Annotated in this window: 52 protein-coding genes and 1 pseudogene (2 of these 53 running past the window's edge); 26 read left to right on the top strand and 27 right to left on the bottom strand. The window is 72.0% G+C overall.

Going from position 1 to position 56192, the window contains the following annotated elements; translation table 11 throughout:
• On the top strand, positions 1–215 hold the final stretch of the coding sequence (locus ACFYW7_RS10720) for a glycoside hydrolase family 13 protein (RefSeq protein ID WP_389500281.1). The gene continues 1387 nt to the left of window position 1, outside the view; the window shows 215 of its 1602 coding nt (coding positions 1388–1602); its start codon lies off the left edge, out of view; the stop codon is at positions 213–215.
• Between the two features lie 120 nt (positions 216–335).
• Here the strand turns inward: ACFYW7_RS10720 and ACFYW7_RS10715 are convergent, their stop codons facing one another.
• Genes ACFYW7_RS10715 through ACFYW7_RS10700 form a run of 4 tightly spaced genes read right to left on the bottom strand, consistent with a single transcriptional unit; the run spans position 336 to position 3758 of the window.
• Positions 336–1148 (bottom strand): ABC transporter ATP-binding protein, encoded by an 813-nt coding sequence (locus ACFYW7_RS10715; RefSeq protein ID WP_389500279.1) that lies wholly within the window; start codon positions 1146–1148, stop codon positions 336–338.
• Positions 1149–1168: 20 nt separating this feature from the next.
• Complete coding sequence (locus ACFYW7_RS10710; protein ID WP_389500277.1) at positions 1169–1987, bottom strand: ABC transporter permease; 819 nt, start codon at positions 1985–1987, stop codon at positions 1169–1171.
• Positions 1984–2748 carry an ABC transporter permease gene (locus ACFYW7_RS10705; protein ID WP_389500275.1) on the bottom strand — a complete coding sequence of 255 codons (765 nt, stop codon included), beginning with the start codon at positions 2746–2748 and terminating at the stop codon, positions 1984–1986. The genes ACFYW7_RS10710 and ACFYW7_RS10705 overlap by 4 nt, the downstream gene beginning before the upstream one ends.
• 38 nt (positions 2749–2786) lie before the next feature.
• The gene (locus ACFYW7_RS10700; protein WP_389500273.1) at positions 2787–3758 is read right to left on the bottom strand and encodes an ABC transporter substrate-binding protein; all 972 of its coding nucleotides are present in this window, start codon (positions 3756–3758) and stop codon (positions 2787–2789) included.
• A 184-nt stretch (positions 3759–3942) separates the two neighbouring features.
• On the opposite strand from ACFYW7_RS10700, the gene ACFYW7_RS10695 reads away from it, so the two are divergent.
• Positions 3943–4776 carry an IclR family transcriptional regulator C-terminal domain-containing protein gene (locus tag ACFYW7_RS10695; RefSeq protein WP_389500270.1) on the top strand — a complete coding sequence of 278 codons (834 nt, stop codon included), beginning with the start codon at positions 3943–3945 and terminating at the stop codon, positions 4774–4776.
• Here ACFYW7_RS10695 and ACFYW7_RS10690 read toward each other — a convergent pair.
• From ACFYW7_RS10690 to ACFYW7_RS10680, 3 genes are read right to left on the bottom strand one after another with little or no spacing between them, the layout of a single operon-like run.
• Positions 4727–5662 carry a PDR/VanB family oxidoreductase gene (locus ACFYW7_RS10690; protein WP_389500268.1) on the bottom strand — a complete coding sequence of 312 codons (936 nt, stop codon included), beginning with the start codon at positions 5660–5662 and terminating at the stop codon, positions 4727–4729. The genes ACFYW7_RS10695 and ACFYW7_RS10690 overlap by 50 nt on opposite strands.
• Positions 5659–5916 (bottom strand): hypothetical protein, encoded by a 258-nt coding sequence (locus ACFYW7_RS10685; protein WP_389500440.1) that lies wholly within the window; start codon positions 5914–5916, stop codon positions 5659–5661. The genes ACFYW7_RS10690 and ACFYW7_RS10685 overlap by 4 nt, the downstream gene beginning before the upstream one ends.
• Positions 5913–6977: a Rieske 2Fe-2S domain-containing protein gene (locus tag ACFYW7_RS10680; RefSeq protein ID WP_389500266.1), complete on the bottom strand. Its 1065-nt coding sequence runs from the start codon at positions 6975–6977 to the stop codon at positions 5913–5915. The genes ACFYW7_RS10685 and ACFYW7_RS10680 overlap by 4 nt, the downstream gene beginning before the upstream one ends.
• Before the next feature lie 330 nt (positions 6978–7307).
• Between ACFYW7_RS10680 and ACFYW7_RS10675 the strand changes: the two genes are divergently transcribed.
• On the top strand, positions 7308–9359 hold the full coding sequence (locus ACFYW7_RS10675; RefSeq protein WP_389500263.1) for a phosphocholine-specific phospholipase C: 2052 nt from the start codon (positions 7308–7310) through the stop codon (positions 9357–9359).
• A 52-nt stretch (positions 9360–9411) separates the two neighbouring features.
• Positions 9412–10248, top strand: coding sequence for a phospholipid scramblase-related protein (locus ACFYW7_RS10670; protein WP_389500261.1), 837 nt, complete (start codon positions 9412–9414; stop codon positions 10246–10248).
• 180 nt (positions 10249–10428) lie between these two features.
• Here the strand turns inward: ACFYW7_RS10670 and ACFYW7_RS10665 are convergent, their stop codons facing one another.
• Together ACFYW7_RS10665 and ACFYW7_RS10660 are read right to left on the bottom strand one after the other, a co-directional pair.
• On the bottom strand, positions 10429–11379 hold the full coding sequence (locus ACFYW7_RS10665; protein WP_389500259.1) for a hypothetical protein: 951 nt from the start codon (positions 11377–11379) through the stop codon (positions 10429–10431).
• On the bottom strand, positions 11376–12275 hold the full coding sequence (locus ACFYW7_RS10660) for a phosphatase PAP2 family protein (RefSeq protein WP_389500256.1): 900 nt from the start codon (positions 12273–12275) through the stop codon (positions 11376–11378). Before ACFYW7_RS10660 ends, ACFYW7_RS10665 begins: the two co-directional genes overlap by 4 nt.
• Before the next feature lie 246 nt (positions 12276–12521).
• Here ACFYW7_RS10660 and ACFYW7_RS10655 point away from each other — a divergent pair, with 246 nt between their 5' ends.
• Positions 12522–13139: a TetR/AcrR family transcriptional regulator gene (locus ACFYW7_RS10655; protein WP_389500254.1), complete on the top strand. Its 618-nt coding sequence runs from the start codon at positions 12522–12524 to the stop codon at positions 13137–13139.
• Positions 13140–13374: 235 nt separating this feature from the next.
• Here ACFYW7_RS10655 and ACFYW7_RS10650 read toward each other — a convergent pair whose 3' ends face one another.
• Positions 13375–14349, bottom strand: coding sequence for a DUF2510 domain-containing protein (locus tag ACFYW7_RS10650; RefSeq protein WP_389500252.1), 975 nt, complete (start codon positions 14347–14349; stop codon positions 13375–13377).
• Positions 14350–15049: 700 nt separating this feature from the next.
• Between ACFYW7_RS10650 and ACFYW7_RS10645 the strand changes: the two genes are divergently transcribed.
• Complete coding sequence (locus ACFYW7_RS10645; RefSeq protein ID WP_389500250.1) at positions 15050–17716, top strand: ATP-binding protein; 2667 nt, start codon at positions 15050–15052, stop codon at positions 17714–17716.
• A gap of 96 nt (positions 17717–17812) precedes the next feature.
• On the opposite strand, the gene pcaD is transcribed toward ACFYW7_RS10645, so the two are convergent.
• The 6 genes from pcaD to ACFYW7_RS10615 form a co-directional block, all read right to left on the bottom strand.
• Positions 17813–18955, bottom strand: coding sequence for a 3-oxoadipate enol-lactonase (gene pcaD, locus ACFYW7_RS10640; protein ID WP_389500248.1), 1143 nt, complete (start codon positions 18953–18955; stop codon positions 17813–17815).
• Positions 18952–20301, bottom strand: coding sequence for a 3-carboxy-cis,cis-muconate cycloisomerase (pcaB, locus tag ACFYW7_RS10635; RefSeq protein ID WP_389500246.1), 1350 nt, complete (start codon positions 20299–20301; stop codon positions 18952–18954). The genes pcaD and pcaB overlap by 4 nt, the downstream gene beginning before the upstream one ends.
• A complete protein-coding gene (gene pcaG / locus ACFYW7_RS10630) occupies positions 20298–20861 on the bottom strand; it encodes a protocatechuate 3,4-dioxygenase subunit alpha (protein WP_389500244.1) in 564 nt (187 codons plus the stop codon). Before pcaG ends, pcaB begins: the two co-directional genes overlap by 4 nt.
• The gene (gene pcaH, locus ACFYW7_RS10625; protein ID WP_389500241.1) at positions 20858–21634 is read right to left on the bottom strand and encodes a protocatechuate 3,4-dioxygenase subunit beta; all 777 of its coding nucleotides are present in this window, start codon (positions 21632–21634) and stop codon (positions 20858–20860) included. The genes pcaG and pcaH overlap by 4 nt, the downstream gene beginning before the upstream one ends.
• A gap of 134 nt (positions 21635–21768) precedes the next feature.
• Positions 21769–22416, bottom strand: a complete 648-nt coding sequence (locus ACFYW7_RS10620) for a CoA transferase subunit B (RefSeq protein WP_389500238.1) — start codon at positions 22414–22416, stop codon at positions 21769–21771.
• Positions 22416–23198, bottom strand: coding sequence for a CoA transferase subunit A (locus tag ACFYW7_RS10615; protein ID WP_389500235.1), 783 nt, complete (start codon positions 23196–23198; stop codon positions 22416–22418). Before ACFYW7_RS10615 ends, ACFYW7_RS10620 begins: the two co-directional genes overlap by 1 nt.
• Positions 23199–23442: 244 nt before the next feature.
• Here ACFYW7_RS10615 and ACFYW7_RS10610 point away from each other — a divergent pair, with 244 nt between their 5' ends.
• The gene (locus ACFYW7_RS10610) at positions 23443–23907 is read left to right on the top strand and encodes a MarR family winged helix-turn-helix transcriptional regulator (RefSeq protein ID WP_389500233.1); all 465 of its coding nucleotides are present in this window, start codon (positions 23443–23445) and stop codon (positions 23905–23907) included.
• Positions 23908–23981: 74 nt separating this feature from the next.
• Here ACFYW7_RS10610 and ACFYW7_RS10605 read toward each other — a convergent pair whose 3' ends face one another.
• On the bottom strand, positions 23982–24977 hold the full coding sequence (locus ACFYW7_RS10605; RefSeq protein WP_389500231.1) for a DUF3048 domain-containing protein: 996 nt from the start codon (positions 24975–24977) through the stop codon (positions 23982–23984).
• 176 nt (positions 24978–25153) lie between these two features.
• Positions 25154–26224: an ATP-dependent DNA ligase gene (locus ACFYW7_RS10600; protein WP_389500229.1), complete on the bottom strand. Its 1071-nt coding sequence runs from the start codon at positions 26222–26224 to the stop codon at positions 25154–25156.
• Positions 26225–26298: 74 nt separating this feature from the next.
• On the opposite strand from ACFYW7_RS10600, the gene ligD reads away from it, so the two are divergent.
• Positions 26299–27315 (top strand): non-homologous end-joining DNA ligase, encoded by a 1017-nt coding sequence (gene ligD / locus ACFYW7_RS10595; protein WP_389500227.1) that lies wholly within the window; start codon positions 26299–26301, stop codon positions 27313–27315.
• Positions 27316–27657: 342 nt separating this feature from the next.
• Positions 27658–28695 (top strand): LacI family DNA-binding transcriptional regulator, encoded by a 1038-nt coding sequence (locus ACFYW7_RS10590; protein WP_389500224.1) that lies wholly within the window; start codon positions 27658–27660, stop codon positions 28693–28695.
• 199 nt (positions 28696–28894) lie between these two features.
• Here the strand turns inward: ACFYW7_RS10590 and ACFYW7_RS10585 are convergent, their stop codons facing one another.
• Positions 28895–29686 (bottom strand): VOC family protein, encoded by a 792-nt coding sequence (locus tag ACFYW7_RS10585; protein ID WP_389500436.1) that lies wholly within the window; start codon positions 29684–29686, stop codon positions 28895–28897.
• 282 nt (positions 29687–29968) lie between these two features.
• Between ACFYW7_RS10585 and ACFYW7_RS10580 the strand changes: the two genes are divergently transcribed.
• Positions 29969–30214: a WhiB family transcriptional regulator gene (locus tag ACFYW7_RS10580; RefSeq protein WP_389500221.1), complete on the top strand. Its 246-nt coding sequence runs from the start codon at positions 29969–29971 to the stop codon at positions 30212–30214.
• A gap of 323 nt (positions 30215–30537) precedes the next feature.
• Here the strand turns inward: ACFYW7_RS10580 and ACFYW7_RS10575 are convergent, their stop codons facing one another.
• The 3 genes from ACFYW7_RS10575 to ACFYW7_RS10565 form a co-directional block, all read right to left on the bottom strand.
• Positions 30538–31515, bottom strand: a complete 978-nt coding sequence (locus tag ACFYW7_RS10575) for an acyl-ACP desaturase (RefSeq protein WP_389500219.1) — start codon at positions 31513–31515, stop codon at positions 30538–30540.
• Positions 31516–31732: 217 nt separating this feature from the next.
• The gene (gene ddaH / locus ACFYW7_RS10570) at positions 31733–32509 is read right to left on the bottom strand and encodes a dimethylargininase (protein ID WP_389500217.1); all 777 of its coding nucleotides are present in this window, start codon (positions 32507–32509) and stop codon (positions 31733–31735) included.
• Positions 32510–32637: 128 nt separating this feature from the next.
• Positions 32638–34272, bottom strand: a complete 1635-nt coding sequence (locus ACFYW7_RS10565; protein WP_389500214.1) for an ABC-F family ATP-binding cassette domain-containing protein — start codon at positions 34270–34272, stop codon at positions 32638–32640.
• A 302-nt stretch (positions 34273–34574) separates the two neighbouring features.
• Here ACFYW7_RS10565 and ACFYW7_RS10560 point away from each other — a divergent pair, with 302 nt between their 5' ends.
• Together ACFYW7_RS10560 and ACFYW7_RS10555 are read left to right on the top strand one after the other, a co-directional pair.
• Positions 34575–35255, top strand: coding sequence for a GPP34 family phosphoprotein (locus ACFYW7_RS10560; protein ID WP_389500212.1), 681 nt, complete (start codon positions 34575–34577; stop codon positions 35253–35255).
• A gap of 120 nt (positions 35256–35375) precedes the next feature.
• Complete coding sequence (locus tag ACFYW7_RS10555) at positions 35376–36239, top strand: isocitrate lyase/phosphoenolpyruvate mutase family protein (protein WP_389500210.1); 864 nt, start codon at positions 35376–35378, stop codon at positions 36237–36239.
• 15 nt (positions 36240–36254) lie between these two features.
• On the opposite strand, the gene ACFYW7_RS10550 is transcribed toward ACFYW7_RS10555, so the two are convergent.
• Positions 36255–36671, bottom strand: coding sequence for an SsgA family sporulation/cell division regulator (locus tag ACFYW7_RS10550; protein WP_389500208.1), 417 nt, complete (start codon positions 36669–36671; stop codon positions 36255–36257).
• Between the two features lie 271 nt (positions 36672–36942).
• Here ACFYW7_RS10550 and ACFYW7_RS10545 point away from each other — a divergent pair, with 271 nt between their 5' ends.
• Positions 36943–38034: a WD40/YVTN/BNR-like repeat-containing protein gene (locus tag ACFYW7_RS10545; RefSeq protein ID WP_389500205.1), complete on the top strand. Its 1092-nt coding sequence runs from the start codon at positions 36943–36945 to the stop codon at positions 38032–38034.
• 208 nt (positions 38035–38242) lie between these two features.
• Here the strand turns inward: ACFYW7_RS10545 and ACFYW7_RS10540 are convergent, their stop codons facing one another.
• Positions 38243–39235 (bottom strand): LLM class flavin-dependent oxidoreductase, encoded by a 993-nt coding sequence (locus ACFYW7_RS10540; RefSeq protein WP_389500203.1) that lies wholly within the window; start codon positions 39233–39235, stop codon positions 38243–38245.
• Positions 39236–39513: 278 nt separating this feature from the next.
• Here ACFYW7_RS10540 and ACFYW7_RS10535 point away from each other — a divergent pair, with 278 nt between their 5' ends.
• Both ACFYW7_RS10535 and mmpA read left to right on the top strand, forming a co-directional pair.
• The gene (locus tag ACFYW7_RS10535) at positions 39514–40203 is read left to right on the top strand and encodes an endonuclease V (RefSeq protein ID WP_389500200.1); all 690 of its coding nucleotides are present in this window, start codon (positions 39514–39516) and stop codon (positions 40201–40203) included.
• A gap of 149 nt (positions 40204–40352) precedes the next feature.
• Complete coding sequence (gene mmpA / locus ACFYW7_RS10530; RefSeq protein ID WP_389500198.1) at positions 40353–40520, top strand: morphogenic membrane protein MmpA; 168 nt, start codon at positions 40353–40355, stop codon at positions 40518–40520.
• A 51-nt stretch (positions 40521–40571) separates the two neighbouring features.
• Here the strand turns inward: mmpA and ACFYW7_RS10525 are convergent, their stop codons facing one another.
• Entirely contained in the window at positions 40572–41744 is a 1173-nt protein-coding gene (locus ACFYW7_RS10525) for a saccharopine dehydrogenase family protein (protein ID WP_389500196.1), read from the bottom strand.
• A gap of 136 nt (positions 41745–41880) precedes the next feature.
• On the opposite strand from ACFYW7_RS10525, the gene ACFYW7_RS10520 reads away from it, so the two are divergent.
• From ACFYW7_RS10520 to ACFYW7_RS10495, 6 genes are all read left to right on the top strand, one after another.
• Positions 41881–42261 (top strand): MmcQ/YjbR family DNA-binding protein, encoded by a 381-nt coding sequence (locus ACFYW7_RS10520; RefSeq protein ID WP_389500194.1) that lies wholly within the window; start codon positions 41881–41883, stop codon positions 42259–42261.
• Positions 42262–42585: 324 nt separating this feature from the next.
• Positions 42586–43722, top strand: a complete 1137-nt coding sequence (locus ACFYW7_RS10515) for a CaiB/BaiF CoA transferase family protein (protein ID WP_389500192.1) — start codon at positions 42586–42588, stop codon at positions 43720–43722.
• Positions 43722–43844: a hypothetical protein gene (locus tag ACFYW7_RS10510; protein WP_389500190.1), complete on the top strand. Its 123-nt coding sequence runs from the start codon at positions 43722–43724 to the stop codon at positions 43842–43844. The genes ACFYW7_RS10515 and ACFYW7_RS10510 overlap by 1 nt, the downstream gene beginning before the upstream one ends.
• Positions 43841–44983: an acyl-CoA dehydrogenase family protein gene (locus ACFYW7_RS10505; protein WP_389500188.1), complete on the top strand. Its 1143-nt coding sequence runs from the start codon at positions 43841–43843 to the stop codon at positions 44981–44983. Before ACFYW7_RS10510 ends, ACFYW7_RS10505 begins: the two co-directional genes overlap by 4 nt.
• A gap of 21 nt (positions 44984–45004) precedes the next feature.
• Positions 45005–46219, top strand: coding sequence for an acetyl-CoA C-acetyltransferase (locus ACFYW7_RS10500; protein WP_389500186.1), 1215 nt, complete (start codon positions 45005–45007; stop codon positions 46217–46219).
• Positions 46220–46257: 38 nt separating this feature from the next.
• Positions 46258–48456 (top strand): 3-hydroxyacyl-CoA dehydrogenase NAD-binding domain-containing protein, encoded by a 2199-nt coding sequence (locus ACFYW7_RS10495; RefSeq protein WP_389500184.1) that lies wholly within the window; start codon positions 46258–46260, stop codon positions 48454–48456.
• A 136-nt stretch (positions 48457–48592) separates the two neighbouring features.
• On the opposite strand, the gene ACFYW7_RS10490 is transcribed toward ACFYW7_RS10495, so the two are convergent.
• Positions 48593–49309: a MerR family transcriptional regulator gene (locus ACFYW7_RS10490; protein WP_389500181.1), complete on the bottom strand. Its 717-nt coding sequence runs from the start codon at positions 49307–49309 to the stop codon at positions 48593–48595.
• 165 nt (positions 49310–49474) lie between these two features.
• On the opposite strand from ACFYW7_RS10490, the gene ACFYW7_RS10485 reads away from it, so the two are divergent.
• From ACFYW7_RS10485 to ACFYW7_RS10470, 4 genes are all read left to right on the top strand, one after another.
• Entirely contained in the window at positions 49475–51286 is a 1812-nt protein-coding gene (locus ACFYW7_RS10485; RefSeq protein WP_389500179.1) for an AMP-dependent synthetase/ligase, read from the top strand.
• A gap of 126 nt (positions 51287–51412) precedes the next feature.
• Positions 51413–51865 carry a hypothetical protein gene (locus ACFYW7_RS10480; protein WP_389500177.1) on the top strand — a complete coding sequence of 151 codons (453 nt, stop codon included), beginning with the start codon at positions 51413–51415 and terminating at the stop codon, positions 51863–51865.
• 40 nt (positions 51866–51905) lie between these two features.
• Positions 51906–52385 (top strand): macro domain-containing protein, encoded by a 480-nt coding sequence (locus ACFYW7_RS10475; RefSeq protein WP_389500175.1) that lies wholly within the window; start codon positions 51906–51908, stop codon positions 52383–52385.
• 133 nt (positions 52386–52518) lie between these two features.
• Positions 52519–53442 carry an adenosine kinase gene (locus tag ACFYW7_RS10470; RefSeq protein WP_389500173.1) on the top strand — a complete coding sequence of 308 codons (924 nt, stop codon included), beginning with the start codon at positions 52519–52521 and terminating at the stop codon, positions 53440–53442.
• 114 nt (positions 53443–53556) lie between these two features.
• Here ACFYW7_RS10470 and ACFYW7_RS10465 read toward each other — a convergent pair whose 3' ends face one another.
• On the bottom strand, positions 53557–55068 hold the full coding sequence (locus ACFYW7_RS10465) for a M1 family metallopeptidase (RefSeq protein ID WP_389500171.1): 1512 nt from the start codon (positions 55066–55068) through the stop codon (positions 53557–53559).
• 182 nt (positions 55069–55250) lie between these two features.
• Here ACFYW7_RS10465 and ACFYW7_RS10460 point away from each other — a divergent pair.
• A pseudogene (locus ACFYW7_RS10460) lies at positions 55251–56192 on the top strand (Xaa-Pro dipeptidyl-peptidase) (it continues 1017 nt past the right edge of the window).

Here is a 56192-nt window from a genome sequence, read left to right as displayed (position 1 = left end):
GCGCCGAGCCCGGCTTCGGGGACGGCCCGCTCGACTGGCTGCCCGCACCCGAGGGCGTCCTCGCCTTCGCCCGCGCCGACGGTCTGCTCTGCGTCGTCAACCTGGCCGACGGCGCGGTCGAACTGCCGGAGCACTCCAGGCTCCTGCTCGCCAGCGCCCCGCTGGACGCCGACGGGTTCCTTCCGACGGACACGGCGGTCTGGCTGCGCGCCTGAGATCGCCCCGGGCCCGGTGGTCCGGTCGGCGGGGCTCGCGGAGCCCGCGGCCGGCCGGCACGACCGGCTCCCTGGCGGCACCGCTCCCCTTCTCCCGCTCGCCGGGCGGGCGGGCCCGTCTCAATGAAGGGGAGGCGCGTCCGTCTTCGTGAACGACTCCCCGCGCTTCGCCGCCTGGATCTGCCCGTACACATGGGTCCGCAACTCGGCGAAGCGCGGGGAGACCCGGGTGTGCAACTGGTCCCGCTGCTCCGGAAGATCCACCTTCAACTGCTCCCGCACGACGGTGGGGGAGGCCGAGAGGACCAGGACCCGCTCGCCCAGGTACACGGCCTCGTCGATGTCATGGGTCACGAACAGGATGGTGATCCCGCGCTCCCGCCACAGCCGGCGCACCAGATCCTCCAGATCGGCACGGGTCTGCGCGTCGACCGCCGCGAACGGCTCGTCCATGAGCAGGACTTCGGGTTCGTACGCCAGCGCCCGCGCGATGGCGACCCGCTGCTGCATCCCGCCGGACAGCTGCCAGGGATAGGCCCGCTCGGCATCGGCCAGACCGACGGAGTCCAACGCGTCGCCGACCAGTTCCCGTCGCCGCGCCCTGCTCAGATTCTTCTGCTTCAGGGGCAGTTCGACGTTCTCGCCGACCCGCATCCAGGGGAACAGGCTGCGCCCGTACTCCTGGAACACGAACGCCATGCCGGGCGGCGGGCCGCCGACCCGGCGGCCCCCGAGCAGCACCTCGCCCCCCGTCGGCGTGAGCAGACCGGCCATGCACTTCAGCAGCGTGGTCTTGCCGCAGCCCGACGGGCCCACCAGGCAGACGAGTTCACCCGCGTCCACGGTGAAGGTCAGGTCCCGGACCGCCTCCACCCGGCGGCCTGACCCCTCGTAGACCTTTCGCAGGCCGGATACGACCAAAGACGCGTGCATGGACCGCCCTTTCGGATGCGTCACGGGGACCGGCGGGAGGACTCCCGCAGACCGTGGTACCAGCCGAGCACCCGGCGCTCGACCACCTGGAAGACGACCGACAGGAGAAAGCCGAGGAGACCGAGGACGATGATCCCGGTCCACATGTCGGGGATCGCGAAGCCGCGCTGGAACTGCACGATGGTGAAGCCGAGCCCGTTGCTGGCCGCGAACATCTCACTGATGACCATGAGGATGATCCCGATGGACAGCGCCTGGCGCAGGCCCGCGAAGATCTGCGGGCTCGCCGACGGCAGGACGACGGAGCGCATCCGGGCCACTCCGGTGATGCCGTACGAGCGGGCCGTCTCCGACATCACGGAGTCGACGGCCCGCACCCCCTCGACCGTGTTGAGCAGGATCGGCCAGACGCAGCCGCTCGCGATCACGACGATCTTCATCGTGTCCCCGATGCCCGCGAACAGCATGATGACCGGCACGAGGACGGGCGGCGGCACGGCCCGCAGGAACTCCAGGACCGGTTCGCACACCGCCCGCACCCTCCGGTACGAGCCGATGACCGTGCCGAGGGCCACGCCCACGACCGCCGCGACCGCGTAGCCGCCGAGCAGCCGCAGCAGGCTGGGCACGAGATCGGCGCGCAGCCGGTCGCGGGTCCAGACGTCGGGGAACGTCCTCAGGATCGTGCGCAGCGGCGGCCAGTACACGTCGGTGCTGCCGTCCGACGCGAGCCACCAGATCCCGACCAGCAGTGCCGGGAGCGCGACGACGAACAGGGCCCGCAGCGGGAGGCTTCCCCACGCGCGGGGCCTCGTCGGCTCCGGGGGGACGTCCGTCATACCGTCACCTCCCCGCGAACCGACTGGTGCCAGGCCAGCGCGTGCCGCTCCACCGACCGCGCCCCCACGTTGATCAACAGCCCGAGCAGGCCCGTGACCACGATCAGCGCGTACATCTCGGGCACGGCCTGCGAGGACTGGGCCACCGCGATGCGCGCCCCCAACCCCGGTGCTCCGATGACGAGTTCGGCGGTCACGGTGAGAATGAGCGCGACGGCGGCGGCGAGCCGGACACCCGTCATGACGTAAGGGAGGGCCGTCGGCCACAGCACATGGCGCACCCGGGCCCAGGTGCCCAGACCGTACGAGCGCGCCGTCTCCTCCGCCACGGGGTCGACGTCCCGCACGCCGTACATGACCTGGACGAGGACCTGCCAGAAGGAGGCGTACACGACGAGGAGGAGCACCGACCGCAGTTCGGTGCCGTAGAGGAGGACGGCGAGCGGGATCAGCGCCACGGAGGGGATGGGGCGCAGGAACTCGACCGTCGAGGCGGTCGCCTCGCGCAGGTACGGCACGACCGAGACGACGACACCCACGACGATGCCCGCGCCGACCGCGATCGCGAGGCCCAGTGCCCAGCCCGTGAGGGTGTCGCCGAGATCCGTCCAGAAGGCGCCGTCGGTGAGCTCGTCCGCGAACGCCCGGGCGATCCGGCTGGTCGGCGGGAAGAACTGCTCCTTGACCACGCCGAGCCGCGGCACCACCTCGCCGAGGGCGAGGAAGGCCGCGAGCCCGGCGACGCCCAGAGCGGCGTTCACGGCCCGTTCGGAGTGGCCGCCGCGCGGTCGCCCCCGCCTCACGGCAGCAACTTGTCCAGGTCGGGAGCCGTCTTGAAGAGACCGTCCTGGCGGCCCAGCTTCTCCAGCGCCTCGATCGAGGCCCGGTTCGGGTCGGCCGGCCACTTGGGCAGGGTCACCTTCGCCAGCACGGCCGCCGGGATCTTCGTGTACGTGGTGACGATCTGCCGGACCTCGTCCGGGTGGGCGTCGGCGTAGGCGAGGGACTCCGCCGTGGCCTCCTGGAACTTCTTGACCACGTCGGGGTGTTGCTGCGCGTACTGGTCCGACGTGAAGTACATGGCGACGGTGAGGTCCTTCGCCACGTCGACCAGGGACGAGGCGATCTCGGTGGCGCCCTGGCTCTTCACCGTGGCGAGGGCGGGCTCGACCACCATGGCGGCGTCGATCTGGCCCTTGTCGAGGGCTGCGGGCATGAGGTCGAAGGCCAGCTCGACGAACTTGACCTTGGACGGGTCGCCGCCCGCCTTGCGCACCGACTCGCGCACAGCGGTCTCGTTGATGTTCTTCACCGTGTTGACGGCGACCTTCTTGCCCTCCAGATCCTTCGCCGACGTGATCGGGCTGCCCTTCTTGACCGTGATGGCCCCGAAGTCCTTGCCCTGGACGCCTGTCGAGGCGACGCCGTTCGCGATGGCCTTGACGGGAACACCGTTGGACTGGGCGATCATCAGCGAGGTCATGTTGGAGAACCCGAACTGGGACTGGCCCGAGACCACGCCCGGCACGATGGCCGCGCCGCCCTGCGCGAGGGTCATCGACAGTTTCAGGCCGCGCTTGCTGTAGAAGCCCTTCTTCTGGCCCAGATAGACGGGGGCGACATCGACGATCGGGATGATCCCGACCTTGACGGTGGTGGTACCGCCGGACGAAGAGTTCTTGTCCGAGGCGCCACCGCCGTCGGACGAGCCGCAGGCCGACATGGCGACCAGGAAGGCTCCGACCGCGAGACCGGCGAGCAGACGACGCATGGCTCCTCCTGTGCAGACGAAAGGGTTCCGACAGGTTGTGCGCACACCGCACAATGGTGCTCAGCGCGAAGGTAGAACCCCTTCCGTTCCGGGTCAATGCCCTTGGCTAACAATATTGTTGACAGTTATCGAAGTGCTCCCGGCCCCGGCGGAGAGCGCTCCTCATGTCTCTCTGGAGGCGACGATGCCTGCAGCAGCCCGAGCGCCCCACTTCGTCCGCTCCTTCGAACGCGGACTCGCCGTCATCCGCGTATTCGGCGCGGACCGGCCGGAACTGACACTCAGTGAGGTCGCGCGCGACTCCGACCTGACCCGCGCGGCCGCCCGCCGCTTCCTGCTCACCCTGGTCGATCTCGGATACGTCCACACGGACGGCCGGATCTTCCGGCTCACCCCGCGGGTGCTGGAACTCGGCTACGCCTACCTCTCCGGCCTCGGCCTCCCGGAGATCGCCCTGCCGCACCTGAAGCGACTCGCCGAACAGGTGGGGGAGTCGAGCTCGCTCTGCGTCCTCGACGGCGACGACGTGGTGTACGTGGCGCGGGTCCCGACCCGGCGCATCATGACGGCGGCGATCACCGTCGGAACCCGCTTCCCGGCCCATGTCACCTCGGTGGGCCGGGTGATCCTCGCGCACCTGCCGGACGAGGAGACCGCCGCCCGGCTCGAACGGGCGGACCTACTCCCCCTGACGGCGCGCACGATCGTCGCGCCGGACCTCCTGGAAGCGGAACTGCGCCGGGTGCGGAAGCAGGGATACGCCATCGTGGACCAGGAGTTGGAGGAGGGCCTGCGCTCGGTGGCCGCCCCGGTGCGGGACCGGCAGGGTGCCGTGGTGGCGGCCGTGAACATCCCCGTGCACGCCACCCGCAACAGCCTCGAGTCCGTCCGCCGCGACCTGCTTCCCCACCTGCTGGCGACGGTCGCGCGGATCGAGGCGGACCTCGGGGCCACCGGCCCGGTCGGAGTCACAGGTCCAGGACGAGCCGGTCCCCATGGCAGCGCGACACACAGATGAGCATCGTCTCGCCCGCCTCCCGCTCCGCCTCCGTGAGCACCGAGTCCCGGTGGTCCGGAACGCCTTCGAGCACCTCCGTCTCGCAGGTCCCGCAGGTGCCTTCGGCGCAGGAGAACAGCACCTCGATCCCGGCGGCCCGCACGGTGTCGAGGACGGAGACTCCGGGAGCGACGCGCACCGTCCTCCCGGACCGCTCCAGGACCACCTCGAACTCGCCGCCCCCACGAGCCTCCTGGGGCTTCGGCCGGAACCGCTCGACATGCGGCGGCACGGCCGGGCAGCGTTCCTCCACCGCGTCGAGAAGGGCCCCGGGACCGCAGGCGTAGACGAGGGTGCCCTCGGGCAGGGCGCCGAGCACGGGGGCGAGGTCGAGCAGTCCGGTCTCGTCCTCGGGGGCGAGGGTGACCCGGTCCCCGTACCGCCCCAACTCCTCGGTGAACGCCATGGAACCTCGGGTCCGCCCGCCGTACAGCAGCGTCCACTCGGCGCCCGCCGCCTCGGCCGCGGCGAGCATCGGCAGGATCGGGGTGATGCCGATGCCGCCGGCGACGAACCGGTAGCGCGGGGCGGAGACGAGGGCGAAGTGATTGCGCGGACCTCGAACCCGGACGCCGTCACCTTCCCTCAACCGCCCGTGCACATGAGCCGATCCGCCCCGTCCCGCCGCCTCGCGCAGCACCGCGATCCGCCACGCCCGCCGGTCCGCCGGATCGCCGCACAGGGAGTACTGCCGCTCCAGCCCGGCCCCGAGGACGACATCGATGTGAGCGCCCGGCTCCCAGGGCGGGAGTTCGGCGCCGAGCGGATGGCGCAGCGTCAGGGCGAGCACGCCGTCGGCGACGGACTCCCGCCGCGCGAGGACGAGTTCGGCCTCGTACTCATTCACGAGGCCTCTCCTCGTGGTGTGCGCCCGCGTCTTCGCGATCCGGTGGCGGCGCCCCCCGTGCGGCCCGGTGCCGCCTCGGCTCCCCCCGTCCCGTCGCCCGGCGTCCCGTGCCCCTCCGGGTGGGCGAGCATCCACTCCCACATCGCGATCGGGTCCTCGGCGGTGTGGCCGGCGCCGCAGTGGCAGGTGCCGCGCAGCACGTCGGTGCCCGGGAGCCAGTCGACGCGGAAGACCTCGCCGGTCGGGCCGGTCACCTGATCTTCTCCGTCGGCTTGGCGCCCTCCTCCACCAGACGGGCCAGGATGCGGCGGGCCGCGAGACCACCGGTGTCGATGTTGATGCTCAGCTCCTGGTATCCGTCGGGCTCGGTGCCGAGAACCTTCTGGAGCAGGTTGAGCGCGTCGACGTCCTGCATCACGACGGTGTGGTTCAAGTCCCGCATGAAGGTGCTGACTTCGCCGTCCGAGCGGGCGAAGTCACGGGAGACGGCCCAGAAGTCGTAGACCTTGCCGTCCCCGGACGGCGTGATCGCGTACGTGATCTCGGTGTGGAAGGCGTTCGGGTCACTACCGTCCGCCTCCGGCAGCACCCCGGCCGGCGCGATCCTGCTGTGCAGCAGATAGAGGCACGGCGCGTGGTACTCGATGTCCTGCCACCGCGTGATGCGGCCCTCGATCCCGGTCGAACGGGCGTAGAACGGCGGGCACTCGGCGTCGTCCATGTGCCGGGAGACGCGCACGACACCGGCCCCCTCGTCGACCTCGGTGACGATCGGCGTCTCGGCGACCTCGGGGGTCCCGATGTACCCGCCGTGCAGGTACGTCTCGTGCGAGAGGTCGAGGAGGTTGTCGACGAGCAGGCCGTAGTCCGCGTCGATGGGCTCCATCCCGCTGACCGTGGTCCAGGCCGGCGAGTCCATGTGCGGGGCCCGCGGGATGGCCCCGGGGTCGGCGAGGGCCGGGTCGCCGATCCAGACCCAGACGAACAGGTCCTGTTCGACGACGGGGTAGGAGGCGACACGGGCCGTCCGCGGTATGCGCTTCTGCCCCGGCACGTACACGCAGGCACCTGTCGAGTCGTACGTGAACCCGTGGTAGCCGCACACGATCCGGTCCCCGTCGAGCCGGCTCTCCGAGAGCGGGAAGCGCCGGTGCACACACCGGTCGGACAGGGCGACCGCCTTCCCGTCCTCCTCGGCCCGGTAGAGCACGAGCGGCTCCCCGAGCACCGTCCGCCCGAGCAGCTCCCGCCCCACTTCGTGGGTGAAGGCGACGACGTACCACTGGTTCCTGGCGAAGGCGGTGGTGTGCGGCATGGGCGGGTCCCGTCATCCTCGACGTCGTGTCGCCAACACGATGCCCAGGTCGCCTCCGTCCGGGCAAGAGGACTTCCGCCGGCCGGAAACTCCCTGGCGGCCCGCCAGGAGACGGTCGAGCCGGGTGCGGGTCCGGGCCGCTTCCGTGTGCCGCGGAGTCGACGTTGCCGACGGCATCCCGCCCGAACCGTTCGCCTCACGTACCGCCGGGTTTCACACCGGTGCCACGGTGCCCTTCCCTGTCATCTGATGCTCTGGGAACACTCGTTTCGCGTACGTTCCATCAGCTTCCGGCCGAACGGGCCCGTCAGGACGAGAGGTCACCCCGTCATGTCTCAAGTGAATCGGCGTCGATTCCTCCAACTCGCCGGTGCGAGCACGGCGTTCACCGCGCTGTCCGGCAGTGTCCAGCGCGCGGCGGCACTGCCCGCACACCACCGTTCGGGCACGATCGAGGACGTCGAGCACATCGTCGTGCTCATGCAGGAGAACCGTTCGTTCGACCACTACTTCGGCTCCCTGAGGGGCGTCCGCGGTTTCGGCGATCCGCGTCCGGTCACCACGACGGGCACCAAGTCGGTCTGGTACCAGTCGGACGGCACCAAGGACGTGCTGCCCTTCCACCCGGAGGCGGACGACCTCGGCCTCGCGTTCATCCAGGACCTCCCGCACGGCTGGAACGACGGTCACGCCGCCTTCGACCAGGGCAGGTACGACAAGTGGGTGCCCGCCAAATCGGCGACGACGATGGCCTATCTGACGCGTGAGGACATCCCGTTCCACTACGCGCTGGCCGACTCCTTCACGGTCTGCGACGCGTACCACTGCTCGTTCATCGGCTCCACGGACCCCAACCGCTACTACATGTGGACGGGGTACACGGGCAACGACGGCAAGGGCGGCGGCCCGGTTCTCGGCAACGAGGAGGCGGGGTACGGCTGGACGACGTACCCGGAGCGGCTGGAAGCGGCCGGGATCTCCTGGAAGGTCTACCAGGACGTCGGCGACGGTCTCGACGCGGCCGGATCCTGGGGCTGGATCCCGGACGCCTACCGAGGCAACTACGGGGACAACTCCCTGCTCTACTTCAACCAGTACCGCGATGCCCAGCCGGGCGACCCGCTGTACGACAAGGCCCGCACCGGAACCGACGCCCGCAAGGGCGAGGGTTTCTTCGACCAGCTCCGGGCCGACGTGCGGGGCGGGAAGCTGCCGAAGATCTCCTGGATCGCCGCTCCCGAGGCGTTCAGCGAGCACCCCAACTGGCCTGCCAACTACGGCGCCTGGTACATCTCCCAGGTGCTGGACGCCCTCACCTCCGACCCCGAGGTGTGGAGCAGGACGGCCCTGTTCATCACCTATGACGAGAACGACGGCTTCTTCGACCACCTCGTCCCGCCGTTCCCCCCGCGGTCCGCCGCGCAGGGCAGGTCCACGGTCGACGTCGGCCCGGACCTCCACCCGGGAGACGCCGGCCGTGCCGCCGGCCCGTACGGACTCGGCCCGCGGGTGCCGATGCTCGTCGTCTCGCCCTGGAGCAAGGGCGGTTACGTCTGCTCCGAGACCTTCGACCACACCTCGATCATCCGGTTCATGGAAGCCCGGTTCGGGGTGCGCGAGCCCAACATCTCGCCCTGGCGACGCGCCGTCGGCGGAGACCTCACCGCCGCGTTCGACTTCCGCCGCAAGGACACCGAGCCGGTCGTGCTGCCGGACACCGACAGCTACCGGCCGCCGGACGGAGCCCGTCACCCCGACTACGTGCCGAAGCCGCCGGCGAACCCGGAGCTGCCCCGGCAGGAGCGCGGATCGCGCCCGACCCGTCCCCTCAAGTACGCCCCCTCCGTGGACGGTTCGGCCGACATCACGACCGGGAGGTTCACCCTGACCTTCGCCTCCGGAGCGAAGGCCGGCGCGGCCTTCCTCGTCACCTCCGGCAACCGGGCCGACGGCCCGTGGACCTACACCACGGAGGCGGGCAAGACCCTCTCGGACACCTGGAACTCCGCGTACTCGGGCGGCTCGTACGACCTCACGGTGCACGGTCCCAACGGATTCCTCCGCACGTTCCGGGGCGCGGGCGGAACGGCCGCACCCGAGGTCACCGCCCGCCACGTCGGCGACGACGTGGAGCTCACCTTCGTCAACAAGGCCGCGGGCACGGCCAATTTCAAGATCACCGACGGATACGGCGGACCGTCCGTCGCGGTCCGGGTCCGGGCCGGGGCGACCGTGAGGCACACGGTGGACCTGCGGGCCGGCAAGCGCTGGTACGACCTGACCGTCGTCTCCGAGAGGAACGCGGGCTTTATGAGGCGATTCGCCGGGCATGTCGAGAATGGCCGACCAGGTGTCAGCGACCCGGCTCTCGTGACGGTTTGACGGATATCGGACCGGCGGTTGTTTTCCGGCCACGTCACGGTAGGGTGCCCCGGTGACCACGCATTCGAACACTCCTGCAGGTTGGTACCCGGATCCGAACGGGGCGGCCGAGACGCAGCGTTACTGGGACGGCGCCCAGTGGACCGACCAGCAGGCTCCGGCCGGACAGCACGTTCCGCAGCAGGGGGCGCCGCAGCAGCCCTTCCCGCAGCAGGCGACGGGCACCGACCCGCGCGTGCAGAAGCAGGTGCAGCAGCAGGCCGGAGTGGCGCCCAGCGGCGTCGGCGGCGGCACCATGTTCACCGAGCCGGTCCTGGTGGTGAACCAGAAGGCCAAGCTCATCGAGCTGACCAACGAGTACAAGGTCATGGACCAGCAGGGCAACCAGCTCGGCTCGGTCGTCCAGGTCGGCCAGGGCGTGCTCAGGAAGATCCTGCGCCTCGTCTCCAGCCTCGACCAGTACCTGCCGCACAAGCTGGAGATCCGTGACGCCCACGGCCAGCCGCAGTTGCTGCTCACGCGCCCCGCGAAGATCTTCAAGTCGCGGGTGATCGTGACGCGTCCGGACGGTTCGCCCGTCGGCGAGATAGTCCAGCAGAACATGATCGGCAAGATCAACTTCGCGATGAACGTCGACGGCCAGAAGGTCGGCGCGATCAAGGCGGAGAACTGGCGCGCCTGGAACTTCGCGATCGTCGACCACTCGGACAACGAGGTGGCCCGGATCACGAAGACCTGGGAAGGCCTCGCCAAGACGATGTTCACGACCGCGGACAACTACGTCCTCCAGATCCACTTCCAGCTCCCCGAGCCGCTGCTGAGCCTCGTCGTCGCGACGGCGCTGACCGTCGACACGGCGCTCAAGCAGGACTCCCGCGGGCTCGGCTGACCGGCCTGAAACGCGTGAAGGGCGGTCGCGGATCTCTCCGCGACCGCCCTTCGTGTCTGTCGGCGGCCTCCCGTGCCGTTCCCGGCTTTCGACGGCCCCCGTTCCCGGCTCCGGCGGTCGTCCGCGGCTGTCCCGGCTGTGCGATGGGCGGCCTGTTCCCGCGGGGTGCGAGCCCTGGGCCTACAGCGATGTGAGATGACCCGGGCTGGACTGCCTGGGCAGCAACGGGGGTTCGTACGCCGCCGATCCGGGCTCCAGCGCCAGTACCGCGGCGACGGGATGGTCGTCGTCCACCCGGGCACCGTCCGTGGCCGGCTCGGGTGCCGAGCGCGAGAGCGTCACCACGCCCCAGCCCGCGATCGAGGCTCCCACGAGCGCGAGCAGGACGCCCGCCGCGCCACCCTGGAGGCGTTCGCCGAGCAGCGACAGCCCGATCGCCGCCGCCGCCAACGGGTTGGCGAGCGTCACGACGGCCAGCGGGGCGCCGAGTCCGCCCTGGTACGCGGTCTGCGACAGGAGCAGTCCGGCCGCCGCGAAGGCGGCCACGAGCAGGGCCACGACGACCACCTGGGCGCTCAGCGGCGAGTCCGAGCGGTCCGTCGCGGCCACCGTCACCGTCTGGGTGAGCGCCGAGGCCACGCCGGAGGCGAACCCGGCGGACGTCGCGTGCCGCAGGCCCGGCCGCGCACCCCGCGTCAGGGCGCCGATCAGCACGGCGGTCGTGCCGGCGACGGCCACCGCCTGCGGCAGGCTGAGCACATCGTCGGGCGCGGGCCCGGACGCCGTGACGAGCAGGACGCCGAGACCGATCAGGGTGAGCCCTGTGCCGCGCCACTCGACCGCGCTGACCCGCCGTCCGGCGACCCGCGCGCCCAGCGGCACCGCGGCCACGAGCGTGAGCGCCCCGAGCGGCTGGACCAGCGTGAGCGTTCCGTACTTGAGGGCCACGACGTGCAGCAGCGCCGCGCCGGCGTTCAGCGTCACCGACCACCACCAGGCGCCGCGGGCCAGCATGCCCAGGGTGCTCGTACCGGAGGACCGGGCGGCGAGCCGCTCCTGGGCGACGGCCGCGGCGGCGTACGCGGCGGCGGAGAGGAGGGACAGGGCGACGGCGGCGAGGGTCGGGTTCATCGTCCGGCTCCCACGAGCCCGGGCAGATCCCGTACGGGGCGGCCGGCGAGGTCGGGTTCCCGGTGCCGTCGCGCGGTCGTCGCCGTCCGGTGCGGCGGGTGCACCACGGCGAGGGCGACGCAGAGCAGCGCGGTCGCGACGATCGCGTCGAGCCAGTAGTGGTTCGCGGTGCCGACGATCACCAACAGGGTGAGCGACGGGTGCAGCAGCCACAGCGCGCGCAACCGTGACCGGGTCGTCGCCATCAGGCCGATCGCGACCATCAGCGCCCAGCCGAAGTGCAGCGACGGCATGGCCGCGAACTGGTTCGCCATCGCGTCGGCCGCCGGGTCGGCGCCGTACACCGTGGGCCCGTACATCTGGCCGGTGTCGACGAGGCCCGCCTCGGCGAGCAGGCGCGGCGGTGCGAGGGGGAAGGTGAGGTGCCCGACCAGGGCGGCGGCGGTGACCAGGGTGAGGACCCGCCGGGCCCACACGTAGTGCGCCGGGCGCCGCAGGTACAGCCAGACCAGGAAGGCTGCGGTGGCCGGGAAGTGGACGGTCGCGTAGTAGGTGTTCGCGAGGTGCGCGAGCGCATCGCTGTGCAGCAGCGCGCCCTGCACGGCGCCTTCGTCGGGCAGACGCAGGAAGCGTTCCCAGCCCCACAGGCGATGGGCGTCGGCGAAGGCCTCGTCGGTACGGCCGGTGGCCAGCAGGCGGCCGGCCTTGTACACGGCGAAGAGCCCGACGACGTACACCAGTTCGCGCAGCAGCGGCGGGCGCTCCACGGTGCCGTGCGGGTGCGGGTGTGTCTGGATGGCCGCGTCGCGCGACGCGGCGGCGGGTATGGCCGCGTCGGGCGGCTCCGGCTCTGCCGCGGACCCGGACGGGTCCGCGGCCTCGGTTCGGGAATCCATCCCCGGTCCCCTTGCTGACGGTCTCGTGTAAGTGGTGCGTGGTGAGCCCGGGACAGCATCCACGAGGCCCCTAGTGCGGGGGTCGAGTGGATCCTGTCCGAAGCTCATCGATACGGGAGTGTACCGATACGGCACTGTACCGATACGGGAGTGTACCGATACGCAGCCGTACCGGTACACTCCCGTATCGATTACAGTGGTGCAAGACCGCATCGCCACCATTCGGATTCAGCGAGGGGAAGCGTCATGACGTCGCAGGCCGCGGACGGACCGGAGACGGTCGCCGCCTCGCGCCGCTCCAAGATCACGCCCGAGCGTGAGCAGGAGTTCTACGACGCCGTGCTCGAGCAGATCAGGGAGAACGGCTACGAGGCGCTCACCATGGAGGGCGTCGCCGCCAGTACCCGGTGCAGCAAGTCCACGCTCTACCGTCAGTGGAGGACGAAGCCCCAGTTCGTCGCCGCCGCACTGCGCAACAACCGCTGCCCGCGCTTCACGGGGATCGACACCGGCTCGCTCGCCGGAGACCTGCGCGAGGCGGCCAGGGCCGCGGGCGACTGGTCGGCCCGGGACAGCGCGCAGCTGCTGCAGGGCCTCGGCAACGCCGTGATGCAGGACAAGGAGCTCCAGCAGGCGCTCCGCGACGCGCTCGTCGAACCAGAGGTCGCCGCGCTGAGGCAGATGATCGGCCGTGGCGTCGAGCGCGGCGAGGTCGCCGCCGACCACCCGGCACTGGAGTTCGTTCCGGCCCAGCTGCTCGGCGTCTCGCGCGTGCGCCCCCTGCTGGAAGGCCAGTACGCGGATGCGGCGTACCTCACACGGTTCGTGGAGGCGGTCGTGCTGCCGGCACTCGGCCTCACCTGAGACTCAGGCCGCCGTCCGCGGGATGACGGACGCCGGCCTGTCATGCGCCGCACCGTGGGGACGGGGGCGGCGCGCACCCACCGGCCGGGTGGGGTTCCCCTTGAGCGGAGGGGAGCCCCACCCGGCCGCGTTTTTCGTCCATCGGCACCGCGGACGGGGCGGGAGTGCCGTGCGCCGCGCGGCCCGAGAGAGGGGCCCGTGGCGACCTCGGTGGCCGAACGGGACCCGGACGCTCCTACACCTTCTGCCCGTTCCCGCCGGCCCCGGCCGCCACCTTGATGCCCTTGGTGATCGTGTCGATCACCGACTGCTCCGGGGCCTTGGGGCTGACGTCGACGCCGAAGCGGACGACGACCAGCGAGGAGGAGTCGGCCGGGGAGGGGAACACCAGCGATTCGACGTAGCCGTCGTCGCCCTTGCTCGTCACGACCTTCCAGCGGACCAGGTAGCCCTTCTCCCCGGCGACCGTGACCGCCTTCGAGGCGAGCTGGGTGTGCGAGGTGATCGAGCCGTAGCCCTTGCCGTACGACTCGGTGGCGTTCTTGGAGATGTCCTCCTTGGCCGCGGCCTCGGGCGTCGTGGACTTCAGCTTCAGCGCTGTCGCCGGGGCCGAGTAGGCACCGCCGCGCTGACAGTTCTGTGTGGTGTCGCCGGGGCACTTGTAGGTGTCCTTGGTGGCGACCGAGGCGGTTCCCGCGCCGCTCTTGCCGGTCCAGTCGTCCGGCACCGGGATGCTGATGCCGTAGTACACGTCCGTGGCGTAGCCGTCCTCGGTCGGCGGCCGGCCCGACTCGCCGGGTTCCGGCGTCTCGCCGCCGGAACCGCCACGGTCGCCCGGGGCACCGCTCGGGCCGCCCGAGCCGTCGGGTCCGCCCCGACCGTTCGGCCCGCCGGGGCTCCGGGAGCTCGCGCTGCCGCCTCCGCCGTCGTCCTTGGTCAGCGCGTACACGCCGCCGCCGATGCCCGCGAGGACGGCGAGGGCCGCCACGACGGCGATGCCCGTGCGCAGCCCGCGCCGCGGGCTGGTGGGGGCCAGCGGCGGATACGGTCCGACGGCCGGCGCGTACGCCGGGGGACCCCACGGGGCGGCCGATCCGACGGGGCGGACCCGGTCCGTCCATGCCCTGCCGTCCCACCAGCGTTCGGTGGGGGGAGCGTCATTCGTCTGCCCGGGGTCGGGATACCAGCCGGGGGGAGTCACCTGCGTCATGGGGCCACCGTATGAGCCCAGGGTGAAAGGCGGATGAGAGGGTTCCCGCTGAAGTCCGGTCCGGCAGCTTTTCGGCTGATTCCCGGGGGTTTCCGGGAGGGCGGAAGGGGCCGGTGCCGGTGACTCCGGAGCCCACCGCATCCCGGCCCGCCCACCTCGCCACGTCAAGTGCCCCGCCCGCCTCGACCACCTCAGGCGCCCCGCGTCCACCTCGTCCACCTCATGGGCCCGGCCCGCATCAGGGACCTTGCCCGCCTCATGCGTCCCGCCCGCCTGACGCGCGAGCAGCCGTCGGGAGCCGCGGGCGGCCAAGGGCGGTCGCGACGACCGTCCGCGGGCGCGGCTCCCCAGGCGGGGTTCCGGGGGCGGGTGGCCCGGGCCGGGAAGCGCGCGGGGGACGGTCTCGGGCGTGGGGGCACCCGTACACCGGTTCCTTCCCGGGGGCGGGGCCACCGGACCCGTCCCGTGGGTTCGCGGACCCAGCCCCCGGCGCGGCCCACAGGGGGAACTCACCTTCGTTTTCAATACTTCTGACTGCAGGTCACTTCTCCGAGGGCTGGTCGGAGCCCGGCGGCGTCGACTCCGGGACCTCGCCGTCACTCGTCTCGGCAACTGCTGCCCGGTCCCGCCTCCACCGCGGCTTTCGGGAGGCTACGCTCAGGGGAGTTACGTCGTTTGGGCGACCTGGGGAGGTAGCGGGATGACGCAGGTACGGCCAGGAACGGCCGCCTCGGCTTCCCTGTGGGAGCGCGACGAGGAGGTCGCCACCATCGAAGAGGCGATCACCGCGCTGCGCGCGGATTCTGCGACCTCGGGCAGTCTGCTGCTGGTCAGCGGCGAGGCGGGGCTAGGCAAGACCGCCCTCCTCGCGGAGACCCGCCGGATCGCGGAGCGCGAGGGCTGTGCGGTGTGGTCGGCACGCGGCGGCGAGACCGTCACGTCCGTCCCCTTCAACGTCGTACGGCAACTGCTCCAGCCGGCCCTCGTCTCGCTGCATCCGGAGGAGGCGCGCGAGTACCTGGGCGACTGGTACGACATCGCGGGCCCCGCCCTCGGCATAGCGGAACCGGGTGACCGGCAGCCCGACCCGCAGGGCGTCTGCGACGGCCTGGTCGCCGCCGTGCGCCGGCTCGCCAAGCGGGACTGGCCCCTCGTCCTGCTCATCGACGACGCCCGCTGGGCCGACCAGGAGACCCTGCGCTGGCTCGCCGCGTTCGCGGAGCGCCTCGACGACCTGTCCGTCCTCGTCGTGGTCGCCCGCAGGCTGGGCGGGGTCAGCGGTGAGAGCGCCCGGCTGCTCGACGCGGTGGCCGCGGTGGCCCGTCCGATCTCCACCCTGAGCGCGCTGACCCCGGCCGCGGCCGAGGGCCTGACCCGCGCCACGATCGGCGAGCACGCCGACGCGCCGTTCTGCCGTGAGGTGTGGGCGGTCACCGGCGGCAACCCGTACGAGACCGTCGAACTGCTCGCCAAGGTCCAGGACAGCGAACTGGAGCCGAGCGAGGGCTCGGCCGCCGAACTGCGCGCCCTGAACAAGTCGGCCCGCGGACGCGGACTCGTCGCCCGGCTGGAAGGGCTCGGTATCGACGCCACCCGGTTCGCCTGGGCGGCCGCCATCCTCGGCACCGGGATCTCCCTCGACCTCGCCGCCCAACTCGCGGGAATGCCGGACGAAGAGGCCAACCGCTGCGCCGAACTGCTGGGCGCGGCGCGCATCCTGACCGCGGCCCCGTCCGCGAACGGCCACGGACCGGACGGCGACCTGGAGTTCGTGCACCCGCTGATCGCGACGGCGGTCTACCGCTCGATCCCGGACGCCCTGCGCACGGCGATGCACGGCCAGGCGGCCTGGGCGGTCACCGAGTCCGGACGCGGCGCGGCCGCCGCCTCCCGCCATCTCCTCGAAGTGCACCCGGACGACGATCCCGAACTCGTCGAGCAGATGCGCGAGGCCGCCCGCGAACACCTCGCCGTCGGTGCCCCGGACGCGGCCCGGCGCTGTCTCGAGCGCGCGCTGAAGGAACCGCCGCTCCCCGAGACGCACGCGCGGGTGCTCTACGAACTGGGCTGTGCCACGCTGCTGACCGCGCCGTCCACGACCATCGGCCATCTGCGGGCCGCACTCGAACGGCCCGGCCTGGAGAACACCGAACGGGTGGACGCCGTCTTCCGGCTCTCCCAGGCGCTGCTTCACAACAACCAACTGGACGAAGCCGTCCGCACGGTCGACGAGGAGGTCGAGCGGCTGGAGCCGGGAAGCGCCCGGATGCGGCTCCAGGCCGTCCACTACATGTGGGAGGGCATCCACGCGGGCGAGGAGCGCTCCGGACACTCGAGCGGTCTCGCGGAACTCGTCGCGACCTGCACCGGGCGCGACAACTCCGAGCGCGCGCTCCTCATACTGCGCGGCTTCGACGCGATGACCCGCGGCGAGAACGCCGAGGAGGTCGTGGAACTCTGCGACCGGGCCCTCGTCAACGGCCGCCTCGCCCCCGGACTCGCCTGGACCGACACCGAGTGGGGCGTCGAACTCCTCCTGATGCTGGGCAGCGCGTACGCCTACGCGGACCGGCTCGACCGGGCCGAGAGCCTGTTCAGCGAGGCCCTGCACGCCTATGTGAAGGCGGGCTGGAGCGGCGGCCACCTCTCCCTGGCCAACGCCTATCTCGGACTCGCCCACCGCAGACGAGGCCGCCTCGCCGACGCGGAGCACCTTCAGCGCGAGTCGCTGCGGCTCGCCGAACGGGTCGGGCGCGGGCTCCCCCTGTACTGGTCGGCGACCTGCGGGCTCATCGACACCCTGCTGGCCCGCGGGCACGTCCAGGAGGCCGCGGAGATCGCCGAGCGCTACGGCTTCGCGCCGCCGTACCCGTCCACGATCGTCCTGCCCGACACCCGTTCCGTGCGCGGCCGGCTGCTGCTGGCCGTCGGACGGACGAAGGAGGGCATCAACGAACTGGAGGCGGCGGAGAAGGCCTCCGCGGCCCGGGGCCACCACAACACGGTGCTCGCGCCCTGGGCCGTCGACCTCGCCAGGGCGCTCGCCTCGGAGGACCCGTCCCGTGCCGCCGCCCTGGCGAGTGACGCCCGTCGCCAGGCCGAGCGGTTCGGTACGGACACGGCGATCGGTGAGGCCCTCCGCTGCGCCGCGGCCCTGGAGACCGGCCAGCGCGCGGTCCGGCTGGCGGCCCAGGCGGTCACCTATCTGGAGGCCTCTCCCTGTCAGTACGAACACGCGGCGGCCCGTATCGAGTACGGCATCGCGTCCCGCTCGGTGACAGAGGTCAACAAGGGCCTGACGCTGGCGCGCGCCAGCGGCGCGGACGGTCTGGTGGCCAAGGCGGAGGCGGCACTGGCGAACCTGTAGCGCGCGGTGGTCCCGGCCGGTGGCCGCGCCTCGGTGCCGAGGCGCGTCGCCCGGTTCGCCCGAGCCGGTCACCTCGCGCGGCCCCCGCCCGCCAGGTCACCCCTCGTCCGAGCCGCCCTCGGTGTCCTCCTCCGCCAGCACCCGCTGGGCCACCGCGAACGCCGCGTTGGCGGCCGGGACGCCGCAGTAGACCGCGTTCTGGAGCAGTACCGCCCCGATCTCCTCGGGCGTGAGTCCGTTGCGCCGAGCCGCGCGGACGTGCATCGCCAGCTCGTCGTGGTGGCCGTGCGCCACCAGCGCGGTCAGCGTGATCATGCTGCGTTCGCGGCGCGTCAGTGTCGTGTCGGTCCAGATCTCGCCCCAGGCGTAGCGCGAGATGAAGTCCTGGAAACGGGCCGTGAACGGGCTCTGGCGTGCCTGCGCGCGGTCGACGTGCTCGTCGCCGAGGACCTGCCGGCGGACCTCCATGCCGCGCCGGGCTCCGCCTGCCGAGAAGTGTGCCTGCAGGGCCGTCAGCACGGCTTCCGGGCACTGCGCGGGAGCCAGGTGGGAGGCGCCCGGGATCTCGACGAGGGCCGCGCCCTGCACCGCGTCCGCGATCTCCCGCAGATGCGCGGGCGGCGTCGCCGGGTCCTCGCGCCCGGCGATCAGCAGGGTCGGCACGGTGATCGACGCGAGCCGGTCCCGGATGTCGAACGCCGCCAGGGCGTCACAGCAGGCGGCGTACGCCTCCGGGTCGGCGCCGCGGTGGTCCTCGATCAGCTCCGGCACGGTGAAGCCGGCGGTGAACCATCGGGTGTCGGCGGTCGCGGCGACGGGCGCGAGACCCTCCCGGCGGACCAGCTCGGCCCGCTCCTCCCACGGCCTCGACCCGTTGAAGTGGGCCGAGGAGCAGATGACGGCGAGCGAGGACAGCCGCTGCGGGTGGTGGACCGCCAGGTGCAGGCCCACCGCGCCGCCCAGGGACACCCCGGCGTACGAGAAACGTCCGATGCCCAGCGAGTCGGCCAGCTCCAGCACGAGCGCCGCCAGGTCGGCGACCGTCGCCCCGGGGCCGATCGGGCCGGCCGGTGAGCCGCCGTGCCCGGGCAGGTCCCAGCGCACCACCCGGTGGGTGACGGACAGTTCGGGCGCGACCTTGTCCCACAGGGCGTACGACGTACCGAGCGAGGGTCCGAGGAGCAGCGGGGGAGCGGAGGTCGCCCCCTCGACGCGGTGGTTGAGCAGCTGCACGGTCAACGTCGCTCCAGAGCACGGTCGGTGAGGACTCCGGCGGAGCCCGTGTAGTGAGTGGGGTCGGTGAGGTCCGCCAGGTCGACGCCCGGGAGGTCCTCGAGACCGGGCTCCTCGTCGAGCACCTCCACCAGCGGGCGCCGCTCGGTGACGGCCCGCTCGGCGGCCCGGGTCAGCAGCTCCTTGGCGCGTGCCCGGCCGAGCACCGGGGCCAGTTCGGCGGCCAGGCGCTCGGACACGATCAACCCATGGGTGAGGCCCAGGTGTTCACGCATGGCACCGGCGTCCACCCGCAGACCCTCGGCCAGTTCGGCCGTGTCGCGGGCCGCCCCGCCGACCAACCGGAGCAGATCGCGCAGGGGTTCCCACTCGGCGTGCCAGGCCCCGGCCGGCCGTTCGTCCTCGGCGGCCAACGAGCCGTACAGGGTGGCGGCGAGGAGCGGGGCGCGCCGGGCCGCCGCGGCCACGAGGGTGGCCCGCACCGGGTTCGCCTTGTGCGGCATCGCGGACGAACCACCGCCGGACCCCTCGGCCAGCTCGGCGATCTCGGTGCGCGAGAGGGTCAGTACGTCGACGGCCGTCTTGCCGAGCGCGCCCGCCGTGAACGCCAGGACCCCGGCCAGATCGGCGATCGGTGTGCGCAGCGTGTGCCAGGGCAACACGGTCTCGGCGAGGCCGAGTTCGCGGGCGTACGCGGTGGTCAGGGCCCGGGTGTCGTCCGCTCCGAAGGCGGTGAACGCGGCCAGGGTGCCCGCCGCGCCACCGAGTTGGGCGGGCAGGGCGGCGCGTACGGCCCGTACCCGGTCCCTGGCGTCGAGCACCAGGGAGCGCCACCCGGCGGCCTTCAGGCCGAAGGTCGTCGGCACCGCGTGCTGGGTGAGCGTGCGTCCCGCGAGCACCGTGTCCCGGTGCTCCTCGGCCAGTCGGGCCAGCGCCCGCCCGGTCCGCTCCAGGTCGCTCAGGACCAGGTCCAGGGCCCGGGCCGCCACGAGCATGGTGGCCGAGTCCAGGATGTCCTGGCTCGTCGCGCCCCGGTGGACGTAGGGGCCGAACTCCGGGGCGACGGCCGCCGTCAGGTCCGCGACCAGCGGGATGACCGGGTTGCCGCCGCCACGTGCGCGCAGCGCGATCGACGCGAGGTCGAAGTCCGCCGCGCCGGCCGCCGAGGACACCGCCGTCGCGGCGCCGGCCGGGGCGAGTCCGAGTGACGCCTGGGCCCGGGTGAGCGCGGCCTCCGCCTCGAGCATGGCCCGCAGGTAGGCGGTGTCGCTCGTCGCGGCCGACGCCGGGGAACCCGCCCGGCCGGGGGCCAGCAGGCCGTCGTCGGAGGCGTCGGGGCCGGCAGCTGTCACGGGAACTCCAGGAAGACCGTCTCGCCCTCGCCCTGAAGGCGGATGTCGAAACGGTACGTCCGCGCCGTCTCCTCGTCCGCGATCAGCGTGGCGCGCCGCCCGGCGGGCAACGCGTCGAGCAGCGGGTCCGTGCCGTCGGCCAGATAGGCGCGGGTGAACAGATGGTGCGTCAGACCGCGCGCGAACACGCAGACGCTGATGTACGGAACCCCGGCGTTCCCCGGTGGCAGCGTGTGCAGCGCGTAGTGCCCGTCGGCGTCGGTGGGCACGCGGCCGAAGCCCGTGAAGTCGACGCCGTTGCGGCCGAGGAAACCGCCGGTCGAGGGGTCGCGGCGGAGCGAGCCGGGGGTGCCCGTCAGGGAGCCGTCGGGCGCGGCCTGCCAGAAGTCCAGCAGGGCGTCGGGGACGGGCGCGCCCGCGCCGTCGAGGACGTGACCGTGCACGGTGATCGTGTCGGGGTGGTTCCGGGGCGCGATGTCTCCGCCGTCGGGGAAGGGCAGGGCGTGCCCGTAGAAGGGGCCGATGGTTTGGGAGGGGGTGGGGAGCGGTCGCTCGGTCATGCTCGACGGCCTTCCTCGATCCAGGTGGCGGAGGGACCGTCGAGGACGATGTCCCATTCGTAGCCCAGGGAGAACTCGGGCCGCGAGAGATCATGGTGGTAGGTGGCGATCAGCCGGTCGCGGGCCGCCTCGTCCGTCACCGACCGCAGGATCGGGTCGTGGCGGAACAGCGGGTCGCCCGGGAAGTACATCTGCGTCACCAGCCGCTGGGTGAACGCCGTGCCGAAGACCGAGAAGTGGATGTGGGCGGGCCGCCACGCGTTGGTGTGGTTGCCCCAGGGGTACGGTCCCGGCTTGATCGTGGTGAAGACGTACCGCCCCTGATCGTCCGTCAGGGTGCGCCCCACGCCGGTGAAGTTGGGGTCGAGCGGGGCCGGGTGCTGCTCGCGCAGATGGGCGTACCGTCCTGCGGCGTTGGCCTGCCAGATCTCGACGAGCTGGCCGCGCACCGGACGGCCCTCGCGGTCGAGCAGCCTGCCGGAGACGGTCATCCGCTCACCGATCGGCTCGCCCCGGTGCTGGAGGGTGAGGTCGTTGTCGATCTCGGTGATGTCGGTGACACCGAAGACCGGGCCGGACAGTTCGACCGTCTCCGGGTCGCCGCCGCTCACGGGGACCAGTGGCTGTTTCGGGTGGCGGAGCCGGGTGCTGCGGTAGGGCGGGTAGTCGCGCGCGGGGTGGTGGAGCACGGGCGCGCCGCCGCCGACCGCCTTGTCGTACGCGTCCTGGAGATCCTTGATCTCGACGTCGATGTCCGACTGGGTCCACGTCATGGCCGACTTCCTGGTGTTCGAGGACGAGAGGGCGCGGTCCGGGCCCACGCCGGGGAGGGGGGATGACGACACCGGCTCCGAGGCCCGTGGGGGCGGCTCGGCGGGCGTCGTGGCGGCGGGCCGGGCACGGGGGGTCATGAGGGGATCCCGTCCGCGACACGGAGCTCGGCGGCGGTCCGCGCCGCGACCTCCCCGGCCGTGACACCCTGCGCGGTCTCCACCAGCAGCAGGCCCTCGGGGGTGATGTCGAGGACGCCGAGGTCGGTGATGATCCGGTTCACGCACGCCTTCCCGGTGAGGGGCAGTTCGCACTCCCGCAGGATCTTGGGGGAGCCGTCCTTGGCGGTGTGGGTCATCACCACGATGACCGTACGGGCCCCGTGGACGAGGTCCATCGCGCCGCCGATGCCTGTGATCATCTTTCCGGGTACGGCCCAGTTCGCCAGGTCGCCCCCGGCCGAGACCTGCATCGCGCCGAGTACGGCGACATCGATGTGACCGCCGCGGATCATCCCGAAGGACAGCGCGGAGTCGAAGTACGAGGCGCCCGGCAGGACCGTGACGGTCTCCTTGCCCGCGTTGATGAGGTCGGGGTCGACCTGGTCCTCGGTCGGGTAGGGGCCGGTGCCCAGGATGCCGTTCTCCGACTCCAGGACCACCTCGACGCCCTCGGGAAGGTGGTTGGGGATCAGCGTCGGCAGGCCGATGCCGAGGTTCACGTACTGGCCGTCCGCGAGTTCGCGCGCGGCGCGGGCGGCCATCTCCTCCCTGCTCCAGGCCATCAGCCGTTCACCGTTCCGTCCGGCGCGGACCTCGAGAGCGTCCGCTTCTCGATCATCTTGGCGCTCGCCTGCTCGGGGGTCAGGGCCACCACGCGCTGGACGAAGACGCCGGGCAGATGTACCGCGTCCGGGTCGATCCCGCCGGGTTCGACCAGTTCCTCCACCTCGGCGATCGTCACCCGGCCCGCCATCGCGGCGAGCGGGTTGAAGTTCCGGGCGGACTTGTTGAAGACGAGGTTGCCGTGCCGGTCGCCCTTCGCGGCCCGGACCAGGGCGAAGTCGGTGCGGATGCCGCGCTCCAGCACGTACGGGGTGCCGTCGAACTCGCGCACCTCCTTCGGCGGGGAGGCCAGCGTGACGCCGCCGTGGCCGTCGTACCGCCAGGGCAGCCCGCCGTCGGCGACCTGCGTGCCGACTCCGGCGGGGGTGTAGAAGGCGGGGATCCCGGCGCCGCCCGCGCGCAGCCGCTCGGCCAGCGTGCCCTGCGGGATCATCTCCACCTCCAGCTCGCCGGCCAGGTACTGCCGGGCGAACTCCTTGTTCGCGCCGATGTACGAGCCGGTGACTCGGGCGATGCGCCCGGCGGCGAGCAGGATCGCGAGCCCGGAGCCCATGGCCCCGCAGTTGTTGGAGACCACTCCGAGCCCCTGGACGCCCCGCTCGTGGAGAGCCTCGATCAGCACGTTCGGGACACCGCCGAGGCCGAATCCGCCGACCGCCAGTGTCGCGCCGTCCGGTACATCGGCCACGGCCTCCAGGGCCGTGGCGATCACCTTGTCCATCCGTGAAGCCTCATCTCTCCCGAGTGTCCAGCGACAGAATTAATCAGGGCACTGATTAATTCTCCGAGGTTCCCGACACGCTGCCACCCGGACACGGGTCCGTCAAGGCTCCTTCTGAGTAAGGGATCAGAGGAAGGGGAGGTGCCGGGACAGGGTCGGAGCGGGAAGGTATCGTTCAGTGCACCAACGAATTCGACACCGGTGTGCCGTCGTTGTGGGCACGCACCGGACCCGAGGAGGGCGCATGGCCGCGGTGGACCTCTCCACCCACCCCGGGCACCTGGCCCGGCGACTGCAGCAGGCGCACTACCTGCTGTGGAACACGATGGTCTCCGAGGAGATCACCTCGCCCCAGTTCGCGGTCCTGAACGCGCTCGTCGCCGAGCCCGGCCTCGACCAGCGCACGGTGGGGGAGCGGGTCGGGCTCGACCGGTCCACCATCGCCGAGGTCATCAGCCGGCTGGGGCGCCGTGACCTGCTGGACAAGGTGCGCGATCCGCAGGACGGACGGCGCTTCCTGCTCCGCCTGACGGACGACGGGCTGCGTACCCACCGCAGGCTGACCGTCCGCACCGCGCGCATGAACCAGGTCTTCCTGGCCCCGCTCTCCGCCGCGGAGCAGACCCTCTTCCTCGACCTCATCCAGCGGGTCTCGGACGCGGCCGAGGGGCTCCGCAATCCCGTCGAACCCCTCGGCGCGCGGAGATAGACCCGCCGGGCGCGATCCGGCGGGGCCGGGCAGGGACACGGGGGCCGGCGTGGGCCGGACCCCGCGTGCCGCCCTCACGCCTTGGCGAAGACCACCCACACCTGCCCACGGGCGAAGTTCATCGGTCCGCCGTCCGTCGTCGTGAACCGCGTGCCGTCGGAGGCCCCGGGCCGCGACCAGTTCGCGTCGAAGGCCCGGCCGTCGCGCAGCACCCGCGCGGTCCCCGAGCCCACCGTCTCCGTGTACGGCGTGTTGTTGCCGAGGAAGTCGTGGTACTTGGACTGGCGCACCTTCACGTACTGGATGACCACCGTCGCCGGGGCCACCGAAGCCCCCTCGGCCGTCACCGTCGGCGTGCCGTCCATGGCCACGAGCCAGCGCTTCCGCTCGGCGGACCAGGTGAAGGTGAAGCGGGCCGACGGGAAGCGGACCGTGCGGGAGTTCTCGGGGGTACCGCCCGCGGGCGCCGCGCCGAAACGGAAGCCCGTCGTCAGCGCGTCCTCGCCCGGCGCCGGGCCCACCAACTGCCGCGGGCGCAGATACAGGTTGTGCGGAGCGGCCTTCCCCCCGCCCCGGTACCAGGCGCCCGTCACCTTTCCGGGCACCTGGGGGTGGAGCGGAGCGCCGTCGATCAGCGGCAGCAGCTTGCGCTGGGCCCCGGAGAACGCGAGCGTCGGGTCGTCGAACTGTCTCAGCAGCTCCAGATCCGACTCGCGGGCACTGCGCACGGGCCCGACCGCCTTCGGCAGCCTGCTCGCGAACACCGCCATCAGCCTGCTCAGACCGCCCTCGACCTGTTCGGCGTACACCACGTCCGCCGCGTCGAGCCCTGTCTGCGGGCGGGCCGCCGGGACGTTGTCGATCTTCACCGCGAGTACGGAGCCGGTGTCCGGCCTGCCCGTCCCGCTCTCGTCCGGGCTCGGGCTCCGGCTCCGGCCCGGGTCCGGCGCTCGCCCGTCGTCGCCCGGTCCGCCCCCCGTGGTGCAGCCCGTCATCAGGGAGCCCGTCACGGTGACGGCCAGCAGTGCCGCCGTCCAAGTGCCGCGCCGCATCCGCACCATCTCTCGCATGCCCACCGTGCCACCCGTCCCGTTTCTTCGATTGTCAGTTCATCGGTTCATCAGTTCATCGGTGGCCATACCCGATCGTTTCCGGTTGTGTGCGTCGAGTGAGCTGATCGGCTCAGCGGAATGGATCGGGCAAGGACGGACGGGGCCGCGGACGCGTTCGTTCCCCGTCCGGCGCGTCAGTCCGGCGGCCCGAGGATCTCCGCGAGGTCGTAGCCGACCGGCTCGCCCATCTGGCCGTACGTGCAGCTCTCGGCGGTGCGGTCGGGGCGCCAGCGGCGGAAGCGGGCGGTGTGGCGGAACCGTACGCCGTTCTCCATGTGGTCGTACGCCACCTCCGCCACCCGCTCGGGCCTGATCGGCACCCAGGACAGGTCCTTCTTCGCCGACCATCTGCTAGGAGCGCCCGGCAACCGCGCCGTCTCGTGCGCCGACTCCTGCGCCCAGGCCGCCCACGGATGCTCCCCGGCGTCCTCCAGTCGCAGGGGCTCCAACTCGTCCACCAGTTCGGCGCGCCGCTTCATCGTGAACGCGGCGCTCACCCCCGCGTGCTGGAGCGTGCCCGCGTCGTCGTACAGGCCGAGCAGCAGTGACCCGATGACCGGCCCGCTCTTGTGGAAGCGGTAACCGGCGACGACCACATCCGCCGTCCGCTCGTGCTTGATCTTGTACATGGCCCGCTCGTCGCGCAGGTACGGCAGCGTGAGCGGCTTCGCCATCACCCCGTCGAGCCCCGCACCCTCGTACTTCTCGAACCACCGCTCGGCCACCTCGCGGTCCGTGGTCGCGGGTGCCACGTGCACCGGCGCCGTCACCCCGGACAGCGCCGTCACCAGCCGTGCGCGCCGGTCGCCCAGCGGAACGTCGAGCAGCGATTCGTCGGCCAGCGCCAGCAGGTCGAAGGCGACGAAGGAGGCGGGCGTCCGCTCGGCCAGCGTCCGCACCCGCGATTCCGCCGGGTGGATCCGCTCCGAGAGCGCGTCGAAGTCGAGCCGCCCGTCGCGGGCGATCACGATCTCCCCGTCCATCACGCAGCGCTCCGGCAACCGCTCCCGCAACGCCTCGACGAGCTCCGGGAAATACCTGGTCAACGGCTTGCCGGTGCGACTGCCGAGCTCCACCTCGGCACCGTCACGGAACACGATCGCCCGGAAACCGTCCCACTTCGCCTCGTAGTGCATGTCCGGCGGGATCTTCGCCACGGACTTGGCGAGCATCGGTTTCACGGGCGGCATCACCGGCAGGTCCATGATTCGATTCTGCGCGGCCGCGGGGGCATCCGCCCGGTGTGCGGCGTGTGCGTGCTGCGCCTACGGTGGCTCGCATGGGCGATGCGGTGGAACTCGAAGCGGCCGGCAGGAGCGTACGCCTGTCCAGCCCGGACAAGGTCTTCTTCCCGGAACGCGGCTTCACGAAGCTGGACCTCGCCCAGTACTACCTGGCCGTCGGCGACGGCATCCTGCGCGCCCTGCGCAACCGCCCCACCACGCTGGAGCGCTACCCGGACGGAGTGGACGGCGAGTCCTTCTTCCAGAAGCGGGCGCCCAAGAGCATGCCCGACTGGATCCCGACCGCCCACATCACCTTCCCCAGCGGCCGCAGCGCCGACGAGATGTGCCCCACCGAGCCCGCCGCCGTGCTGTGGGCCGCCCAGTTCGGCACGCTCACGTTCCACCCGTGGCCGGTCCGCCGCGACGACGTCGACCGCCCGGACGAGCTGCGCATCGACCTCGACCCGCAGCCCGGCACCGACTACGCCGACGCGGTGCGGGCCGCCCACGAACTGCGCGAGGTCCTGCACGAGTACGGCGACCTGCGGGGCTGGCCCAAGACCTCCGGGGGGCGCGGGCTGCACGTCTTCGTGCCGATCGCGCCGCGCTGGACCTTCACCCAGGTACGCCGGGCCGCCATCGCCGTCGGGCGCGAACTCGAACGCCGGATGCCCGATCAGGTGACCACCACGTGGTGGAAGGAGGAACGGGGCGAGAAGATCTTCGTGGACTACAACCAGACCGCGAGGGACCGCACCATCGCCTCCGCCTACTCCGTACGCCCCCGCCCGCACGCCCCGGTCTCCGCGCCGCTGCGCTGGGACGAGGTGGAGGACGCGCGGCCCCGGGACTTCGACCTGGCGACCATGCCTAAGCGGTTCGCCGAACTCGGCGATGTGCACGCCGACATGGACGAGCACGCCTTCTCCCTGGAGGCACTCCTGGAACTCGCCAGCCGTGACGAGCACGATCACGGCCTCGGCGACCTCCCGTATCCGCCCGAGTACCCGAAGATGCCGGGCGAGCCCAAGCGGGTGCAGCCCAGCCGCGCCAGGCGCGAGGACGAGTAGCCACCGAACTCCTCGTCCCGCGTGTGGTGTCGGGCGGGACGGAAGCAGGGCAGGACGGAAGCAGGGGCAGGGCGGGAGCAGGGCAGACCCTGGTCCGGCCTGTCGGGGGTGCGGCGGCGCAGGGACACACGGGCGCGGAGACGCGGGACGCTGGGACACGGGTGCACGGAGACACAGGAATCCGCGGATCCGGTCGACTCCCCGTCGGGGAGCCGTCGATGGGGCCGCCGGAACCGGCGAAGGCCCTGGCACGAGGTCGATCTCGTTGATCGGTGGGCATGCCCACGGAGCGGGCGGCGGCGCGGCTATCCTGATCCACATCCGTCGAGGAGGTGCCCTGAGGTGACCGGGACAGCGTCGCGCCCCACGCTGGAGTCCGTGGCCGCGCGGGCCGGGGTCTCCCGAGCCACCGCGTCGAGGGTCGTGAACGGTGGGGACGGGGTCCGTGAGCCGCTCGTCGAGCGGGTGCGCCGGGCCGTCGAAGAACTCGGGTACGTGCCGAACCAGGCAGCCCGCAGCCTGGTCACCCGGCGCCACGACGCGGTCGCCGTCGTCATCGCCGAGCCGGAGACCAGAGTCTTCGCCGACCCCTTCTTCGCGCTCCAACTCCGGGGCATCAGCAAGGAATTGACGGCACACGACTCCCAGCTCGTGCTGCTCCTCACGGAGGGCCGCGACGACCACGCGCGCGTCGCCCGCTATCTCGCCGGCGGCCATGTCGACGGCGCCCTCGTCTTCTCGCTGCACCTCGACGACCCGCTGCCCGGTCTGATCCACGGCGCGGGCGTGCCCACCGTGTTCGGCGGGCGGCCCGGCTGGGGGCAGGGCGTTCCCGAGGCGGTGTACGTCGACTGCGACAACCGGGGCGGTGCCCGGCAGGCCGTTCGGCACCTCCTCGGTCTCGGGCGCACGCGGATCGCCCACATCACCGGTGCCCTCGACCAGACGTCCGCGGTCGACCGGCTGGACGGCTTCCGGGACGTCATGCCCGACGCCGATCCGGCACTCGTCGCGCAGGGGGACTTCACGCCCGCCGGCGGTGAGCGGGCGATGCGGGAACTGCTGGAGCGCCGTCCCGACGTCGACGCGGTGTTCGTGGCGAACGACCTGTCGGCCCTCGGCGTGCTGCGGGTGCTGCGCGAGCAGGGCAGACGGGTGCCCGAGGACGTCGCCGTGATCGGATTCGACGACATGCTGCCGATCGCCGAGCAGATGGATCCGCCGCTGACGACGGTCCGTCAGGACATAGAGGAGATGGGCCGGTTGATGGCCCGGCTGCTGATCAGCGGTCTGGAGGGTGGCGCCGGAGCGGAGGGGCCGGTGTCCGAGTCCTCCGGTGTGGTCCTGCCGACGACTGTGGTGCGACGGGTCTCCGCGTAGGTCTCCTCGAGCTTGACCTCGGCTTCGCTCCCGGTCCTCGTGACCGGAGGGACGGACGGGCGGGTGGAGGGAACGCGATGGACGGCACGGACCGTGGCGGTCAGGAGGCGGTCAGATGGTGGCCCGGAGGCGGCGCGGCCGGCGTGGGCGCCGGAGGACGACCGGCGGGACCGCGTGCGGGTCCCGCCGATCGGGACCCTCAGCTCTGCCGCGGCGCGCTCTTGATCACGGCGAAGCGTGCCCCGTCCGGGTCGGCGAGCTTGGCCATGCGGCCGACACCCTCCATGTCCGTCGCGGGCATGCGGACCGTGCCGCCGAGTTCCTGGGTCCTGGCGACCACGGCGTCGGTGTCCGGCACCTCGATGTACGGGAGCCAGTACGCGCCGGACTTCACCTCGAGCGGGTCGTCGGCGAGCGGGACGACGCCGCCGAACATCGCCTCCTCCTCGGTTCCCGAGGGGTTGAGACAGGTGTACGTGCCGCCGGGGAACGGCATCGCCGAGGTGTTCCACCCGAAGACCGAGTCGTAGAACGCGGCGGCGGCGGCGATGTCCGGGGTGTAGAGCTCGACCCAGCACAGGGAGCCCGGGTCCCCGGCCTTGCCCAGGCCCTTCGTCCGGCCCGGCTGCCAGATACCGAACATCACGCCCGCGTTGTCGGCGAGCATGGCCATGTGGCCCTCGCCCATCACGTCCATGGGCGGCATCAGCACGGCGCCCTTGGCGTGCTCGACGGCCTTGGCGGTGGCGTCGGCGTCGGCCGTCTGGAAGTACACGTTCCACGACGGCGGGCCCTGGTCGGCGCCGATCTCCATGGCGCCGCCCACGGTCTTTCCGTCGACCTGGAAGAAGCCGTAGCCCCCGGCATCGGGTCCCGCCGACTGGAACTGCCAGCCGAAGAGCTCTCCGTAGAACGAGATGGCGCCCTCGATGTCGGCCGTGCCGACATCGAGCCAGTTCGGGGCGCCGTTGACGAAGCGGGTGGTGAGCATCATTGCCCTCCTATGGGTGGTCCCGTTGCCATTCGTTCCGAGTCTTCCACCGCCCACTGACAATCGCCGTCGGGGCGCGCACCCCGGACAGGGCGGCCGCCCCGCCACCGTCCCCGTTACTCTCGGTACCCGTCAAAATTCGTATGGTTGTCACGCCGTTCCGCGCGCCGCCGTGCCACCGACCCTCCCGGGCGGCCATCATCGGGGCCGCCGGACGCGTCGGAACACGGCGTTGATCCCGCGTTGATCGAACGTTTTTCGCCCCGAGGCACGATTTCGAACATGCACTTGGAAACGATCACCCCGTCGGACATCGCCTGGCAGGAGCGGGCGTTGTGCGCGCAGACCGGGGCGGAATTCTTCTTTCCCGAGCCGGGCAGCTCGGTGCGCGAGGCGAAACGCATCTGCGGGATGTGCGAGATGCGGTCGGTGTGCCTCGACTACGCGCTGAGCAACGACGAACGCTTCGGAGTGTGGGGCGGCCTCTCCGAGAAGGAACGCCTGGGCCTGCGACGCTCCTTGGAGTGACACCGGCTCGGTCGCCGTCGCACCGTTCGGCGCGCCAGGCCCGTTGCCGTACCGCCGTACCCACTGGGGCCGGGGTGAACTCGCCGCGCGTGCGCGGGAGACGGGCGAGCCGCGCCCGCGGGGTGAGGGGTCCGCCGCGCGCGTTGAGGCCAGAGAAGCGGGGCCGTGTCGCCCGGAACGCGGGAGCCCCCGGCTCACGTCCTCGCGCGAGGCGGGCGGCGTGTGCCGGGGGCTGACGTACGGTGCCGTGGGCCGGGACGGGTGGGTCCGCGTGGGCGGTACAGGCGGAGCCGGAGCGGGCGGCCGAGCTGGCGGGGCCGGAGCTACGCGCTCGCGCGGGCCGCCATGCGGGCCTTGCGGGCGGCGAGCTTCTCGTCGAACTTCGAGGCCTCCGCGTCGAGGCCGCCCATGAAGAGGCCGAGCTCCTCCTGGGCCTGGAGGCCGGCCGGGCCGAGCCCGTCCATCTCCAGGACCTTGAGGTGGCGCAGCACGGGCTGGAGCACGTCGTCGTGGTGGATGCGCATGTTGTAGACCTCGCCGATGGCCATCTGCGCCGCCATGCGCTCGAAGCCGGGCATGCCGTGACCGGGCATCCGGAAGTTGACGACGACGTCGCGGACGGCCTGCATGGTCAGATCGGGGGCGAGCTCGAACGACGCCTTCAGGAGGTTGCGGTAGAAGACCATGTGGAGGTTCTCGTCGGTCGCGATGCGGGCCAGCATCCGGTCGCAGACCGGGTCGCCCGACTGGTGACCGGTGTTGCGGTGCGAGATGCGGGTCGCCAGCTCCTGGAAGGCGACGTACGCGACCGAGTGCAGCATCGAGTGCCGGTTGTCCGACTCGAAGCCCTCGCTCATGTGCTGCATGCGGAACGCCTCGAGCTTGTCCGGGTCCACCGCGCGCGAGGCGAGCAGGTAGTCGCGCATCACGATGCCGTGCCGGCCCTCCTCCGCGGTCCAGCGGTGCACCCAGGTGCCCCAGGCGCCGTCACGGCCGAAGAGGGACGCGATCTCGTGGTGGTAGCTCGGGAGGTTGTCCTCGGTGAGGAGGTTGACGACCAGCGCGATGCGGCCGATCTCGGTGACCTTGGACTGCTTCTTGTCCCAGGCCTCGCCGTCCTCGAAGATCCCCGGGAAGTTGCGGGCGTCGCTGAAGGGCACGTACTCGTGCGGCATCCAGTCCTTGGCCACCTTCAGGTGGCGGTTCAGCTCGGTCTCGACCACTTCCTCCAGCGCGAACAGCAGGCGTGCGTCGGTCCAGGCGGCTGCCGGGCTGCCGAGGTGAGGAGAGGTGATCGTCACGGGTGCTCCAGGGGAAGGGACGGGGACAACGAGCGGAAAAGCTAACCTACGGCATCGTAGGCTACGTCTCCGTAGGTTACGTTGCCGTAGGTTAAGGTCTCCGTAAAGAGCGCTGATCAGCGGCGTTTCAGGCGGCGATTCCGCGGGGGTCGGCCCACGACGGAAGCACCCCTGGGAGCGGGGTACCCAGGGCCGTTCGGATGAGTCGGTCACTCGTTCAGACGTACAGCTCCCGAAGTCGTACCGAGAGGCATGTCACACAGCCTTCGAGCTTCTCGAACTCGCTGATGTCCACCACGACCGGTTCGTGGCCGAGGTCCGCGAACAGTTCCGCCGTCTTGGGGGCGCTCGCCGCCATCAGCAGCTTGCCGCCGCCCAGGACGACCACGTGTGCCCCGGCCTCCTCCGGCACCGGCAGGAAGCGCGGGAAGAGCGAGGGGGTGTCGACCAGCGGCTCGTGCCCGATCACCGTGCCGTCGGGCAGCGCGGTGACCGCCGACTTCAGATGCAGCACCTTGCTGACGGGGACGGCTACGACCCGCGCGCCGAGCGGTTCGAAGACCGCGCGCAGCTGCTGGACCCCGGCGGCGTTCGTGCGGCCGCCACGACCGACGTAGATCGTGTCGCCCACCTTCAGGACGTCGCCCCCGTCGAGGGTGCCCGGCTCCCAGATCCAGTTGACCGAGCAGCCCAGACGCGCCACGGCCTCCTCGACCCCGGCGGTCTCGGCCCGCCGGGACTCGGCCCCCGGGCGGCCGATCAGGGCGACGTTGCGGAAGACGACGACGGCGTCCTCGACGAACACCGAGTCCGGGCAGTCCTCCGCCGGTTCCACCTCGACGGTCTCCCAGCCGTGCGCGCGCAGTGCCTCGGTGTACGCCTCCCACTGCTCGACCGCGAGGCCGACATCCACCGTCGCCGGTTCGACATGCGTCACCAGCCCCTCGGCGAGGCGGGAGCTGGGCCGGCGTACGAGCGCTTTCTGGCTGGGCACGGATGGGTCTCCGAATCGGCAGGGGGTGTCGGCGCACATCATGCAGCGTGGTTCGCGCGTGCAAAAGACCCCCGGCCTGACGCCGGGCACCACCTGCCCCCGACGCTAGGCCGCCCCCGCTCCCCGCACTAGGAGGAATACCCGACAGTTTCCGGGTCGATTTCTTTCAGTTCTCCACCTTCCAGCAGCAGCCGTCGCGTGATGCCGATCGACTCCAGGAACGGCATGTCGTGACTGGCGACGATCAGCGTCCCCTCGTACGACTCCAGGGCCGTGGTGAGCTGCCGGACGCTCGCCATGTCGAGGTTGTTCGTCGGCTCGTCCAGCATGAGGAGCTGGGGCGCCGGCTCGGCCAGCATCAGGGCGGCGAGCGCCGCGCGGAAGCGCTCGCCGCCGGAGAGCGTCTCCGCCCGCTGGTCGGCCTTCGCGCCCTTGAAGAGGAAGCGGGCGAGACGGGCCCGGATCCGGTTGTTGGTGGCGGCCGGCGCGTACCGGGCCACGTTCTCGGCGACGGTCAGGGTGTCGTCGAGGACGTCGAGCCGCTGCGGCAAAAAGCGCAGGGGAACATGGGCGCGGGCCTCACCGGACACCGCGTCCAGCTCCCCGGCGATCGTGCGCAGGAGCGTCGTCTTGCCCGCTCCGTTGCGCCCGGTCAACGCGATCCGTTCGGGTCCGCGCAGATCGAACACGCCGTTCACCCGCGTGCCGTACCTCAGCTCCAGCCGGTCGAGGGTGAGGACGGTGCGCCCCGGCGGTACGGCCGTGTGCGGCAGGTCGACGCGGATCTCGTCGTCGTCCCGTACGGCCTCCACCGCCTCGTCGAGACGCTCCTTCGCGCCGCTGAGCCTCTCCTCGTGCATGATGCGGTGCTTGCCGGCGGACTCCTGGGCCGACCGCTTGCGCGCGCCCATGACGATCTTCGGTTCGCGCTTCTGGTCGGACATCTTCTGGCCGTAGCGCTTTCGCTTGGCCAACTTGACCTGCGCGTCCACCAGTTCGCGCTTCTGCTTGCGCAGGTCGGACTCGGCGGCGCGCACCATGCGTTCGGCCGCCTCCTGTTCGCCGGCGAGCGCCTCCTCGTACGCGGAGAAGTTCCCGCCGTACCAGGTGACCTCACCGGCTCGCAGATCGGCGATCTGGTCGACCAGGTCCAGCAGTTCGCGGTCGTGGCTGACCACGACCATGACTCCGGACCAGGCCTCGACCGCCGCGTACAGGCGTTGTCGCGCGTACAGGTCGAGGTTGTTGGTGGGTTCGTCGAGGAGCAGGACGTCGGGCCGGCGCAGCAGGAGCGCTGCCAGCCGCAGGAGCACCGACTCGCCGCCGGAGACCTCGCCGATCGTGCGGTCCAGCCCGATGTGTCCGAGGCCCAGCTCGCCGAGGGTCGCGCGCGCCCGCTCCTCGACGTCCCAGTCGTCGCCGACGGTGTCGAAGTGCTCCTCGCCCACGTCACCGGCCTCGATCGCCTTCAGCGCGGCGCGGGTGGCGGCGATGCCGAGTGCCTCGTCGACCCGCAGGGCGGTGTCGAGCGTGACGTTCTGCGGCAGATGGCCGACCTCGCCCGCGATCCGGACGGTGCCGTCGGTGGGGGTGAGCTCCCCGGCGATCAGCTTCAACAGGGTTGATTTGCCTGATCCGTTGGCGCCGACGAGCCCGGTGGTCCCGGGTCCGAAGGCGATCTGGAGGTCGTCGAAGACGGGCGTGCCGTCGGGCCAGGCGAAGGACAGGGAAGTACACGTGATGGAGGTGGGGGACGCTGACATGCGGGCCTCACGATTGCTGGATGCGGTCGGGGGTACGCGTACGGGACACCGCGAGGCGACGACGATCCAGTTCGGAGGAGGGCGAGAAGAAGGTCCCGCGCCGAAGGACGGCTCGAACGCCGAGGTCGCACGCAGCGCACACGGGAGCCGGACAGGACCGGCTGTGTGTGACGCGGTGTCTCAGACCTCAGACGAGCAACGTCCTTCTCCAATCGACGGCAACAGAACCGCTGTACACCGTAGGGGCAGCCCACGGGGCTGTCAAAGGATTAACCCCGCCCCCGACGAACCGAGGAGATCCCGTGCCGAACGGCCCGCTCTCGCTGCCCGCCCGGCTCTACCTCCTGGCCTGGGACACCACGAAGCCGAGGATCACCGGGTCCACCCACCTCCATCACCTGGTGCGTGCCGGAGCCCTCACCGAGCTCGCCCAGCGCGGGCTCCTGCTCGACGACGACGGCATCGTCACCCCCGTGGACGCCGATTCCCGCACCGGGGACCTCGTTCTCGACGGGCTCCTGGAACTCGTCGCGGAGTCCATGCCCCGCAGGTGGAAGCCCTGGGTGACACTGCGGGCCCGGATCACCCTGGACGCCGTACGCGCCCAGCTCGCCGCCGAGGGATATCTCCGGGCGGAGAAGAAGCGGGTCCTCGGTCTGTTCCCCTCCGTGGAGTACGAACTGGACCGGGTGCCGGCCGTGGACGCGCTGCGCGCGCGGGTGAGGCAGGTCATGGAAGGCCCGGTGCCCGTCTCCGAGGTCTCCGAGCGGGACGCCGCCCTGGTGGCCCTCGCCACCGCGGCCGAGCTGCGCACCGTCGCGTCGTCCAAGGAACGCAGGCTCCACGCCGCCCGCATCGACGAACTCGCCGAACGCGGCGGGACGGCGGCACCGGCCCTGCGGAAGGTCATCCAGGAGGTCCGTACGGCGGTGGTCGTGGCGGCGGCCACGGCCGCGGCAACGGCCTCGACCACGGGCAGCTGAAGGGGCGCGGTCCCACACCCGTACACCGGGCCCGCGCATTCACGCAGTACGGCGCGCCCTGTCACGCAGAGGTCGGATTCCTGCCAGCCCCCGCCGAGCCACCGTGCTTGGCTCCTTCCCGTGAACGACACCGAACAGCTCCGTACGACGAACGCCGGACAGCTCCGCGAAGCCGCCCTGGTCTTCCGCGCCCTGCACGTGCCGGGCCGCCCCCTCGTCCTGCCGAACGCCTGGGACACGGCCAGCGCCCGGATCGTCGAGGAGGCCGGCGCGGCCGCCGTGGCGACGACCAGCGCGGGGCTGGCCTGGGACCTGGGCACGGCGGACGGGGACCGGCTGGACCGGAAGGACGCGCTCGCCGCCGTCGCGCGGATCGCCGCCGCGGTCCGGGTACCGGTCAGCGCCGACATCGAGAGCGGATACGCGCCGGACGCCGAGGGCGTGGGCGACACCGTCCGCGCGGTGCTGGGAGCGGGAGCCGTGGGCGTGAACATCGAGGACGCCCTGCACACCGGGGGAGCGGGGGAGCTGCGCCCGCTCGGCGAGCAGGCGGCGCGCGTCGCGGCGGCCCGGGCGGCCGCCGACGCGGCGGGTGTGCCGCTGTTCGTCAACGCCCGCGTCGACACCTTTCTGCGTGGCGCGGGCGGGGTCGCGGAGACCCTGGAGAGGGCTGCCGCCTTCCTCGCGGCCGGAGCGGACGGCGTCTTCGTCCCCGGAGCGGTCGACCCGGTGACGGTGAAGGCGCTCGTCGAGGGCATCGAGGGTCCGCTGAACGTCCTGGTGGGCCCCGGAGCGCCCTCGGTCGCCGACCTGGCCGCCCTCGGGGTGGCCCGGATCAGCGCGGGGTCGGCCGTCGCGCAGGCTGCGCACGCCCTGGTCCGGCGTGCCGCGCGGGAGCTGCTGGGCACGGGGACCTACGGGACGCTGGCCGACGGGTTCGACTACGAAGGGCTCAACGCCCTGATGACGAGCCGGGTCCGCTGACCCGCCCGCACCGCGTCAGGGGGTACCCCGCATGAGCTCGGCCAGACCGTGGTCGAGGTCGACCTGGAGGTGCTCCAGACCGACCGGCACCAGTTCGATCGTGCTCGCCAGGAAGTTCCGCACCTCGCCCGAGCGGACGTGCACCACGGCGGTGCCCTCGGGGGCGTGGAACTCCAGCACGGTGCGGTCGTAACCGTAGGGCCGCACCCGCACGTCGCCGTACCCCACCGCGTCCTCGAGCCCGGACACCAGCAGCTCGCGGGCGAAGGTCCAGCAGACCTCCACGCCTTCGAGCGTGGCGGGCGCGGGGAAGGTCATGCGGACGGCGAACGGGTCGGTCCGGTCGTAGTGCAGCGTTGCGGGAATGCTCGGCATCCGCGGCGCGGCGGCGACGAGTCGTGCCTCTACGGGCTGCTCGATGACGATGGACAACGCCTTGCTCCCTTGTGACGGCTGAAACAACTCCGGACGGATGACGCCGGTCAATTGAAGAGACGGAGAAATGACCCGGCGCGTGCACCTGTTGGCCGAGTGACCTCTGTCACCGCGGTGATGTCCTGGGGAGATCCACCTTCCCCGACCGCGGTGATCCCATTCCGTCCCGCACTCGCCGGACAACCGTGAGGACATCCGGCCGGGCCCCGAAGGTTCCCGCGGTAGGCCATCTGGACGCGATCGGGGGAGTGCACTAGCTTCGCCCGCCATGAGGGGCTTGGGGAAGACGAGGCGTACGAGCCGGACGGTCACCGTGGGACTGGGCGCGGCGGTGCTGGTGGCGGCGCTCGCGGTGGCGGTGCCCGCGCACGCCCACGGGACGGCGGGAACCCCGCACTGGGCGCTCAAGGACAGCGGCACGGACGTGCGGTTCCGCGGTCTGTCCGCCGTCGGCGGGAACACCGCGTGGGTGGCCGGCTCGAAGGGCACCGTGCTGCGCACCACCGACGGCGGAGCGCGCTGGCGGAACGTCTCACCCCCGGGGGCCGCCGGCCTGGAGTTCCGCGACATCGAGGCGTTCGACGCGCGGCGCGCCGTCGTCCTGGCCATCGGCGAGGGCGAGGCGTCCCGCGTCTACCGGACCGAGGACGGCGGAGCCACCTGGACCGAGTCCTTCCGCAACACCGACGCCAAGGCCTTCTACGACTGCCTCACCTTCCTGGACCGGCGCCACGGCCTCGCGATGAGCGACCCGGTGGACGGCCGGTTCCGCATCCTGTCGACCAGCGACGGCGGCCGCACCTGGAAGGTGCTGCCCGGCGACGGCATGCCCGCCGCGCAGGACGGCGAGGCGGGCTTCGCCGCGAGCGGTCAGTGCCTGGTCGGTTCGGGACCCCGCGACGTCTGGCTGGCCACGGGAGGGGCCGCCCGCGCGCGCGTGCTGCACTCCGCGGACCGCGGCCGGACCTGGACCGCCACCGACACTCCGGTGCCGGCCGGTGACCCCGCCCGGGGCGTCTTCGCCCTCGCCTTCCGCGACCGCGTCCACGGCCTCGCGGTCGGCGGCGACTACCGCGCCGACCAGGCCTCACCGTCGGCCGCGGCGGTCACCCCCGACGGCGGCCGCACCTGGACCGCCGCGGACCGGCCCCCGCCCGCCTACCGCTCCGGCGTCACCTGGCTGCCGCACAGCCGCACCGCCGCCCTCGCGGTCGGCCCCACCGGCACCGACCTGACGACCGACGGCGGCCGCACCTGGCGCACCGTCGACACCGGCTCCTACGACACCGTGGACTGCGCCCCGGACCTGGGCTGCTGGGCCTCCGGGGAGAAGGGCCGGATCGCGCGGCTGGAGCGCTGACCAGGGCGCGTCCCCCCGCCACCCGTGCGGCGAGCGGGTGGTGACGGTCGGTCGGGGCAAGCGGTGTTCGCGGCCGGCTCCCGCACCGGGCGCACGGGTGGACCCCGTGGCCGTCCGCCGGTCCGTCCCGTGCGGGATCAGCCGCGCCGCTGCGACCAGCGGCGGTTCGGTGCCCCGGGCCGGGGAAGCGGTCCCGCCCACGTGACCGTCACGGCTGCCGCGGTGCCGGCGCCATGACGTGCCGCTCGACGAGTTCGTACGACCTGAGGCGGTCGGCCAGCGCGTGGACCGGCGTGACCAGCATGAGTTCGTCCGCACCGGTCAGCTCCACCAGGTCGGTCAGCCGCCGCGCCACGCTCTCGGGCGCACCGTGCGCCTGGTGGGCACGGAAACTCGCCAGCGCCCCTGTCTCCTCCGCGGTGAACGAGTGGGCCGCAGCCTGCGCGGGTGTGGGGAACGGGATGTCGCCCCGCCCCTGGAGGAGTCCGGCCTTGACGACGTCCATCGGGCCGGCGAGCCAGGACGCCTCCTCCTCGGTCCCGGCGCACACCGTCTCCACGCAGATCAGCACACGCGGGCGCGCGCACCACCGGGACGGTGAGAAGCCCTCCCGGTAACGGCTCAGCGCGGTCAGGGTGTTGTCCGGACGGATGTGATGGGCGAAGGCGATCGGCAGGCCGAGTTCCCCGGCGAGCGACGCACCGGCGGTGCTCGATGCCAGCAGCCAAGGCTCCGGGAGCGGACCGAGCGCGACCTCGTCCACCAAGTGGCGCAGCGTCGAGGCGACATCGTCGCGGTACTCGTCGTCCGTCGCCGGACCGGCGCCCCGGCGCAGGGCCCGCGCCGTGGACTCGTCGAAGGTGCCAGGGCCTCTGCCTATTCCCAGGTCGATCCGGTCCTCGTGCAGGGCGGCCAGGGTGCCGAACTGTTCGGCCAGCATGATCGGGGCGTGGTTGGGCGCGAGAACACCCCCGGAGCCGAGCCGGATGGACGATGTCGACGCGGCGGCGTGGGCGGTCAGGACGACGGGCGGGAAGGCTCCGATGGCCGGGGAATGGTGGTGCTCGGCGTACCAGAGCCGCCGGTAGCCGAGGTCTTCGAGACCCCGGGCGAACGCGGTGGTGTCACGTAACGTGTCTGCGGCGCGGGTGCCCGCCTGGACCATGGCCACTTCGAGCGCGCCTGTCGGAACAGTGATCATCCGGTCAGTATAGGAATCGCTCGATCGCGCCAACTGCCCCTGTTCTCAAGGAGGATCGGCCTTGGACGACTGTGGGAGGGCGTCGGGATCGGCGAACTGGCCTTGCGTACCGGCCACGTCACCGGCCTCCCGTCTCCCGGGGCACCCGAGGAGTCCGGCTCCGCCCGATCGCATTCCTCGGCGTCGAAGTCACCCCGACCCGTCGGCCGCAGACCTCGCTGACCAGGTTCCTGGCGCTCATCGGTCCCGCCTGGAGGTGCCCTAGGCTCGTCCCCATCATGACGACCGTGAGGATTCCCGCGGGCTGGCCCGCCACCGAGGAACAAGCCCGCCTGGTCCAGGACGAGTTGCGCGGGCGGGTGGTGCTGGACGAGCCGGGCCCGCCGCCCGGCACCGGCCGGGTGACCGGCGTCGACGTCGCCTACGACGACGAGCGCGACGTCGTGGTCGCGGCGGCCGTCGTCCTCGACGCGGCGACCCTCGACGTCGTGGCCGAGGCCACCGCGGTCGGCCGGGTCTCCTTCCCGTACGTCCCCGGACTGCTCGCCTTCCGGGAGATCCCGACCGTCCTGGCCGCGCTGGACGCCCTGCCCTGTCCGCCCGGACTCGTCGTCTGCGACGGGTACGGCCTCGCCCACCCGCGCCGCTTCGGCCTCGCCAGCCATCTCGGCGTCCTCACCGGGCTCCCCACGATCGGGGTCGCGAAGAACCCCTTCACCTTCTCGTACGAGGAACCGGGCGCCCGGCGCGGCAGCACGGCGCCCCTGCTCGCCGGCACCGAGGAGGTGGGCCGCGCGCTGCGCACCCAGGACGGTGTCAAACCCGTCTTCGTGTCCGTCGGCCATCGTGTGGACCTCGGCAACGCGTGCGCGCACACGCTCGCCCTCAGCCCGAGGTACCGGCTGCCGGAGTCCACCCGCCGCGCGGACTCCCTGTGCGGACGCGCGCTCCGGCAGGCCACCGCGTGACCGACCGCGTGCCGGGCCGGGCCGACGCCCGCCCCTCCCGCCCGTCGGCGGGGAGGGGCCGGGTGGGCGCTCTGAGTACGCCTTCTGAGTACGGGTCCTGAGTGCCGGTACGGATGTACGGCGCCGCCATGATCGGCAGGCTGACGCGTATGACCACGCACCGAGCCCCGAACGGCGCCGCCGGCCTCGCCCGGCCCGTCGCCGCCCCCGCCCGGCCCTCCGAGCGCGCCGTGACGGCCGCGCTCCTCGTCGCCGCGTCCGCCGGCCTCGCCTGGATCGGCGGCATGGTCTGCACGGTGGTGGGCTGGGTGTCGTGACGCGCCGGGGAGCCCCGCTCCCGCTGACCCCGGGGCGTCCCGTCCCCGCCCCTACCGCACCGCCGCCACCCGGAAGGTGATGCCGGCCGCGCCGAGCCGTGCCAGCAGCGCGTCGCCCATCGCCACCGCCGGGGTGACCTGCCCGGCCGTCTCCGGCAACTCGTCGAGGACGAGGGCCAGCGCGGACTCGGCGAACATCTTCGCCGTCTCGTCGTAGCCGGGGTCGCCACCCGAGACCTCGGTGAACACGCGCCGGCCGCCGCCCTCGCCCACGAAACGCACCGAGAACCAGCTCTTGGCACGCCGTGCGGCGCTCGGGCCCTCGCCCGGCTTGATCCGGTCGGACAGCCAGCGGCGCGCGGGCGGCACCTGGGCGGCGGCGAAGACCGCGCTCACCCCGGCGACCCCGCCGAGCGCGAACGGCAGCCGCTCGACGGCCGCGTAGTGCCGGTAGCGGAAGTCCGGCCCGTACCGCGCCAGGGCGCGTGCCGACCGCCGCACCACCTCGGCGTCGATCGTGGGCAGCGGCAGGGCCCACGCCCCGACCTCCTTGGCGAACCGGGGCGCGCCCATCGGCGCCGCGACCCGCCGCCCCATCAGGCGCGGTTCGTGGTGCCTGCGTTCGCGCGCCGCGGCGAGCAGATGCCGGCCGCGCGCGAACTGGTTGAGCGCGGACGCGAAGGTGCCGCCCGAGAACATCCCCTCGGCGCGCACGAACCCGTCCACCCGCAGCGGCACGTCCTCGGGGAGCTGCCGCACGGTGAAGTAGGCGCCCAGGTCGTGCGGGATCGAGTCGAAGCCGCAGGCGTGCACGAGCCGCGCGCCGGTCTCCCGCGCGCGTGCGTCGTGCCGGACGTACGTCAGGTCCACGAACTCGGGCTCGCCGGTGAGGTCCAGGTAGTCGGTCCCGGCGTCGGCACACGCCTCCACCAGGTCCTCCCCGTACGTGATGTACGGACCCACCGTCGTGGCCACCACGCGCGCGAGGCGGGCCATCGCACGCACCGAGTCCGGGTCCGTCACGTCGGCCCGCACCACTCCGGGTGCCCCGCCGAGCCGTTCCCGCAGCCGTTCCAGCTTCTCCGCGCTGCGCCCGGCGATCGCCCACCGCAGCCCTTCGGGAGCATGCGCGGCGAGGTACTCCGCGGTGAGCTCGCCGACGAACCCCGTGGCTCCGAAGAGCACGATGTCGTACGCGCGGTCCGTCCCGTTCAGCTTGCCCATGACACCCTCCTGTGGGCCGCGCCCGACCGTGCGGTGGCCGCCACGTCGTGCGCGAAGCGCCGTTGTCGGTGGCTGAGGCTAGCGTGAGGTACGAACAGTCGGACGACGAGGTCGCACGAACAGGCCGGAGGCAACCGTGGCCGTGTCGAAAAACGCGCTCAAAAAGTGGCAGAGGGTGCGCGAGTTCGCGCTCGGCCTGCCCGGCGCCACGGAGGAGTTCCCCTGGGGCGAGACCGTCGTGAAGGTCAACAAGAAGGTCTTCGTCTTCCTCGGCCTCGACGACGGCAGCTACCCGATGGGCGTCACGGTGAAGCTCAAGGACGAGGTGGCGCACGCCCACGCGCTCACCTCCCCCGGCGCCGAGCCCGCCGGTTACGGCCTGGGAAGAGCCGGCTGGGTCCGCGTGCCTCTGGAGGAACAGGGGGCTCCCACGGCGGAGCTGCTGTGCGACTGGGTCGAGGAGAGCTACCGGGTCATAGCCCCCAAGAAGCTGCTCGCGGAGCTGGACCGGGGCTGATCCCGGCCGGGGCGCGGTGCTCGCCCCGCCCTGTGGACGGGGCCGTCCCCGTCGGGTTCCCGGCCGGGGCACGCCCCGGCCCCCGGGCCGCTCACCGGGGCGGCGCGCGCCCGGCTCCGCGGGGTCGCCGCCGTCTTCCCGGATCGCCGTCTCCCCGATCACCGTCGGTCGGATCCGGACCTCTGTCCCTCTATGGGGGGATCTGTCCGGAATCCCGGGTCGGGAACTGGACTAAGCGCTTGCTCGTTAGGGGCTTGCCCGGAGTGGAACACGTTCTTAACATCGCTGATGTCACATCAGTGGTGTCACAGTGCTGGGGGCTTGATGGCAGAGGCAGGAACGCCGGGGCAGGGCCCGCTCACCGGGGTGCGCGTGGTCGAGCTGGCGGGCATCGGTCCCGGCCCGTTCGCCGCCATGCTGCTCGCCGACCTCGGGGCGGACGTCGTCCGGGTGGACCGGCCCGGTGGACCCGGGCTCGGCGTCGACCCGGCCCACGACGTCACCAACCGCAACAAGCGGTCCGTGATCATCGACCTCAAGGCCGAGGACGGCCCGTCCCTCGTCCTCGACCTGGCCGCACGGGCCGACATCCTGATCGAGGGCTACCGCCCCGGTGTCGCCGAGCGCCTCGGTGTCGGCCCCGACGCCTGCCGGGCCCGCAACCCGAAGCTCGTCTACGGGCGCATGACCGGGTGGGGCCAGGAAGGCCCGCTCGCGCAGCGCGCCGGCCACGACATCGCCTACATCGCGCTCACCGGCACCCTGGGCATGATCGGGGCCCCGGACGAGCCGCCGGCGGTCCCCGCGAACCTCCTCGGCGACTACGCGGGCGGTTCGCTCTACCTCGTGGTCGGTGTGCTCGCCGCGCTCCATCACGCGCGCGCCACCGGTGCCGGGCAGGTCGTGGACGCGGCCATCGTCGACGGCACGGCGCACCTCTCCACGATGATCCACGGCATGATGGCCGTGGGCGGCTGGCAGGACCGGCGCCGGGCCAACCTCCTGGACGGCGGCTGCCCCTACTACGGGACCTACGAGACGGCCGACGGCCGGCACATGGCGGTCGGTCCCCTGGAACAGCGGTTCTACGACGACTTCGTCGACCTGCTCGGCATCCCGGAGCTCGGCCCCGCCCGCAAGGACCCGGCCCGCTGGGAGGAGCTGCGCGAGACGATCGCCGCCCGCTTCAGGACCCGTACGAGAGACGAGTGGACCGCGGTCTTCGAGGGAACCGACGCGTGCGTGGCGCCGGTCCTGTCGCTGCGCGAGGCGCCCGGGCACCCGCACCTCGCCGCCCGGGGCACCTTCGTCGACCACGGCGGCATCACGCAGCCGGCCCCCGCGCCGCGCTTCTCGGCCACCCCCACCTCGGTCCGCGGCGGTCCCGCCCTGCCGGGAGGGGACACCGCGGACGTGGCCCGTGACTGGGACGTCCCCGGGCTGACGAAGGACGGTGGCTGATGGCGCTCACCCGACCGCCCGCCGTCCGCTTGGACACGGCGCCCGTACACGCCCTCGCGAGCCCCGGCACCACCCTCGACGGGATTCCGCGCACGAACTCCAGGAAGGCGTACTCCGCATGAAGCGGCAGATCTTCACCGCCGAGCACGACGCGTTCCGCGAGACCGTCCGCACCTTCCTCGCCAAGGAGGTGCTGCCCCACTACGAGCAGTGGGAGAAGGACGGCATCGTCTCGCGCGAGGCCTGGCGGGCGGCCGGGAAGCAGGGCCTGCTGGGACTCGCCGTGCCCGAGGAGTACGGAGGCGGCGGGAACGCGGACTTCCGCTACAGCGCCGTACTCGCCGAGGAGTTCACGCGCGCGGGAGCGGCCGGTCTGGCCCTCGGACTGCACAACGACATCATCGGGCCCTACCTGACGGACCTCGCCACCGAGGAGCAGAGACGACGCTGGCTGCCCGGCTTCTGCGACGGTTCGCTGATCACCGCGATCGCCATGACCGAACCCGGCGCCGGATCCGACCTCCAGGGCATCACGACACACGCCGAGGACAAGGGCGACCACTACCTGCTCAACGGCTCCAAGACGTTCATCTCCAACGGCATCCTGGCCGACCTGGTGATCGTGGTCGCGAGGACGACACCCGAGGGCGGTGCCCGCGGGCTCTCGCTGCTCGTCGTCGAACGCGGCACGGAGGGCTTCGAACGCGGCCGCAACCTCGACAAGATCGGCCAGAAGTCGCAGGACACCGCGGAGTTGTTCTTCAACGACGTACGCGTGCCCAAGGAGAACCTGCTCGGAGAGCTGAACGGCGCGTTCGTCCACCTGATGACCAACCTCGCGCAGGAGCGCATGGGCATCGCCGTCGCCGCCATCGCCGGTGCCGAACACCTCCTGGAGATCACGACGGAGTACGTGAAGGAGCGCGAGGCCTTCGGGCGGCCGCTCGCCAAGCTCCAGCACATCCGCTTCGAGATCGCCGAGATGGCCACCGAGTGCGCCGTCACCCGCACCTTCCTCGACCGCTGCATCGTCGACCACTCCGACGGTGAACTCGACGCCGTACACGCCTCCATGGCCAAGTGGTGGGCCACCGAACTGCAGAAGCGCGTCGCCGACCGCTGCCTCCAACTGCACGGCGGCTACGGCTACATGACGGAATACCGGGTCGCCCGGGCCTTCACCGACGGACGCATCCAGACCATCTACGGCGGGACGACCGAGATCATGAAGGAGATCATCGGCCGTTCCCTGCTCGGCTAAATCTTCCCGAAAGGCTTACCAGTGAGCACCGAAGCGTACGTGTACGACGCGATCCGCACCCCGCGCGGCCGCGGCAAGCAGAACGGCGCCCTGCACGGCACCAAGCCCATCGACCTGGTCGTCGGGCTCATCCACGAGGTGCGGCGCCGCTTCCCGGGCCTCGACCCGGCCGCCATCGACGACATCGTGCTCGGCGTCGTCGGCCCGGTCGGCGACCAGGGCTCCGACATCGCCCGTATCGCGGCCATCGCCGCCGGACTCCCCGACACCGTGGCCGGCGTCCAGGAGAACCGCTTCTGCGCCTCGGGCCTGGAAGCCGTCAACATGGCCGCGATGAAGGTTCGTTCGGGCTGGGAGGACCTCGTCCTCGCGGGCGGCGTCGAGTCGATGTCGCGGGTGCCGATGGCCTCGGACGGCGGCGCCTGGTTCGCCGACCCGATGACCAACCTGGCCACCAACTTCGTGCCGCAGGGCATCGGCGCCGACCTCATCGCCACCATCGAGGGCTTCACCCGCCGGGACGTCGACGAGTACGCGGCCCTCTCCCAGGAACGCGCCGCCGCGGCCGTGAAGGACGGCCGATTCGAGAAGTCCGTCGTCCCGGTCAAGGACCGCGGCGGTCTCACGGTCCTGGACCACGACGAGTTCCTGCGCCCCGGCACCACCGCGGACTCGCTCGCCCGGCTGAAGCCCTCGTTCGCCGACATCGGCGAACTCGGCGGCTTCGACGCCGTGGCCCTGCAGAAGTACCACTGGATCGAGCAGATCGATCACGTCCACCACGCGGGCAACTCCTCCGGCATCGTCGACGGCGCCTCCCTCGTCGCCATCGGCTCCAAGGAGGTCGGCGAGCGCTACGGCCTCACCCCGCGCGCCCGGATCGTCTCCGCCGCCGTCTCCGGCTCCGAGCCCACCATCATGCTCACCGGACCCGCGCCCGCGACCCGCAAGGCGCTCGCCAAGGCCGGTCTGACCATCGACGACATCGACCTCGTCGAGATCAACGAGGCCTTCGCGGCCGTCGTCCTGCGCTTCGTGAAGGACATGGGCCTGTCGCTGGACAAGGTCAACGTCAACGGCGGCGCCATCGCGCTCGGCCACCCCCTCGGTGCCACCGGCGCGATGATCCTCGGCACCCTCGTCGACGAACTGGAGCGCCAGGACAAGCGCTACGGCCTCGCCACCCTCTGCGTGGGCGGCGGCATGGGCATCGCCACGATCGTCGAGCGCGTCTGACCTTCCCAACGGATCAAGGATCTACGGAGCATCCCCTGATGAGCACTGAGCCCACCACCATCCGCTGGGAACAGGACGAGACCGGCGTCGTCACCCTCGTCCTCGACGACCCCAACCAGTCCGCCAACACCATGAACGCGGCGTTCCGCGCCTCCCTCGCCGCGATCACCGACCGCCTGGAGGCCGAGAAGGACTCGATCCGGGGCGTCATCCTCACCTCCGCCAAGAAGACCTTCTTCGCGGGCGGCGACCTGCGCGACCTCATCCGGGTCACCCCCGAGACCGCCCAGGACCTCTTCGACGGCGGCCTCGCCGTCAAGCGCGACCTGCGCCGCATCGAGACCCTGGGCAAGCCCGTCGTCGCCGCCATCAACGGCGCGGCCCTGGGCGGCGGCTTCGAGCTCGCCCTCGCCTGCCACCACCGGGTCGCCCTCGACACCTCCGGCACCAAGATCGGCTGCCCCGAGGTCACCCTCGGCCTGCTCCCCGGCGGCGGCGGAATCGTCCGCACCGTACGGCTCCTCGGCATCGCCGACGCCCTGCTGAAGGTCCTCCTCCAGGGCACCCAGTACAGCGCCCCGCGCGCCCGGGACAACGGCCTCGTCCACGAGGTGGCCGCCACCCCCGAGGAACTGCTCGCCAAGGCCCGCGCCTTCATCGACGCCAACCCCGAGTCCCAGCAGCCCTGGGACAGGCCCGGCTACCGCATCCCCGGCGGCACCCCGGCCAACCCGAAGTTCGCGGCCAACCTGCCCGCCTTCCCCGCGAGCCTGCGCAAGCAGACCAACGGCGCGCCCTACCCGGCTCCGCGCAACATCCTCGCGGCCGCCGTCGAGGGCTCCCAGGTCGACTTCGAGACGGCCCAGGTCATCGAGGCCCGCTACTTCGTCGAGCTGGCCGCGGGCCAGACCTCGAAGAACATGATCCAGGCCTTCTTCTTCGACCTCCAGGCCGTCAACTCCGGCGCCAACCGGCCCCGGGGCATCGAGCCGCGCCCGGTCCACAAGGTCGCCGTCCTCGGCGCCGGGATGATGGGCGCGGGCATCGCGTACTCGTGCGCCCGCGCGGGCATCGACGTCGTCCTCAAGGACGTCACGGCGGACGCGGCGGCCAAGGGCAAGGCGTACTCCGAGAAGCTGTGCGCCAAGGCGGTCTCCCGGGGACGCACGACCCAGGAGAAGGCCGACGCGCTGCTGGCCCGCATCACGCCCACCGCCGACCCGAAGGACCTCGCGGGCTGCGACGCCGTCATCGAGGCCGTCTTCGAGGACACCTCGCTCAAGCACAAGGTGTTCCAGGAGATCCAGCACATCGTCGAGCCCGACGCGCTGCTCTGCTCCAACACCTCCACGCTGCCGATCACCGCGCTCGCCGAGGGCGTGGAGCGCCAGGACGACTTCATCGGGCTGCACTTCTTCTCGCCCGTCGACAAGATGCCGCTGGTCGAGATCATCAAGGGCGAGCGCACCGGCGACGAGACGCTGGCCCGCGCCTTCGACCTCGTGCGGCAGATCAGGAAGACCCCGATCGTCGTCAACGACTCGCGCGGTTTCTTCACCTCCCGCGTCATCGGGCACTTCATCAACGAGGGCGTCGCGATGGTCGGCGAGGGCATCGAGCCCGCCTCCGTCGAGCAGGCCGCCGCCCAGGCCGGCTACCCGGCCAAGGTCCTCTCCCTCATGGACGAGCTGACCCTCACCCTGCCCCGCAAGATCCGCAAGGAGTCCAAGCAGGCCGTCGAGGAGGCGGGCGGCACCTGGGACACCCACCCCGCCGAGGCCGTCATCGACCGCATGGTGGACGAGTTCGGGCGCCCCGGGCGCAGCGGCGGCGCGGGCTTCTACGAGTACGGCGAGGACGGCCGCCGCGGCAAGCTGTGGCCCGGACTGCGCGAGCACTTCGGCAAGGCGGGGCACGAGATCCCGTTCGAGGACATGAAGGAGCGCATGCTCTTCTCCGAGGCGCTGGACACCGTCCGGCTCCTGGAGGAAGGCGTCCTGACCTCCGTCGCCGACGCCAACATCGGCTCGATCCTCGGCATCGGCTTCCCGGGCTGGACCGGTGGAATCCTGCAGTACATCAACGGCTACGAGGGTGCCGCGGGGACCGGCACGGGCCTGCCCGCGTTCGTGGCCCGCGCGCGGGAACTCGCCGAGCGCTACGGGGACCGGTTCACGCCGCCCGCGCTGCTCGTCGAGAAGGCCGAGAAGGGCGAGCGGTTCACCGACGCGTCCTGATCAGGCGCACGCCGCACGAGGGCGTGGGCCCGGTCAGGTCCCACGCCCCGGGTGACGTGTCGCTGAGTGGTACGGAGACATCCCCCACGGGGGCGGCCACCGGACGCCGACCGGCGAACCGGTGGCCGCCCCCGGATCAGGTCTCCTTGAGCCACTCGCGCAGCTCCTCCTTCAGGGAGCGCTGGAACGAGGTGAGCAGCGCCTGCACCACCAGCGGCTGCATGTGCGCCGACAGCGACTTCACCGCCGCCACGGACTCCCGTCCGCCCACCGCCTCGCGCAACAGGGCGGACAGCTCGTGGGCCGCCGCCCGCGAGTGGTCCAGCAGCACGGTTCGCGCGGCGAGGATCGTCTCCTGCGCGAGCGGTACGTCCAGGAGCTCCACGCCGAGGCGCAGCAGTCCCGGGTCCAGCCGGACGGAGGCGCCCGTGAGTTCGACGACGCCCATGGCGGCCAGCCGCTCCACGTCGGCGTCGCCCAGCGGGCGTCCGGCCCGCCGCTCCAGCTCCTCCCGGGTCACCGCCTCCGTCGCCTCGGGCGCCCAGGAGGCCACCACGGCACGGTGGATGGCGAGTTCGTGCGCGCTCAGGCCGGGCGGCAGCTGCGTCAGATGGCGTTCGATCGCGGCCAGGGTCATGCCCCGTCGCTGCAGTTCCTCGATGAGCGCGAGCCGGGCCAGATGCTCCTGGCTGTAGTGCCCCACCCGCCGGGGCCCGATCACGGGCGGCGGCAGCAGGCCCCTGGCGCTGTAGAAGCGGACGGTGCGGACCGTGACGCCCGCCCGCCCGGCCAGCTCGTCGACCGTGAGCGTCGGCTCCCCGGTGTCCGTCGGCTCCTCGGTGTCCGTCGTCATGGCAGGTCCCCGCCTCTCGCGTCGTGCGGCGCGCGCCCGGGGTGATCGGTGGCGGCGCGGTGCAACAGTATTGCTGTCGCACCGGTGTTGTGAAAGCGTCCGTCCAGGAGCGGCGCGGGTCGCGGCCCGCGGCGCACTCGGATCCGACGGCGCCAGGAGGCGGTCATGACCACGATCCTGAGACTTCCGGGAGAGCCTGCCGAACTCACCCTCCCGGCCCTGCTGCTGCGCAACGCGGAGGACCACGCGGACCTGCCGGCCCTGTCCTGGCGTACGGGAGACGGCTGGACCACGCTCACCTGGGGCGAGGTGCGCGAGGAGGTCGCGGGACTCGCCGCCGGATACGCGGGTCTCGGTGTCGGGCGCGGCGAACACGTCCTCATGATGATGAGCAACCGGCCCGAGCACTGGCTGAGCGACCTCGCGCTGACCCACCTGGGCGCGGTACCGGTCACCGTCTACTCCACGTCGGCCCCGGAACAGGTCGCGCACATCGCGCGGCACAGTCGCGCGCGTCTCGCGATCGTCGGAGGAACGTGCGAACTGCCCCGCTGGGAACCGCTGTTGGCGGAGCCGGGGGTGCCACTGGAGCGGCTGGTCGTCGCGGAGGCGGCCGAGGCGGGCCCCCACCGCACGTACGCCTCCCTGCGCGGCCACCACATCACGGCACCCGACGCGGCCGGGCACGGCCCCGAAGGCGCCTCCCGCTCCGAGGAGTTCGAGAAGTCCTGGCGCGAGATTCGTCCGAACGATCCGCTCACCGTCGTCTACACCTCGGGCACCACCGGTGAGCCCAAGGGCGTGCCGATCACTCACCGCAAGGTCGTCCTCAACGTCCTGGCCCTCGACCGCCTCGTCGAACTGCCCACTCACGTCGAGCACATCTGCTACCTGCCCTTCGCGCACATCGCCGAGCGGATGCTCGGGATCTACCTGCCCGTCTTCCGCGCCGCACACGTTCATCTGTGCGCGGACCCGGCCGAGGTGGCCGCCGTCGCACGGGAGTTGCATCCCGCGCAGTTCTTCGGCGTCCCACGCGTGTGGGAGAAGCTCGCGTCCGCCGTGCGGGCCGCGCTGGCCGGACTGCCGGGGGAGCGGCGGACGGTGGTGGAGGCGGCGATGGCGACGGCTCGCGCGCGCGTCGCCTGTCGCGAGCGGGGCGAGGAGCCGCCCGCCGAGCTGGAGGCGGGGTACCGCGAGGCCAAGGAGCAGGTGCTCGACCCCATCCTCGCGCTCGCCGGATTCGACCGTCTGGAGTGGACGGCCAGCGCCTCGGCGCCGATGCCGCCGGACGTCGTGGAGTTCTGGGCCGGCTTCGGCCTCGCGATCATGGACGCCTGGGGGCTGACGGAGGTGATGGGGGTCGCCACCGCCAACAGCCCGGCCGCGTTCCGGCTCGGCTCGGTGGGCAGGCCGCTGGACGGACTGGAGATCAGGATCGCCGGGGACGGCGAGATCCTCCTGCGGGGCGCGACCGTCTTCGACGGGTACCTGCGGGCCGACGGTTCGCTGGAGGACGTCCGCGACCCCGACGGCTGGTTCGCCACCGGTGACATCGGGCGGCTCGACGAGGACGGCTATCTCTGGATCACCGACCGCAAGAAGGAGATGATCGTGACCTCGGCCGGCAAGAACATCTCACCCGCCCTCGTCGAGAACACGGTCAAGGAGCATCCCCTCGTGGGCCAGGCGTTCGTGCACGGGGACGGCCGCCCGTACCTCGTGGCGCTCCTCGTCCCGGACCCCGAACACGCGGGCCGCCTCGATCCGGCCGCGCTGCGGGAGGGGATCGCCGACGCGGTGGAGCGGGCCAACGCCCGGCTCAGTCGGCCCGAGCAGATCAAGCGGTACCGCGTGCTCGACCGGGAATGGAGCCCGGAGAGCGGCGAGTTGACCCCCTCGCTCAAGCTGCGGCGCCGGGCGATCAGGGAGCGCCACGCGGAGGCCATCGAGGAGATGTACCCGCCCGGCGGATGAACATGGCCCGGGCCGGCGGCGTCGGAGTGACGGCACGTCCCGTCGGATCGCCCTCACTCCGGAGGCCACCAGACGCGCGTCACCACATCACGGACCGTCAGCCCGCTCGCCACGAAGCTCGGGACGATGACCCTGGCCACCAGCCGTGGACCGGCGAAGGTCCCGGCCTGGCTCCTCACCCTCAAGGGCTACGACTCCCCGCTCAAGCGGGTCGTCGCCGTGCCGTCGAAACTCCCTCGGCCGCCGATCGGTTCGGCCCACGACCTGCCCGCCGGCCCGTCGGCCGCCCCCGACGGCCTGCTCCGGACCGCCGGGGGCGGGCGCTCGCTGACGGTGCTCGCCATCCACGGGTCCTGCGACGACGGTCCGGCCGTGAAGGTGCCGGAGACGTCCGGGAGCGTCGTGCTGTCGGCCTCCGTCAAGAACCCGCGGGACGGGGACTGCACCAGCGAGGCGAGGGGGCAACAGGTGACGGTGAAGCTGCGCCGCGCCGTGGGCGACCGCGCCCTGCTGGACGCGTACACGGGCCGGCCCGTGCCGTACGGGGAGCCGTACGATCCCTCGCCGAGCTGGAGCTGAGCAGGCCGCGACTGTCAGTGCCGGCCTCTACGGTGGCGTCATGTCGGAGATCACGTACGTCCGGGGTGACGCCACCGTTCCTTCGGTGAGGGGCGTCAAGGTGATCGCCCATGTCTGCAACGACATCGGCGGCTGGGGAAAGGGCTTCGTGCTGGCCCTCTCACGCCGCTGGCCGGAGCCGGAGGCGGCCTACCGCGCCTGGCACCGCGGTCGCGCGGGCAACGACTTCGGCCTGGGCGCCGCCCAGTTCGTCCGGGTCGAGCCCTACGTGTGGGTGGCCAACCTGGTGGGCCAGCGGGGGATACGCACCGGCAGCAAGGGCGTCCCCGTGCGTTACGAGGCCATCGACGCCGCACTCGGACCGCTCGCGGACAAGGCCGTCGAACTCGGCGCCTCCGTGCACATGCCGCGCATCGGGTGCGGACTGGCCGGCGGCGACTGGGCACGGGTCGAACCCCTCGTCACCGAGCGGCTGGTGCGCCGCGGACTGGCGGTGACGGTGTACGACCACGGCGGCTGACCGGCCCGGTGGCGGGACGCGGTGACCGGTGCGGCGCGGTTCCGCATGAAAGAAGTTGCGAAAATTTCTGCAACGCCTTGCTGCGGTCGTCGGAGCCTGCTTGACTCGCTGACCGGATCCGAGAGGGAGTGCCATGAGCCGCGACATCGACGTCCTCGTCCTCGGCGGTGCGGGTGTGGACACGATCGTCCACGTCCCCGAACTGCCGCTTCCCTACGCCGACAGCTACATGATCCGCCCCGGGATCGAGACCCGGGCCGGGCAGACCGGTGACTTCGTCGCCCTGGGCCTGCACACGCTCGGGCTGCGCACCCACCACCTCGACATGCTCGGCGACGACCCCGAGGGCGATCTCGTGCGCGCCCTGCACCGCGACCGGGGCATCGCGCTCACCGAAGTGCCCCAGCCCGCCGGCACCAAGCGCGCGGTCAACCTCGTGGGCCCCGACGGACGCAGGCTCTCCCTGTACGACGACAGCCGTGCGCACGAGGACGACCGGCTGCCCGAGAGGACGGTCCGGGACCTGGCCGGGGCGAGCCGTCACGCGCACGTGTCCATCACCCATCCGTGCGCCTTCGCCCTGCAGACCCTGCGGGACACCGGCGTGACCCTCTCGACGGACCTGCACAACTGGGACGGCGAGAATCCCTACCACGAGCCGTTCGCGTACGCAGCCGACATCGTGTTCGTCTCCACCACCGCCCTCGCGGACCCGGAGCGCACCATGCGCCGGATCGTGGAGCGGGGCCGGGCCGAGGTGGTCGTCGCCACGGCCGGCGCGGAGGGCGCGTACCTGCTGGCAGACGGCGAGGTGACGCACGTCCCGGCGGTACCGCCCCGCACGCCCGTGGTCGACTCGAACGGCGCGGGGGACTCCTTCGCCGCCGGTTTCCTCTTCGGCAGGCTGGCAGGCGAACCGGTCCACCGCTGCGCCCTGTACGGCGCGGTGGCCGGCGCGTACGCCTGTACCGTCCCCGCGACCAGGGCCGACGCCATCGGCCGGGACGAACTCCTGACCCGGGTGGACGAGTTGGAGCAGACGCCCGCGGGCCGCTGAGCGCCACCCCGGCCCCGTGCCCGACGGCCGCTCGACCACCGCGTTCCTCCCCGTCCCGTCCCCGGCTCCGGGCGGCGGCCCACGGCGGCGGCCGCCGCCCGGAGCGGCGTCACCTCAGCGGGCGTGGACCGAGTCGGTGGCGGCGATCTTCCGCCACGACCTGGGCCGGGCGACGGAATCCCCGGCTCCCGCCGTCGCGGCGGCTCCGGCGCCCCGTACCGTCGCCGGGGCCGTGGGCGCCGCCGGCTTCACCGGCTGGAACAGCCAGGTCTCGAAGAGGTCCGCGAGCGAAGTGCCGGACACCTGCTCGGCGTACTCGCGGAAGTCGCCGACCGAAGCGTTCCCGTAGGCGTGCTCCTTCGGCCAGCCCTTCAGGACGGCGAAGAAGGCGTCGTCCCCGATCCTGTCGCGCAGTGCCTGCACGGCCAGCGCGCCCCGGTCGTAGACCGCGGTGTCGAACTGGTGGTCCGCCCCCGGGTCGCCGGGCGCCACCGTCCAGAAGGCGTCGTCCGCCGGATGCGAGGCGTACACGTAGTCCGCGAGCTCCCGTGTCGTGCCCTCGCCCTCGTGCTCCGACCAGAGCCACTGCGCGTACCGCGCGAAGCCCTCGTTGATCCAGATGTCCTTCCAGCCCTTCAGCGACACGTCGTCGCCGTACCACTGATGCGCCAACTCGTGGACGACGACCGAGGTGTTGGAGCCGTTCGCGAACTGCCGGGGGCTGTAGTACACCCGCGTCTGCGTCTCCAGCGCGTACCCGGTCGTGGTGTTGGGGACGTAGCCGCCCGCCGAACTGAACGGATACGGCCCGAAGTAGCCGCTCAGCCAGTCGACCAGTTCGCCCGTCCGCTCGACGCTCGCGCGCGCCGCCCCGTCGTTGTCCCCGAGGTCCTTGCTGTAGGCGTTCACGACCGGGACGCCGCCCTCGGAGGTGCCGGTCGTGATGTCGAACCTCCCGACCGCGAGGGTGGTCAGATAGGTGGCCTGCGGCTTGTTGGACCGCCAGTTGTACCGGGTCCAGCCGAGCCGTGAACTCGTCGACTGGAGCGTGCCGTTGGAGATCGCCTGGGTGCCGTCCGGGACGGCCACCGACACGTCGTACGTCGCCTTGTCGAGCGGGTGGTCGTTGCTCGGGTACCACCACCAGGCCGACTCGGGCTCGTCCGCCGCGACCGCGCCGTCCGGAGTGCGGTGCCAGGTCGAGAAGCCGTACGCGCTCTTCGTGGACGGCACGCCGCTGTAGCGGACGACCACGGTGATCGGGGTGCCCTTGGCGAGCGGCTTCGCCGGGGTGATCTCCAGCTCGTGCCGGCCCGAGGTCGCGAAAGTGGCCTTCGCGCCGTTGACCCGGACCTCGCTCACGTCGAGCAGGAAGTCCAGATCGAACCGGGACAGGTCCTGCGTGGTCGTCGCGAGGAGGGTGGCCGTGCCCTCCAGCTCGTCCGTCCGCGGCTGGTAGGTGAGCCGCAGGTCGTAGTGCGCGACGTCGTATCCGCCGTTGCCGTAGGCCGGGTAGTAGGGGTCGCCGATGCCCGGTGCTCCCGGTGCGGTGCTTGCCGCCGATGCCGGGATCGCCAGCAGCAGGGAGGCGGCGAGGGCGCCCGGGGCGATGAGTCTGCGGTGCACGTCGAGCTCCAAGTCGTGGGGGCGTGAAGTCGGTTCGGAGCCTATTGAGTCCCGGTGGCCCCGGTCATGTCCACGGCCACCCCTGTCACACGATCGCCATTCGGCCGTCATGAGCCATCCAGCCCCACAGGCCTTTCACCGACCCTCTTTTGCAAGGGAGTTGACCGGGGTACCTTCCGCGCATGCCGATACCCGCGCGCCGGGCGCGCTCGACGACCTGGAGATCTCTCGCGACGGCGGCGGTCGCCGCCCTGATGGCCGCGCTCCTCGCGCCCGCCGCCGCACACGGCGCACCGCGCGAGAGTTCCCCCGTCTACTCGTACGAGAACGCGATCCGCGAGTCCGTCTGGGTCGACACCGGTCTCGACGGGGACCGCGACGGAAAGCACGACCGGGTGGCCGTCGACATCGTCCGGCCCCGCTAACTCGCCCGCCAGGGCCGCAGAATCCCCGTGATCATGGACGCCAGCCCGTACTACTCGTGCTGCGGGCGCGGCAACGAGAGCCAGAAGAAGACGTACGACGCGAACGGCCACGTCGTCCAGATGCCGCTGTTCTACGACAACTACTTCGTTCCGCGCGGCTACGCCTTCGTCGGCGTGGACCTGGCCGGCACCAACCGCTCCGACGGCTGCGTAGACGTGGGCGGGCGATCCGACATCCGGTCCGCCAAGGCGGTCGTCGACTGGCTGAACGGAAGGGCCAGGGCGTACACCACGCGCACCGGCTCCGCCAAGGCCGAGGCCGGCTGGACCAACGGCCGGACCGGCATGATCGGCAAGAGCTGGGACGGCACGATCGCCAACGGCGTGGCCGCCACCGGAGTCGAGGGCCTGAAGACCATCGTGCCGATCAGCGCCATCTCCTCCTGGTACGACTACTACTTCGCCCAGGGCGCCCCGCTCTACGACTCGGGCCCCGACTGGCTCTCCGACTACGTCGACAGTCCCGCCGCCCGCGCCGAGTGCGCCGCCGTGCAGCGGAAACTGGTCGACCAGGCGCCGCGCACCGGCGACTGGACGTCGCTGTGGACCGAGCGCGACTACGTCAAGGACGCCTCGAAGGTGAAGGCCAGCGTCTTCCTCGTGCACGGCATGCAGGACCTCAACGTCCGCACCAAGAAC

Origin of the sequence: Streptomyces sp. NPDC002580 (assembly GCF_042889485.1) — a bacterium.
Taxonomy (GTDB): Bacteria; Actinomycetota; Actinomycetes; order Streptomycetales; family Streptomycetaceae; genus Streptomyces.
The sequence above is the reverse complement of the archived record's forward strand: the minus strand, read 5'-3'. Positions and strand labels throughout refer to the sequence as shown.

Bases quoted from the DNA above. Each gene is read 5' to 3' on its own strand.
- ACFYW7_RS10495 (WP_389500184.1), top strand. From the start codon at position 46,258: ATGAGCACTGAGCCCACCACCATCCGCTGGGAACAGGACGAGACCGGC.
- ACFYW7_RS10490 (WP_389500181.1), bottom strand. From the start codon at position 49,309: ATGACGACGGACACCGAGGAGCCGACGGACACCGGGGAGCCGACGCTC.
- ACFYW7_RS10710 (WP_389500277.1), bottom strand. From the start codon at position 1,987: ATGACGGACGTCCCCCCGGAGCCGACGAGGCCCCGCGCGTGGGGAAGC.
- ACFYW7_RS10470 (WP_389500173.1), top strand. From the start codon at position 52,519: ATGAGCCGCGACATCGACGTCCTCGTCCTCGGCGGTGCGGGTGTGGAC.
- ACFYW7_RS10510 (WP_389500190.1), top strand. From the start codon at position 43,722: ATGGCGCTCACCCGACCGCCCGCCGTCCGCTTGGACACGGCGCCCGTA.
- ACFYW7_RS10600 (WP_389500229.1), bottom strand. From the start codon at position 26,224: ATGGACCTGCCGGTGATGCCGCCCGTGAAACCGATGCTCGCCAAGTCC.
- ACFYW7_RS10660 (WP_389500256.1), bottom strand. From the start codon at position 12,275: ATGGATTCCCGAACCGAGGCCGCGGACCCGTCCGGGTCCGCGGCAGAG.
- ACFYW7_RS10655 (WP_389500254.1), top strand. From the start codon at position 12,522: ATGACGTCGCAGGCCGCGGACGGACCGGAGACGGTCGCCGCCTCGCGC.
- ACFYW7_RS10715 (WP_389500279.1), bottom strand. From the start codon at position 1,148: ATGCACGCGTCTTTGGTCGTATCCGGCCTGCGAAAGGTCTACGAGGGG.
- ACFYW7_RS10535 (WP_389500200.1), top strand. From the start codon at position 39,514: ATGACGACCGTGAGGATTCCCGCGGGCTGGCCCGCCACCGAGGAACAA.
- mmpA (WP_389500198.1), top strand. From the start codon at position 40,353: ATGACCACGCACCGAGCCCCGAACGGCGCCGCCGGCCTCGCCCGGCCC.
- ACFYW7_RS10680 (WP_389500266.1), bottom strand. From the start codon at position 6,977: ATGCCGCACACCACCGCCTTCGCCAGGAACCAGTGGTACGTCGTCGCC.
- ligD (WP_389500227.1), top strand. From the start codon at position 26,299: ATGGGCGATGCGGTGGAACTCGAAGCGGCCGGCAGGAGCGTACGCCTG.
- ACFYW7_RS10585 (WP_389500436.1), bottom strand. From the start codon at position 29,686: ATGCTCACCACCCGCTTCGTCAACGGCGCCCCGAACTGGCTCGATGTC.
- pcaH (WP_389500241.1), bottom strand. From the start codon at position 21,634: ATGACGTGGACCCAGTCGGACATCGACGTCGAGATCAAGGATCTCCAG.
- ACFYW7_RS10515 (WP_389500192.1), top strand. From the start codon at position 42,586: ATGGCAGAGGCAGGAACGCCGGGGCAGGGCCCGCTCACCGGGGTGCGC.
- ACFYW7_RS10480 (WP_389500177.1), top strand. From the start codon at position 51,413: ATGACCCTGGCCACCAGCCGTGGACCGGCGAAGGTCCCGGCCTGGCTC.
- ACFYW7_RS10540 (WP_389500203.1), bottom strand. From the start codon at position 39,235: ATGATCACTGTTCCGACAGGCGCGCTCGAAGTGGCCATGGTCCAGGCG.
- ACFYW7_RS10615 (WP_389500235.1), bottom strand. From the start codon at position 23,198: ATGGACAAGGTGATCGCCACGGCCCTGGAGGCCGTGGCCGATGTACCG.
- ACFYW7_RS10605 (WP_389500231.1), bottom strand. From the start codon at position 24,977: ATGCGAGAGATGGTGCGGATGCGGCGCGGCACTTGGACGGCGGCACTG.
- ACFYW7_RS10675 (WP_389500263.1), top strand. From the start codon at position 7,308: ATGTCTCAAGTGAATCGGCGTCGATTCCTCCAACTCGCCGGTGCGAGC.
- ACFYW7_RS10565 (WP_389500214.1), bottom strand. From the start codon at position 34,272: ATGTCAGCGTCCCCCACCTCCATCACGTGTACTTCCCTGTCCTTCGCC.
- pcaG (WP_389500244.1), bottom strand. From the start codon at position 20,861: ATGACCGAGCGACCGCTCCCCACCCCCTCCCAAACCATCGGCCCCTTC.
- ACFYW7_RS10610 (WP_389500233.1), top strand. From the start codon at position 23,443: ATGGCCGCGGTGGACCTCTCCACCCACCCCGGGCACCTGGCCCGGCGA.
- ACFYW7_RS10650 (WP_389500252.1), bottom strand. From the start codon at position 14,349: ATGACGCAGGTGACTCCCCCCGGCTGGTATCCCGACCCCGGGCAGACG.
- ACFYW7_RS10620 (WP_389500238.1), bottom strand. From the start codon at position 22,416: ATGGCCTGGAGCAGGGAGGAGATGGCCGCCCGCGCCGCGCGCGAACTC.
- ACFYW7_RS10580 (WP_389500221.1), top strand. From the start codon at position 29,969: ATGCACTTGGAAACGATCACCCCGTCGGACATCGCCTGGCAGGAGCGG.
- ACFYW7_RS10485 (WP_389500179.1), top strand. From the start codon at position 49,475: ATGACCACGATCCTGAGACTTCCGGGAGAGCCTGCCGAACTCACCCTC.
- ACFYW7_RS10505 (WP_389500188.1), top strand. From the start codon at position 43,841: ATGAAGCGGCAGATCTTCACCGCCGAGCACGACGCGTTCCGCGAGACC.
- ACFYW7_RS10700 (WP_389500273.1), bottom strand. From the start codon at position 3,758: ATGCGTCGTCTGCTCGCCGGTCTCGCGGTCGGAGCCTTCCTGGTCGCC.
- ACFYW7_RS10475 (WP_389500175.1), top strand. From the start codon at position 51,906: ATGTCGGAGATCACGTACGTCCGGGGTGACGCCACCGTTCCTTCGGTG.
- ACFYW7_RS10695 (WP_389500270.1), top strand. From the start codon at position 3,943: ATGCCTGCAGCAGCCCGAGCGCCCCACTTCGTCCGCTCCTTCGAACGC.
- ACFYW7_RS10525 (WP_389500196.1), bottom strand. From the start codon at position 41,744: ATGGGCAAGCTGAACGGGACGGACCGCGCGTACGACATCGTGCTCTTC.
- ACFYW7_RS10645 (WP_389500250.1), top strand. From the start codon at position 15,050: ATGACGCAGGTACGGCCAGGAACGGCCGCCTCGGCTTCCCTGTGGGAG.
- ACFYW7_RS10665 (WP_389500259.1), bottom strand. From the start codon at position 11,379: ATGAACCCGACCCTCGCCGCCGTCGCCCTGTCCCTCCTCTCCGCCGCC.
- ACFYW7_RS10545 (WP_389500205.1), top strand. From the start codon at position 36,943: ATGAGGGGCTTGGGGAAGACGAGGCGTACGAGCCGGACGGTCACCGTG.